46 protein-coding genes and 1 pseudogene (2 of these 47 only partly in view) are annotated in these 56,902 nt (G+C 70.9%); 23 read left to right on the top strand and 24 right to left on the bottom strand.

The window, feature by feature from the left end:
* The 6 genes in view from HS104_23725 to HS104_23700 are tightly spaced (at most 55 nt apart) and all read right to left on the bottom strand, a layout consistent with a single transcriptional unit that may run on beyond the window.
* Positions 1-427, bottom strand: the 5' portion of a protein-coding gene (locus HS104_23725) for a chemotaxis protein CheW (protein MBE7482970.1). Its footprint begins 170 nt before the window's first position; the window shows 427 of its 597 coding nt (coding positions 1-427); the start codon lies at positions 425-427; the stop codon falls past the left edge of the window.
* Positions 424-1,767, bottom strand: coding sequence for a hypothetical protein (locus HS104_23720; GenBank protein MBE7482969.1), 1,344 nt, complete (start codon positions 1,765-1,767; stop codon positions 424-426). Before HS104_23720 ends, HS104_23725 begins: the two co-directional genes overlap by 4 nt.
* The gene (locus HS104_23715) at positions 1,754-2,179 is read right to left on the bottom strand and encodes a chemotaxis protein CheW (protein MBE7482968.1); all 426 of its coding nucleotides are present in this window, start codon (positions 2,177-2,179) and stop codon (positions 1,754-1,756) included. The genes HS104_23720 and HS104_23715 overlap by 14 nt, the downstream gene beginning before the upstream one ends.
* Positions 2,176-3,228, bottom strand: coding sequence for a hypothetical protein (locus HS104_23710; protein ID MBE7482967.1), 1,053 nt, complete (start codon positions 3,226-3,228; stop codon positions 2,176-2,178). The genes HS104_23715 and HS104_23710 overlap by 4 nt, the downstream gene beginning before the upstream one ends.
* A 3-nt stretch (positions 3,229-3,231) precedes the next feature.
* On the bottom strand, positions 3,232-4,416 hold the full coding sequence (locus HS104_23705; protein MBE7482966.1) for an FIST C-terminal domain-containing protein: 1,185 nt from the start codon (positions 4,414-4,416) through the stop codon (positions 3,232-3,234).
* A gap of 55 nt (positions 4,417-4,471) precedes the next feature.
* Positions 4,472-5,329, bottom strand: coding sequence for a hypothetical protein (locus HS104_23700; GenBank protein ID MBE7482965.1), 858 nt, complete (start codon positions 5,327-5,329; stop codon positions 4,472-4,474).
* Positions 5,330-5,453: 124 nt separating this feature from the next.
* On the opposite strand from HS104_23700, the gene HS104_23695 reads away from it, so the two are divergent.
* Genes HS104_23695 through HS104_23685 form a run of 3 tightly spaced genes read left to right on the top strand, consistent with a single transcriptional unit; the run spans position 5,454 to position 7,952 of the window.
* Positions 5,454-6,068, top strand: a complete 615-nt coding sequence (locus HS104_23695; GenBank protein MBE7482964.1) for an RNA polymerase sigma factor — start codon at positions 5,454-5,456, stop codon at positions 6,066-6,068.
* Entirely contained in the window at positions 6,065-6,742 is a 678-nt protein-coding gene (locus HS104_23690; protein ID MBE7482963.1) for a hypothetical protein, read from the top strand. Before HS104_23695 ends, HS104_23690 begins: the two co-directional genes overlap by 4 nt.
* A gap of 43 nt (positions 6,743-6,785) precedes the next feature.
* Entirely contained in the window at positions 6,786-7,952 is a 1,167-nt protein-coding gene (locus HS104_23685; protein ID MBE7482962.1) for a hypothetical protein, read from the top strand.
* A 103-nt stretch (positions 7,953-8,055) separates the two neighbouring features.
* Here the strand turns inward: HS104_23685 and HS104_23680 are convergent, their stop codons facing one another.
* Both HS104_23680 and HS104_23675 read right to left on the bottom strand, forming a co-directional pair.
* Positions 8,056-8,499, bottom strand: coding sequence for a PIN domain-containing protein (locus HS104_23680; GenBank protein MBE7482961.1), 444 nt, complete (start codon positions 8,497-8,499; stop codon positions 8,056-8,058).
* Complete coding sequence (locus HS104_23675) at positions 8,496-8,759, bottom strand: hypothetical protein (protein ID MBE7482960.1); 264 nt, start codon at positions 8,757-8,759, stop codon at positions 8,496-8,498. Before HS104_23675 ends, HS104_23680 begins: the two co-directional genes overlap by 4 nt.
* A gap of 170 nt (positions 8,760-8,929) precedes the next feature.
* On the opposite strand from HS104_23675, the gene ettA reads away from it, so the two are divergent.
* Entirely contained in the window at positions 8,930-10,600 is a 1,671-nt protein-coding gene (gene ettA / locus HS104_23670) for an energy-dependent translational throttle protein EttA (GenBank protein ID MBE7482959.1), read from the top strand.
* 375 nt (positions 10,601-10,975) lie between these two features.
* On the opposite strand, the pseudogene HS104_23665 reads toward ettA, so the two are convergent.
* The 3 genes and pseudogenes from HS104_23665 to HS104_23655 all read right to left on the bottom strand — a co-directional run bounded on the left by HS104_23665 (position 10,976) and on the right by HS104_23655 (position 13,613).
* Positions 10,976-11,359 (bottom strand): annotated as a pseudogene (locus HS104_23665) (hypothetical protein).
* Between the two features lie 98 nt (positions 11,360-11,457).
* Positions 11,458-12,555, bottom strand: coding sequence for a PD40 domain-containing protein (locus HS104_23660; GenBank protein ID MBE7482958.1), 1,098 nt, complete (start codon positions 12,553-12,555; stop codon positions 11,458-11,460).
* 20 nt (positions 12,556-12,575) lie between these two features.
* Complete coding sequence (locus HS104_23655; protein MBE7482957.1) at positions 12,576-13,613, bottom strand: zinc-binding dehydrogenase; 1,038 nt, start codon at positions 13,611-13,613, stop codon at positions 12,576-12,578.
* 155 nt (positions 13,614-13,768) lie between these two features.
* On the opposite strand from HS104_23655, the gene HS104_23650 reads away from it, so the two are divergent.
* Positions 13,769-14,566: a hypothetical protein gene (locus HS104_23650; protein ID MBE7482956.1), complete on the top strand. Its 798-nt coding sequence runs from the start codon at positions 13,769-13,771 to the stop codon at positions 14,564-14,566.
* A gap of 4 nt (positions 14,567-14,570) precedes the next feature.
* On the opposite strand, the gene HS104_23645 is transcribed toward HS104_23650, so the two are convergent.
* Genes HS104_23645 through HS104_23635 form a run of 3 tightly spaced genes read right to left on the bottom strand, consistent with a single transcriptional unit; the run spans position 14,571 to position 21,678 of the window.
* The gene (locus tag HS104_23645; GenBank protein ID MBE7482955.1) at positions 14,571-16,145 is read right to left on the bottom strand and encodes a protein kinase; all 1,575 of its coding nucleotides are present in this window, start codon (positions 16,143-16,145) and stop codon (positions 14,571-14,573) included.
* Between the two features lie 24 nt (positions 16,146-16,169).
* Positions 16,170-17,351 carry a hypothetical protein gene (locus HS104_23640; protein MBE7482954.1) on the bottom strand — a complete coding sequence of 394 codons (1,182 nt, stop codon included), beginning with the start codon at positions 17,349-17,351 and terminating at the stop codon, positions 16,170-16,172.
* Position 17,352: 1 nt separating this feature from the next.
* Positions 17,353-21,678: a sigma 54-interacting transcriptional regulator gene (locus HS104_23635; GenBank protein MBE7482953.1), complete on the bottom strand. Its 4,326-nt coding sequence runs from the start codon at positions 21,676-21,678 to the stop codon at positions 17,353-17,355.
* Positions 21,679-21,741: 63 nt separating this feature from the next.
* Between HS104_23635 and HS104_23630 the strand changes: the two genes are divergently transcribed.
* Entirely contained in the window at positions 21,742-23,562 is a 1,821-nt protein-coding gene (locus HS104_23630; GenBank protein MBE7482952.1) for a sulfatase-like hydrolase/transferase, read from the top strand.
* An 86-nt stretch (positions 23,563-23,648) separates the two neighbouring features.
* Here the strand turns inward: HS104_23630 and HS104_23625 are convergent, their stop codons facing one another.
* From HS104_23625 to HS104_23610, 4 genes are all read right to left on the bottom strand, one after another.
* Positions 23,649-24,515 (bottom strand): hypothetical protein, encoded by an 867-nt coding sequence (locus HS104_23625; GenBank protein MBE7482951.1) that lies wholly within the window; start codon positions 24,513-24,515, stop codon positions 23,649-23,651.
* A gap of 87 nt (positions 24,516-24,602) precedes the next feature.
* Complete coding sequence (gene psd, locus HS104_23620; GenBank protein ID MBE7482950.1) at positions 24,603-25,436, bottom strand: phosphatidylserine decarboxylase; 834 nt, start codon at positions 25,434-25,436, stop codon at positions 24,603-24,605.
* Positions 25,433-26,656 (bottom strand): fatty acid desaturase, encoded by a 1,224-nt coding sequence (locus HS104_23615; protein MBE7482949.1) that lies wholly within the window; start codon positions 26,654-26,656, stop codon positions 25,433-25,435. Before HS104_23615 ends, psd begins: the two co-directional genes overlap by 4 nt.
* Before the next feature lie 3 nt (positions 26,657-26,659).
* Positions 26,660-27,466, bottom strand: a complete 807-nt coding sequence (locus tag HS104_23610; GenBank protein ID MBE7482948.1) for a hypothetical protein — start codon at positions 27,464-27,466, stop codon at positions 26,660-26,662.
* A gap of 253 nt (positions 27,467-27,719) precedes the next feature.
* Between HS104_23610 and HS104_23605 the strand changes: the two genes are divergently transcribed.
* The gene (locus HS104_23605) at positions 27,720-29,450 is read left to right on the top strand and encodes an OmpA family protein (GenBank protein ID MBE7482947.1); all 1,731 of its coding nucleotides are present in this window, start codon (positions 27,720-27,722) and stop codon (positions 29,448-29,450) included.
* 14 nt (positions 29,451-29,464) lie between these two features.
* Positions 29,465-32,542: a DUF11 domain-containing protein gene (locus HS104_23600; protein ID MBE7482946.1), complete on the top strand. Its 3,078-nt coding sequence runs from the start codon at positions 29,465-29,467 to the stop codon at positions 32,540-32,542.
* 35 nt (positions 32,543-32,577) lie between these two features.
* Here the strand turns inward: HS104_23600 and HS104_23595 are convergent, their stop codons facing one another.
* Complete coding sequence (locus HS104_23595) at positions 32,578-33,906, bottom strand: sigma 54-dependent Fis family transcriptional regulator (protein ID MBE7482945.1); 1,329 nt, start codon at positions 33,904-33,906, stop codon at positions 32,578-32,580.
* Between the two features lie 47 nt (positions 33,907-33,953).
* Here HS104_23595 and HS104_23590 point away from each other — a divergent pair, with 47 nt between their 5' ends.
* From HS104_23590 to HS104_23575, 4 genes are read left to right on the top strand one after another with little or no spacing between them, the layout of a single operon-like run.
* Positions 33,954-35,642: an OmpA family protein gene (locus HS104_23590; protein MBE7482944.1), complete on the top strand. Its 1,689-nt coding sequence runs from the start codon at positions 33,954-33,956 to the stop codon at positions 35,640-35,642.
* Positions 35,635-37,398: an adenylate/guanylate cyclase domain-containing protein gene (locus tag HS104_23585; GenBank protein ID MBE7482943.1), complete on the top strand. Its 1,764-nt coding sequence runs from the start codon at positions 35,635-35,637 to the stop codon at positions 37,396-37,398. Before HS104_23590 ends, HS104_23585 begins: the two co-directional genes overlap by 8 nt.
* Positions 37,391-39,673 (top strand): FecR domain-containing protein, encoded by a 2,283-nt coding sequence (locus HS104_23580; protein MBE7482942.1) that lies wholly within the window; start codon positions 37,391-37,393, stop codon positions 39,671-39,673. The genes HS104_23585 and HS104_23580 overlap by 8 nt, the downstream gene beginning before the upstream one ends.
* Entirely contained in the window at positions 39,670-41,088 is a 1,419-nt protein-coding gene (locus HS104_23575) for a serine/threonine protein kinase (GenBank protein ID MBE7482941.1), read from the top strand. The genes HS104_23580 and HS104_23575 overlap by 4 nt, the downstream gene beginning before the upstream one ends.
* Here HS104_23575 and mscL read toward each other — a convergent pair.
* Positions 41,085-41,486, bottom strand: a complete 402-nt coding sequence (gene mscL / locus HS104_23570) for a large-conductance mechanosensitive channel protein MscL (GenBank protein ID MBE7482940.1) — start codon at positions 41,484-41,486, stop codon at positions 41,085-41,087. The two genes, HS104_23575 and mscL, sit on opposite strands and share 4 nt — an antisense overlap.
* Positions 41,487-41,570: 84 nt before the next feature.
* Between mscL and HS104_23565 the strand changes: the two genes are divergently transcribed.
* Positions 41,571-42,443, top strand: coding sequence for an FHA domain-containing protein (locus HS104_23565; GenBank protein MBE7482939.1), 873 nt, complete (start codon positions 41,571-41,573; stop codon positions 42,441-42,443).
* A gap of 93 nt (positions 42,444-42,536) precedes the next feature.
* Positions 42,537-43,943, top strand: a complete 1,407-nt coding sequence (locus HS104_23560; GenBank protein ID MBE7482938.1) for an OmpA family protein — start codon at positions 42,537-42,539, stop codon at positions 43,941-43,943.
* 55 nt (positions 43,944-43,998) lie between these two features.
* On the opposite strand, the gene HS104_23555 is transcribed toward HS104_23560, so the two are convergent.
* Positions 43,999-46,800: a TIGR03960 family B12-binding radical SAM protein gene (locus HS104_23555; GenBank protein MBE7482937.1), complete on the bottom strand. Its 2,802-nt coding sequence runs from the start codon at positions 46,798-46,800 to the stop codon at positions 43,999-44,001.
* Between the two features lie 334 nt (positions 46,801-47,134).
* Between HS104_23555 and HS104_23550 the strand changes: the two genes are divergently transcribed.
* Together HS104_23550 and HS104_23545 are read left to right on the top strand one after the other, a co-directional pair.
* Positions 47,135-47,896 carry a hypothetical protein gene (locus HS104_23550; GenBank protein ID MBE7482936.1) on the top strand — a complete coding sequence of 254 codons (762 nt, stop codon included), beginning with the start codon at positions 47,135-47,137 and terminating at the stop codon, positions 47,894-47,896.
* A 76-nt stretch (positions 47,897-47,972) separates the two neighbouring features.
* A complete protein-coding gene (locus HS104_23545) occupies positions 47,973-48,698 on the top strand; it encodes a ferredoxin--NADP reductase (protein MBE7482935.1) in 726 nt (241 codons plus the stop codon).
* A 1-nt stretch (position 48,699) separates the two neighbouring features.
* On the opposite strand, the gene HS104_23540 is transcribed toward HS104_23545, so the two are convergent.
* From HS104_23540 to fbp, 3 genes are read right to left on the bottom strand one after another with little or no spacing between them, the layout of a single operon-like run.
* Entirely contained in the window at positions 48,700-49,455 is a 756-nt protein-coding gene (locus HS104_23540) for a hypothetical protein (protein MBE7482934.1), read from the bottom strand.
* A gap of 24 nt (positions 49,456-49,479) precedes the next feature.
* Positions 49,480-50,409 (bottom strand): hypothetical protein, encoded by a 930-nt coding sequence (locus tag HS104_23535; GenBank protein ID MBE7482933.1) that lies wholly within the window; start codon positions 50,407-50,409, stop codon positions 49,480-49,482.
* Positions 50,410-50,447: 38 nt separating this feature from the next.
* Positions 50,448-51,473 carry a class 1 fructose-bisphosphatase gene (gene fbp / locus HS104_23530; protein MBE7482932.1) on the bottom strand — a complete coding sequence of 342 codons (1,026 nt, stop codon included), beginning with the start codon at positions 51,471-51,473 and terminating at the stop codon, positions 50,448-50,450.
* A gap of 140 nt (positions 51,474-51,613) precedes the next feature.
* Between fbp and HS104_23525 the strand changes: the two genes are divergently transcribed.
* From HS104_23525 to HS104_23495, 7 genes are all read left to right on the top strand, one after another.
* Positions 51,614-52,528, top strand: a complete 915-nt coding sequence (locus HS104_23525) for a class I fructose-bisphosphate aldolase (GenBank protein ID MBE7482931.1) — start codon at positions 51,614-51,616, stop codon at positions 52,526-52,528.
* 83 nt (positions 52,529-52,611) lie between these two features.
* Positions 52,612-54,090: a leucyl aminopeptidase gene (locus HS104_23520; protein MBE7482930.1), complete on the top strand. Its 1,479-nt coding sequence runs from the start codon at positions 52,612-52,614 to the stop codon at positions 54,088-54,090.
* A 2-nt stretch (positions 54,091-54,092) separates the two neighbouring features.
* Positions 54,093-54,818, top strand: coding sequence for a hypothetical protein (locus tag HS104_23515; protein ID MBE7482929.1), 726 nt, complete (start codon positions 54,093-54,095; stop codon positions 54,816-54,818).
* Between the two features lie 9 nt (positions 54,819-54,827).
* Positions 54,828-55,535 (top strand): hypothetical protein, encoded by a 708-nt coding sequence (locus HS104_23510; GenBank protein MBE7482928.1) that lies wholly within the window; start codon positions 54,828-54,830, stop codon positions 55,533-55,535.
* Positions 55,536-55,545: 10 nt separating this feature from the next.
* The gene (locus HS104_23505) at positions 55,546-55,728 is read left to right on the top strand and encodes a hypothetical protein (protein ID MBE7482927.1); all 183 of its coding nucleotides are present in this window, start codon (positions 55,546-55,548) and stop codon (positions 55,726-55,728) included.
* Positions 55,729-55,731: 3 nt separating this feature from the next.
* On the top strand, positions 55,732-56,652 hold the full coding sequence (locus tag HS104_23500) for a hypothetical protein (protein ID MBE7482926.1): 921 nt from the start codon (positions 55,732-55,734) through the stop codon (positions 56,650-56,652).
* Positions 56,649-56,902, top strand: partial view of a hypothetical protein gene (locus tag HS104_23495; GenBank protein MBE7482925.1) — the 5' portion only. The gene runs 382 nt beyond the window's last position; only the first 254 of its 636 coding nucleotides appear in the window; its start codon is at positions 56,649-56,651; the stop codon falls past the right edge of the window. The genes HS104_23500 and HS104_23495 overlap by 4 nt, the downstream gene beginning before the upstream one ends.

Raw genomic sequence — 56,902 nt, 5'->3', positions numbered from 1 at the left:
CGTCCGCGCCGACGCCGCACACCACCTCGCGCGAGGCCACCATGATCAACCAGTCGGGTCGCTTGACCGGCGCGGCGGCAGCGCCGAACAGCCGCGGCAGGTCGATGATGCTGACCACGCGACCGCGTCGCGCGGCCACGCCCAGGTAGGCATCCGGCACGCCGGGCACGTGGGCCACCGGACCGAGCGCGCCAACCTCGCTCAGGCTGGTGAGCGGGACCGCGTAGCGGCGCCCGGAGCGCTCGAACACCATGCAGGCCAGCGTGTCCGGGGCCCGCTCGATCCGCAGCGGCTCCCGCGCGATGCGGTTGGTCCGCTCCTCCAGCACGCGATCCGCGGGGCGGTGCTCGAACAGGACCCCTTCCGTGATCGCGGTCTCGAGCGCGACCACGGACTCGCGTAGGCGCTGGAACAGGTCGTCGGTCATGGCGCGTCCTCCGGCGCGTCACGGAACAGGGCCAGGAGCCGCCCGACGGTCATCCCCTCCCAGCCCTCGATGCGGGCGCGCGGGGCCTCCGCCGCCAGGTTCTTCAGGCTCTGCTCGAAGCGCCGCGTGAGCGCGACGAGGCCGAGCCGACGCGCCACGGAGAGCGCGCCGGAGTGCGCCAAGACCGAGCGCGAGTCGAGGTAGAGCGCGCGCCGGAAAGCGTCCAGCGCCAGCGCCAGCTCACCCAGCTCGGAGAGCAGAAAGCCGTGCAGCGTGTGGGCAGCCACGTGATCCTTGTCCACGGCGAGGAACGCCTCGAGCTCGCCCAACGCGCCGACCAGATCGCCGTCGTCGGCCAGCGCCAGCGCCAGGCCGAAGCGCGGCGGCGCTTCCGGCTCGGCGGTTGCCGGTGCGGGGACCGACGGCGCCTTCGGCGGCTCCGCCGTCTGCGCGCGGAAGGAGGCGCCGCTCGGGCGCCGGCGCGGCGCGCTCGAGAAACGGCCGATGCGCTGGTAGACGTGGCAGTCTCGGATGCTCCGGCTGTGGCAGATGGGGATCTCGGCGGTCACCAGATCCGCGGGACCGAAGAAGAGGTATCCGCCGGGCGAGAGCATGTGCGAGAGCGACGCGATCAGGCGGTTCCTGGCCTCCGGCTCGAAGTAGTAGACCACGTTCTGACACACCACGAGGTCCATGCCGACCGCCCCGATCGCCGGCGCTGGCAGCGGATCCACGGCCATGTTCGCGTACTGGAAGCGCACCCGGGAGCGCACCTCGGGCTTGACTCGGAGCTGGTCACCTTCGCGCTCGAAGTAGCGCGCGAGCAGGCGCGGCTCCGCATCCCGCGCCGACCACATGCCGTAGCTCGCGGCCTCGGCGCGCTCCAAGAACTCCGTGTTGACGTCGAGCCCGAGCACGCTCACGTGCCAGGCCGTGTTCTCCCCCAGGGCTTCCAGCGCGCAGATCGCCAGCGAGTAGGCCTCTTCGCCGGAGGCGCAGCCGGCGCTGCACAGGCGCAGCACGTGAGTGCCTTCGGCGCGCCGGCGCGCGACCAGCTCCGGCACCGCTACGTTGCGCACGGCTTCGAAGACCGGGCCCCGGAACAGGTACGTCTCCCCGACGGTCAGCTCGCGCACCAGATGCTCGATCTCCGAGGCGGCGTGTGGTCCGCCCAGGTGCGCGACCCAGTCGGCCAGGGAGACGCCGCTCGCGCTCGCCCGCTCCCGAGCCGCGTGCTCGACGTCGCGCTTGTTGCGCTCGGTGACGCGCAAGAACGTCAGCTCTCGCACCTTGGCGAACAGGCGCTCGCGCACCTCCGTGGTCGGCTCAGCCGATTGCATGCAGTACGTCCTCGGGGGACACCACGAGCACCAGCTCGCGATCGATGCGGACGACGCCGGGGCCCATGGCTCGGGCCAGATCGCCGGGCTTTTCCACCTCGGAGCCGGCGACGTTGCGTACCTCGCTCACCTCGTCCACGGCGAGCCCCACCTGGCGAGACCCCGCTTGGACGATCACCAGGTGCTGGTAGTGCGGCAGCGGCGCGGGCTCGCCCCGGGCGGCGAGCTTGTCGCGCACGTCCACCACCGGCACGACGCGCCCCCGCAGGTTGATCACGCCCAGGACCTGCGGCGGGCTGTCGGGGACCTTGCTCAGCATCACGCGTGGCACGATCTCCACGATGTGCTCGCAAGGAATCGCGCAGGGCCTGCCGCCCATGCGGACCAGCGCGAGCGCGACCCCTTGGCTCATGCGCCGTCCGCGCCGGCGGCACGCACGCTCTTGGCCAGATCGTCGAGGCGGCGGAGCGCTCCCTCCACCTGCTCGACGCTGAGCTTGGTCTCGTGTGTCGCGCGGTTGATTTGCTTCATGGCGTCCGCGATCTGATCGAGGCCCACGCTCTGCTGCTTCATCGCCGCGGTGATCTGGCGCGAGGCGCGCGTGGTCTGGGTGATCACGTAGACCAGCTGCCCCAGCCGCTCGCCGATGCGCCGCACCTTGCCGCTGCCTTCGGTGGCGGCCTTCGAGCCTTCCTCCGTCACCAGCGCCGCGCTGTGGCTGGCTTTCTGGATCTCGCTCAGGATGGTGCGCACCTGGCGCGTCGCCTGCTTGCTCTGCTCGGCCAGCGTGCGGATCTCGAGGGCCACGACGGCGAAGCCACGGCCGTGTTCGCCGGCCTTCGCCGCCTCGATGGCGGCGTTCAGCGCCAAGAGCTTCGACTGCTCGGCGATCTCGTTGACGCTCGAGATGATCTCGCTGATCTGCTGCGTGCGCTCGGTCAAATCGAGGATCTTGGTGGCGATCATCCCGACCTGCTGCCGCAGCCGGTCGATCTCCTCGATGGTGGCCACCACGTCGCGCTGGCCGTCCTGCGATATCTGCTCGGATTGCTCGGCGATTTGGATGATGCTCTCGGCCTTCTCGACGTTCTGGACCGCGACCTCGTTCAGCTCCTGGAGCGTGGTCGTGATCTCGTTGACGGCACCGGCCTGCTCGGCCGCCGCCGCGGACTGCTGGCGCGTGGTCGCCAGGATCTCCGCGGTGGCGCCCGCGACCGGCTGCACCAGCGCCTGCATGCGCTTGAGCGCCTCCGCCTCGCGGAACACGCCACGCACGCGCTCGGAGAGCCGCGAGAGCTCGCGAACGAGCGGGCCGAGGCGGGGGTCGTCCCCCGCGTTCGGGAACGCGACGTCGGCCTTGCCGTCGGCGAAAGCTCTGACCGCCAGCGTGAGCTGATCGATCACGGGATCTCCCTGCCGGCGTGTGGTGCGCTTGGGTTTGTCGTCGGGTGTGGTCGTCAAGGCTCAGTCCGGTAGGATTGCGAGCACGCTGGTGGAGTTGTGCCACCCGGCCTGCTGGTTTTTTGTCATGGCGATTTCGCCGTAAGTCTCCCAGCCCACGATCGGCACGTCGTCTCCGATCACGGAGCGGAACGCGCCGACCTGGCGCCGGTATTCGTCGCCCAGGAACAGGCGCCGGCAGATGCAGTCGAAGGACAGCACCGCTCGTGCCGCGCCGCCATTCAGGTTCTTCACGGCGGCCCGCGCCGCGCTCTCGGCGGCCGAAATCAGGCCGTCCTTCGTGCCACGCATGATGGTCACGCTGGTGCCGGTCGGGACCTCGGAGGCCAAGACCAAGGCGCCTTCGTCCGTCACCTTCAGCGGGGCCCGGATCTTGTGCTCTCCGCTCGGCGTCAACATGCCGATTTCGTGGGTGATCATGAAGGCGTCGCGGGTCTCCGGCGTGAACGGCGCGCCCAGCGACGCGGCGAAGTCTTCGTACGCGCGCACCGCGGGTCGGGAGTTGATCTCGTAGAGGACGTTGTCCGACGCGCGCGTCACGATCATGCTGTCGCAGCCGGCGGTCAGGCCGTGGCTCACGCCCAGACCGATGGGCGTGCGCGAGAACGCCATCGCGACCGCCAGCGCGTCGGGCGCGCTCTCCTCGCCGTGGAACACGTCGGTGCGCTCGAACTTGGCGGCGTCCGCTGCCGCCCCGCCTACCACCTGCGCCAGCATGCCCGTCGCGGTGTGGATCTGCTCGACCAGATCCTCGCCGTGACCCGCCAGGCCGTCCGCGCACACGATGCAGGTGGCGTGCGTCAGTCCCCCGGCGCGCGCGGCGCGGTTCGCCTCGGCGAAGCCTGAGAGCGCCGCTTCGACGGTGGCGCGCTGGTTCTGCCTGAGGCCCTTCGCAAACCCCGTCCGGAAGCGGATGCTGTCGCTCGACACCGCCATCACCACCACGGACTCCGCGCCGCCGGACTTCTCGGTGAACTGCCCCGCGGTGGACGCGCCGAGCAGCGGCGCCGTGCCGGTGACCTCCCGCACTCCGCGCAAGAGCTCGGGGAACGCATAGTTCGTCGAGGCGAAGACCAGCACCAGATCCGGGGAGGTGCTCATGCCCTCCAATGCCTGCCGCGCGGCGCTCTGGCCGGCGCTCCGCGCGCTCCGCTCGTCGGAGTATCCGCTCTTGGCTCGGGTGGTCATCTCGGGTCCCCCTCCTTCGCAGAGCCCCCGAGTAGACCGACTCGCTCGGCCCGAGTCAACGAGAGGACGGCTCGACCAAGAGCACACCGCCCAGGAACAGCAGGCCCGACCAGCGCGGACCCTCCACGCTCTCGCGTTCGGAGACGGATTGGGGCGAGAAGCGCACGCGGCCCTCGACGCCGAGCGCGATGGACAGCGGGCCCACCGGCAGCGCCGCACGGAGATCGAGGGCGGCGAACCCGGTGGTCACGGTGTGCCCGTGCACGTGGAGCCACTCGCTGCCCCCGAGCAACGCGGCGCCCAGCGGGTGCTTGCGCGAGAAAGGCGCCCCCCAGCCGACACCTGCGCCAAGATCGTAGAGCAGCGCCGAGCTTCCCGTATCGGTGCGCGCGAAACGCGCGGACTCGGTGAGCTGCAACGACCACGGTCCCCAGCCCACGCCGATGTCGAGCCGCGGCCCGAGCGCGCTGCCGAGCGGACCTCTGAGCAGCTCGCCGGTCAGAGCGAGACCCATGCCTCCGCTCTCGACGAACGGCTTGGGCGGCTCGACTGGCGGCACGCGCTGTTCCCAGGTCGGCGTCTCGTGGGGCGAGGTCGGGATGGGGCGCGCCCTCGGCTTCGGCGCCGGAGCCTCGGCGCGCTTCGAGCGCTGCGCGCGCTTCTCGATGGCGTCCAGCAGCGCTTCGACCAGCTCGCCGTCTCCCGGTGTCTCGAGCAGCTCCGGCGGGGGCGCGTTCCACACCACCCACGCGCGCTGGGCGTCGCAGGCCACCAGGATCGAGCGCGGCGCCTCCGTGACCGAGCGCAGGATGAGCTTGATGCGCGCCCTGAGCTCGTCGGCCTGCCCCGGGCTCAGGCGTGCGCAGGCCAGATCGACGTCGCTCGCCCGGGCTGGCGCGCAAATGCTCGTCATCGCGAAGATTGTCGCGATCCTGGCCCAGCGCCGCACGGGCCAAGGGTCGCGCAGGAAGCGGCGCTTGAAAAGGCCCCGATCCCGCGGGGGCCCTGCATCGACTAACATTGACGAAGGTGGCCTAGTGTCTCAGCCGGACCCGACCCTGCTACCGGCCAGCTTGGAGCTGCCGTTGCTCGCGCCACCGCCCCTCGACCGCATCTCCGACCCGCCCGCCGAACGAGTGTCCGGCGAGATCCCGGGCAACCTGCTCCAGCTCCTGTACCGGCAGATGCGCGGGCTGGCCGGACCGCGACCCGACCTCGACGACCTGGTGCAGGCCGCCGCCGAGCGCGCGCTCAAGTCCTGGAGCCGCTTCGAGGGTCGCTCGGCGCTCTCCACCTGGACCTACGGCATCGCCTACCGCACGCTGATCGACCACGAGCGCTGGTACCAGCGCTGGCGCCGGCGCTTCAGCTTCGACGCCGACGGCGAGCCGGACCAGCCCCAGCACCCGGACGTGGAAGGCAACCTCGCCGAGCTCGGGCGCGCGCGCCGGCTGCGCGAGGTGCTGGCGGAGCTCCCTCCGGCCAAGCGCGCGGTGGTCGTGCTGGCGGAGCTCGAAGGGCTGAGCATGCGAGAAGTCTCGGAGATCGTCGGAGCCAACGAGCGCACGGTGCGCTCTCGCCTGCGCGACGCGCGGCAGAAGCTGGTCGAGCTGCTCGCCGACGATCCGCTATTTCAGGAGGCAACACCATGAGCACGCGAGAAGAGCGGGTCCTCGGGCTCGCACGCGAAGCGTGGCGAGCTGGCGAACCGAGCGAGGCCCGGGTCGAGCTCGCGGCGCGCCGCATCGAGCGCAAGATGCGCCGCGGCCGGTCGCGCCCCGCGCGCCGGCACACGCTCGTGCTGGCGTTCCTCGTCGTGTTCGGTGGCGCGCTGGCGTACGCGGCGAGCGGCGGTGGGAAGCCTTGGTTCGGCGAACGGCCGCGGGAAGCCAGCGGCGCGAAGCTCGGCGTGGCGGCCCGCGGCGGGCTCGGCGTGGCGGTCGAGGAGAGCGCGCGGCGCGCGCGTGCCGACATACCCGCGGCGCTGCCGGCAGAGCCGCCGGCGGCTGCCGACGAGCCGTTGGCGCTGCCGAAAGCTGCGGCACAGAAGCCCACGGCCTCACCCGCGCCCGCGGCTTCGTGGCGCGCGGTGGACGAGGCCCTGGACGCCAAGGACGACGCCCGCGCCAAGCTCGCGCTGGAAGGCCTCGCCAAGTCGAGCGACGCGACCACCCGCGCCAAGGCGCGCTTGGGTCTCGCCCAGCTCGCCAAGAGCAAGGGCGACTGCGCCACGGCTCGGGGCATCGCCACCGAAATCGCCGGAATGCGGGGCGTGGAGCCGAGCGTGGTGAAGCGGGCCGGCGCGTTGGCGAGCGAGTGCGAGTAGCGGTCGACGTCGAGGCGCTCGGTGCGAGTAAGCTCGGGGCGGGATGATCCGTGACCCTTTTTACGGCGTTCCCGGGTTGAACGCCGAGTCGCTCGACGAAGCCGCACGCAAGCTGAACACGGAGCTCTTGGCGGACGCCTGGGCTTACCCGACAGCGGATCGCGCCGACCTCGAGGCCCGCCTGCGCGAGCTGTTCGGCGCGGAAGCCGAGATCGAGCGCGCAGGCAGCGCGCTTTCGGTGCGGACCGAGGCACCGCCACCCGGGCGCCTGGAGGCCATCGCGAAGGAGCTCGCGACGCTCGACACCAAGGTGCTCTTCGTGAAGGCCGGTGAGCGCGTCGAGGTCCTGGCCTTCTTCCAGAATCCCCACGGCTACGGGCCGCGCTCGAGCCCGCTCCGGATCGGCCGCGAGATCATGGGGCGGGACGACGTCCGAGCTGCTTCCAGCACCTCTTGCCGGTGCGGCGCGAAGCACATCGCGTTCACTTCGCGCAAGGCGTACGGGGGACAGGAGACCGAGGACATCTCCATCGCGTGCCTGGCCTGCGGGCGCTCCACGCTGCTCGTGCTCGGAGTGGCTGGCGGGGCCGAGGTGTACCTGGCGGACGAGCTCCCGTTGCGACGCATTCGCTGGCTCCCCGCGCGGGAAGAGTACGCGCCCTCGCGCGCCGACTACCCGTGGTGGATACGGATCCTGACCAGCGACTGGCTGCCGGTGGTGGTCGGCGTGGCCTTCGGGATCACGCTCGTGCTCGTGCTGAAGGGAGGGTTCCTGGGCTCGGGCGGCGAGGCGGCTGTCGTGCCTGAACCCACGGTAGGCGCGCAGGCACCGCGGCCGTCATTGGGCAACGCGCACCTCGTGGTCAACGACGCCGGCATGACCTGCAACCAACGCGCCTGCGTGCTCGAGCGCATCGACGAGCTCCGAAGGCTGGCTGACGACGCCGGAGCCGGGGGTATCGTCACCCAGCTCGACCAAGTGAAGAGCAAGCTCGAGGCGGGAGAGTGCGAACGCGCGCTGGAGCTCTCCCGCGCCATCAAGGATCCCGAAGACAAGAGCTTTGGGGCGATGAAGGTCGGGATCGCGCACCTGGCGCTGGATTTGGTGCTGGACAACCACTGCCGATTCCTGCGCGCCCGGGCCCCCGAGCCGGCAACGGGTCAGGGCGGCGGCAGCGGCAGCGTCGGCAGCGAGCTCACCGAGGATTAGTCGGCCGAAGGCCCGCCCGCGTGCGCCCCCAACCGGTGGCCGCGGGTAGCGCTAGACACGCGCCCCGACACGCGAGCGATTGAACGACGGTAGCGCGCCCACCTCAGCGCGCTCGCGAGGACGAGCGCGCCGCGGGGTCGAGCACGTCGAAGCGCTTCCAAGTGCGCCCGATCCGGGCCCGATAGGTGCTGAAGTCGTTGCGGTCCAAAGTGAATACCTGGGTTGTCCGCAGCGTTTCGGCGGCCGCCACGAGCGAAGCGTCCGCGAGGTCCATCGGTCGGTCGGCGTACTTCTGCATCAGCTCGAACGCACGGGCGAGGCGGACCGAGTCCATGAACCAAATACCGAGCCCTCGCGCGCCGATGAACTCCCGCAGGGCGTCCGACCCACGGCTCGCGGGATCGAGCAGATGGAAGGCCTCCGTCAAGACGGCCACGGTCGTGACCAGTGGGCTCTTCAGCTCTGCGAGCGTGCGCTCCGTGATCGCGTGATCCTCGTCCTTTGGCTCGAAGAGCGCCACGAGCGGGCCCGTGTCGACCAAGATCACCGGCGGGCCTTCGCGCGGATCGAGCGAGCGACCTCCGCCTTGGCCCGGCGCGCGCTACCTCGAGCCCAGCCACCCTGCCCGAGCTCGATCGACTTGTAGACGTCGTACGGGGTCGCGGACGGTCCCTCCGCCTCCATCGCCTCGCGTAGCGCCAAGAGCCCACGTTTCAGAGCGTCCGACACGGAGAGGCCCTTCGCCCGGCGCACGGCTTCCAGGAGCCGCTCGGACTCTTCGTCCAATCGAACCGTGCGGGTGCTCATGTAATACATTTGTATTGCAAAGACCCTCTTCGGTCAAGGCTCCGACCGGCGAGTCCATGACGCTTCACGGCGGCGGTAGCGGCAAGGTCAGCATGGCCGTGAGTCGGCCGGAGCCCCGCCCGCGTGCGCCCCTACCCGGCGCCCGCGGGTCGCGCTAAACACGCGCCCCCATGGATTTCATCTTCACCATGCAGGGGGTCACCAAGGTCCACCCCCCCGACAAGAAGGTCCTCGAGAACATCACCTTGGCGTTCCTGCCCGGCGCCAAGATCGGCGTGATCGGCGCGAACGGCTCGGGCAAGAGCTCGCTGCTCCGGATCATGGCCGGCGTGGACAAGGACATCTACGGCGAGGCCAAGCCGCACCCCGGGATCAAGGTCGGCTACTTCGCTCAGGAACCGGAGCTCGGCGACGCCAAGACGGTGCGCGAGGCCGTGGACGAGGGCGTGAAGGAGGTCCGCGGGCTGCTCACGGAGTTCGAGGAGCTCAGCATGAAGCTCGGCGAGCCGATGAGCGACGACGAGATGAACAAGCTGCTCGAGAAGCAGGGCGCGCTCCAGGACCGCATCGACGCCAGCGACGCCTGGAACATCGACCAGCACGTGGACGTGGCGATGGAAGCGCTGGAGCTGCCGCCGGCAGACGCTGAGATCAAGAACCTCTCGGGTGGCGAGAAGCGCCGCGTCGCGCTCTGCCGCGTGCTGCTCTCCGCGCCGGACATGCTCCTGCTCGACGAGCCCACCAACCACCTGGACGCCTCCAGCGTGGCCTGGCTCGAGCGCTTCTTGAAGGAGTTCAAGGGCACCGTGGTCGCCGTGACCCACGACCGCTACTTCCTGGACGACGTCGCGGAGTGGATCCTGGAGATGGATCGCGGGCGCGGCTACCCGTTCAAGGGCAACTACTCCGGCTGGCTGGAGCAGAAGAGCGCGCGCTTGGCCCAGGAGGAGAAGGGCGAGAGCGCGCGCCAGCGCAAGCTGAAGCAGGAGCTCGACTGGGTGCGCGCGTCACCCCGCGCGCGTCAGGCCAAGAGCAAGGCGCGCCTGGCCGCCTACGAGGAGCTGATGAACCAGAGCGCCAAGGGCTCGGCCGATCCCGCCGAGATCAGCATTCCGCCGGGCCCCCGCCTAGGCGAGGTGGTGATCGAGGCCGACCACCTGTCGAAGGGCTTCGGCGACAAGCTCCTGATCGACGACCTCACCTTCCGGCTGCCGCGGAGCGGCATCGTCGGGGTCATCGGCCCGAACGGCGCTGGCAAAACCACTCTGTTCCGCATGCTGGTGGGCCAAGAGAAGCCGGAGGATGGCGCGCTCCGGGTCGGGGAGACCGTGAAGATCGCTTACGTCGATCAGAGCCGCGAGTCGCTGGGCGGGGGCAACAACGTGTGGCAGGAGATCAGCAAGGGCGAGGACAAGATCGAGCTCGGCAAGCGCGAGGTCGCGTCCCGCGCTTACTGCTCCTGGTTCGGCTTCAAGGGCAGCGATCAGCAGAAGCTGGTCGGCAGCCTCTCCGGCGGTGAGCGCAACCGCGTGCACCTGGCCAAGCTGCTGAGAGAGGGCGGCAACCTTCTCCTGCTCGACGAGCCCACCAACGACTTGGACGTGGACACGCTGCGCGCGCTCGAGGAAGCGCTGCTCGAGTTCCCGGGCTGCGCCGTGGTCATCAGCCACGATCGCTGGTTTCTCGACCGCATCGCCACGCACATCCTGGCCTTCGAGGGCGACAGCCACGTGGAGTGGTTCGAGGGCAACTACCAGGCCTACGAAGAGGACCGGAAGCGCCGGCTCGGCGTAGACGCCGACCAGCCCCACCGCATCAAGTACAAGAAGCTCAGGGCTTGAGCTTCTCGCTCAGGTGCAGTTCCAATTCGGCCAGTTGCACTTGCAGTACGACGCGCCGTAGACACAGACCATCTGGTGCACGCCGCAGCCCGAGTAATTGGCGGGCTTGTTGGTCGGGCAGGTGATGCACTCCCAGTCCGGGGTTCCCGCGACGGCGCCGCACGCGCAGGTCGCGCCGCCGTACTTGCACAGCGCCCCGCTGTTGCCGCTGCAGTACCCGCTCGGCTGAGAGCCCGGACACGAGTTGCAGTGCCAGCTTCCCCCGTAACACGTGCACTGGTTGCCGCCGTAGACGCAGTTCTGCCCGGAGGCCGTGCAAGCTCCGCTCGGCTGCGCAGGCGGGCAGAGCGTGGAGGCGCCGCCGGTTCCGCCGGTCGCGCCGCCGGTTCCGCCGGTCGCGCCGCCAGTGCCGCCAGTCGCGCCGCCGCTGCCGCCGGTCGCACCGCCAGTGCCGCCGGTCGCGCCGCCGGTTCCGCCAGTGGCGCCGCCGGTTCCACCGGTCGCGCCGCCGGTTCCACCGGTGCCGGTGGTGCCTGCGCTGCCCCCGGTCGCGCCACCCGTACCCGCGGCGCCTCCGCTCGCGCCGCCGGCTCCACTGCTGCCCGCTGCGCCCCCGGTGCCCGCTACGCCCCCGGTCGCGCCGCCTGTTCCGCCCGTTGTGCCGCCGCTGCCGCCCGTCGCACCGCCACCGCTGCCGCCGCTGGCGCCGCCCGTCCCAGCGCCACCGCCACCTGCGCCGCCGGTGCCGCTGGCGCCGCCCTCTTCGCTGAGCCCGCAGCCCGCGGCAGCGAGCCACGCGAGCACGAGCCACGGAAGTGCCCCACCGAGCCGCATGGCGTCAGACTAGCACGCGCGCTTCAGGGTCGCACGACCCACGCGAGCTCGGTCACGAACGAGCTGCCGCAGTCACGGATGCGCAGCGGCGCGTCCGCCTGCGAGCCGTCCGCCGACACCACCTCGATGTGGCTGCAGCCCATGGTCTCGCCCCAGAGGTAGGCGACCTTGTTGCCGTCCGGCGACCACACCGCGCTGGTGCCGTTGCGCGTCGCCACCTTGACCACGTCCGAGCCGTCGAGCTTCATGCTGAAGAGCGCGCTCTGCTGCGTCGTGTCGGCGAACAGGAGCCGCGTGCCGTCGGGGGAGAGGACGCCGCTGGACGCGCTGGCGCGCACGAGCTCCGGCGCTCCGCCCGGCAGCGTCTTCTTCATGATGCTGCGCGCCTGCTTGCCGCCGCTGATCTGGATCAGCGTGTAGTAGAGCGTGCTCTCGTCCGAGGTGACCTGGGGGTGGAGCTCCATCGTGGTCGGCGTCGCATCCTCGCCCAGGCCCAGCCACTCGAAGGCGCCGCTCGTGGCGAGTCGGCCGATCCGATAGGTCTTGTTGCCGCCGCTGGCGTCGAAATCGCGCCGCCGGCACACGACCATGGAGTCGTTCTTGTCGTTCCAGTCGTGGCACTCGTCGTTGATGTTGCCCCAGGCCAACACCGACGCGCTCTGCGCGGCCACGTCGAACACCCAGGTGTGCTGGATGGCGTCGCCGATCTCGACGCCGTAGTGCTCCTTCTGCAGCGGATCGCCGCAGGCGAAGGCGATCTTGGAGACGTCCTTGGTCACGCCCATCGACCACACGCGGTACGCCTCGAAGAGCTTCGTCTCGGAGGAGCCGTCCGGCTTGATCGACGACACGGTGTTGGGCTGCGCGTTCCAGTCGTTGAACAGGAGCTGCTCGCCGCTGGGAACGGGGCTCGCCGCCTGGAAGCCGATGTCGGCGGGCTCAGGCTTGGCCACGCTGCTGTCGCCCGCCGGGGCGTCGCTGGCGGCGTCACCGCCAGTCCCGCCGAGCCCGGCATCCCCGGCGCTACCCCCCGCGCCGCCGCTGGCCTGCGCGCCGCCGTCGTCGCTGCCGCACGCGCTGAGCACGCACGCCAAGAGAAACACCCGAGCCACCTGCTTCATGGCGGCGGAGCCAAGCACGCTCAGCGCTCGGGGAGAAGCACCAGCTTGCCCACGGTGGTCCCCGACTCGATCAGCTCGTGCGCCTTCCGCACCTCGGAGAGCGGGAAGGTGCGCACGGCGTGCGGGTGGATCTTCCCCGCCTCGAGCCAGGAGATCAGGTCGCGCATGCCCTCGGTCAAGAGCTCGGGCCGGTCGAACAGGTACGAGAGGTTGAACGCCATCACGCTCTTGTTCTGCTCGGTCAGGTCGAGCGGGTTGAAGCGCGGGGTGCGCAGCCAGTCCACCGCCAGCTTGCCGTAGCTCGGCTTCCCGCCGCTCTTCGGCATCATGGTGTGGAAGCCGTAAATCACCAGACGCCCTGCCGGACGCACGTGGCGGAAGCTCTCCCCGAGGGTCTCCACGCCGTTGGCGTCCAGGACCACGTCGTAGCCTTCGGGCGCAAGGCGCTCGGCCCGGGCCCAGAGATCCTCGGTGCTCTTGTCGATGACCTCGCTGGCGCCGTGAGCTCGCGCCGCGTCGCGCTTGTGCGAGCTGCCGACCACGCCGATGACGTCGCAGCCGTGGAGCTTGGCGATCTGGGTCAGCGCGCCCCCCACACCGCCAGCTGCCGAGTGCACCAGCACCTTCATGCCCGGCCGGAGCCGGCACAGCTCGATCAACGCGAAGTGCGCCGTCAGGAACACGCCGGGGAAGCCGGCGGCGTGCGCCGCGTCCACGCCGGCGGGTCGCGGGAACACCTGGTGCTGCGGCAGCACCACCTGGGTCGCGTAACCGTCGAAGCGGGTCACGCCGATCACCTGACTGCCGACGGCCGGCTCCGAGACGCCAGCACCCAGTCGCGCCACGCGGCCGGCGACCTCGAAGCCCGGCGTGATCGGCCAGCCCACGTATTTGCGCGCCGACGAGTAAAGGCCCATGCGCACGATGCAGTCGGCGTAGTTGACGCCGGTCGCGTCCACCTCGAGCAGCACCTGTCCCGGCCCGGGCTCGAGGTCGGGGTGATCCTCGAGCACGAGGCGCTCGTAGGAGCCGGGGCGGTGAACGACGACCTTCTTCACCCGGCCGGTCTAGCCGCGTCGCGCGACGATGGCACGAGGCTACGCCGAATCTGCTCGACCGGTTCGTGCAGCTTCGGCGTTTGCCCCCAGATTTCTAGCGGAATCCTGCCTGGTCCGGGGCTTGCTCTCCCGGTGGGCCAAGGAGACCCCGAAGCATGACCCGCACCTCGATCTTCATGACCGTCCCGCTCTTCTGCGCCCTGCTCGCCTGCAAGGGAGGCTCGGCGACGAAGACGGATCCCGCCGGCACCGAGACCACCGATCCGAAGACCAAGTCGGCCGAGCGCGCGGCCGGGGCCGCGGTGCCCGCGTCCTCGACCGCCAAGGGCGGCACACTGGCGCTCACCGTGATCGAGGGGCGCGCCGAGGTGGAGGACACCGGCTTCCTGCACATCGTCGGCCTGATCCGCAACGACACGCCGAAGTGGATCGAGTCGGCGAAGGTCTCCGTGCTGCTGTTCGACGCCGAGGGCAAGCCGATCGGCGTGGACTCGATCGCGGCCGCGGAGGGCTTCGGCGAGAGCGCGCTCGGCATGCGCCACAACGTGCCGCCCGGCGAGGTCACGCCCTTCCACTACATCCGCGACATCAAGAAGCTGGCGCGCCCCTATGCCTCTCACAAGCTCGAGCCCAAGGCCTTCCCCAGCGACTCGAGCTACGATGCCAGCGCCTCCGACGTGAAGATCGACAAGGAGACCATCGGCAAGACGGAGTACTGGCGCTTCAGCGGCAACGTGAAGAACGCCGGCAAGCCCTGCATCAACCCGCAGGCGGTGATCGCGCTCTACGACCGGAGTGGCAAGATCGTGGACACCCGCAGCGGGCTCACCGAGTGGGAGGTCAAGAACCAGTGGCCCACGGGCGGCTCGCTCGCGTTCAAGACCGGCCCCATCGACACCAAGGGTGTCATCGCGTCCAGCAAGGTCTGGGGCGACTGCCACGAGCCCTGGTGAGTTCTCACGCCTTCTTCTTGCGCGAGCGCTTCTTCCGGGCGGCCTGCTTCTTGGGGGCCGCCTTCCGCTTGGGAGCGGCCTTGTTCCTGGCGGCCGGCTTCTTCTCCAGCTTGGCGCGGGGCTTCGGCTCGGCCCTCTTCACCGGCTTGGGACGCTCGGCGGGCAAATCGACCGGGGCGCTCACCGCCATCGGCAGCGTGTGCTCGCGCGTCGCGGGTGCAGCGTCGCCGCCGAGCCAGGCCACGACGTCGCTCGACTCGGGTTCGGCGGGTGGTGCCACGTCGAAGTCGCTGCCCGCGAGCCACTCGCGCACCATCGACTTGCCTTCGCGGGCGCGCTTGCCGATCGCCATCACCGGCGAGACCGAGACGGGTCCGGCACGCGAGGGCGGGGGCGCGTCGTCGAGCGGCGTCGGGGCGGGCACGAACGGCAGCGGGGTGCGCTTGCGCTCGCCTCCAGTCACCGCGTCCGCGACCCGCGCGACGACGCCCGCCGCGCGCTTGAACACGCTCTTCAGCGCCGGCAGCGCGCCGGACATCGGCAGCTCGATGCTCGGTTCGGAGCGCTCGGGCAGCGGGAGCGGCGACATCACCGGCGTCTTGATGCGGGGCGCGGGCGCACGCGCGGGTGGCGCCTCCAGGGGTGCGCTCGCCGCGGCCGCGCTCGCGAGATCCTCGGCGGTGACCAGCGCGCTGGCCAGCGCGGGGTTGCCGAGGGCAGCCAGGAGCGCGTTCCAGGCCCCGCGCAGCGTGCGGAAGCGCAGATCCGGATCGATGGCGAGGACCTGCTGCACCCAGTCGTCCACCTCCCGCGGCACGTCCGGCCGGAGCGGGGAGAGCCGCGGGCGCTCGGCGCTGGTCGCCGCCTTGAACTTGTCTTGGAGCGACGTGCCGGGGAAGGGGAACTGGGCGGAGAGCGCGCGGAACACCAGGACTCCGAACGAGTAGACGTCCACCCGCTGATCGAGGCCTTCGGAGCGACCCTTCCAGGCCTCCGGCGCGATGTAGCTGGGTGAGCCCACGATGGTCCCGGCGGCGGTGAGCGGCATTTGCGAGCGCAGCCGCGCGAGGCCGAAGTCCAGCACGCGCACGCCGCCGCCGGCCTTCTCCGCCAGCATGAACACGTTGGCGGGCTTCAGGTCGCGGTGGATGATGCCCTGCTCGTGGGCTCGCTCCAGCGTCGTGACCACGGGCTCCAGCACGGCGAGCAAGGTTGGGACGGAGATGCGCTGGCCACGCTGCTCGAGCGCCTCGAGGTGGGCCTCGAGGTCCACGCCCTCGAGCAGCTCCATGACCAGGCACAGCTTGCCGGTGCTCGAGCGGCACAGGTCGATGAGCTCGACCGCGGAGGTCCCCGCGAGCTTCACCAGCGCGAGCTGCTCGCGCCTCAAGCGCTCGACCTGTTGCGGATCCTTCGCCGCGACGTCGGTCAGCATCTTCACCGCGACCAGCCGGCCGGTGTCGCGGTCCCGCGCCTTCCACACCAGCCCGTGACCGCCGCGGCCGATGATCGAGCCGAGCTCGTAGCGCCCGGCGATGACGTGCCCCGAGTGCGGTTCCTTGGCGTCGAGGCGGCTCATCGCGAGCCAGTATATCGAAAATCGTCAGCGCGGAATCGCGAGCAGAGCGGGCGCGCTTCCCGCGGTCTTCTCCACGGCGAGCACCGTCATGCTGCTCGACGCGCTCGGTGCGTGGAGCACCGCCAGGCTCCCGAGGCTCTGCTCGGCCGGGGGCGTCGCGCCGTCGAGCGCCGCGCGCCAGAGCGAGCTCTGCCCGCCCCAACGCACCACCCACTCGGCGACGCCCGCGCTCGCGGTTGGACGCACGGCCACCTCCGACTGCACGTCCGCGAGCTTCAGGCCCGGCGAAGTGAGCGTGGTCATCGGCACCGCCACGATGGAGTACTCCTGGAGCTTCGGGACCGGGTGCACGGTGATCCACTCCAGGTAGGCCAGCGTGCCGCTCGAGCCGAGCATGGGGAACGCTTGCTTGCCGGGCGCCTGCTTCGGAGTCGTGGTCCCGGTGGCGCGCTCGATCACGATGATGTCCGCCTGCGTGGTGCCGTCTCCGGCGTAGACGCCGCTCGGGTCCTCCGAGAAGTCGCTGACCGCGACGTGGCTCGCCGACACGTCGGCGAAGCGCTGCTGGCCCTTGCCTCCAGCCACGAGCTTCACGGCCTGGTCAGCTGGCGTGTACAGGAACACGTCCGTGTCGGAGTCCGCGGTCGCGCCGAGCCAGCCGGTGAAGACCACCGCGTCCGTCGTCGCGCGAGGCTCGCCGGCGTGGTCGAAGCTGCCGCTCAACGTCGAGGTCTTTCCGCCGTGGCGTACGCGCACCGCGCCTTTGCCGCCGACGTCCGCTTCCCAGCACAAGACGTCGCCGGAGAGGCTCGGACGGCGCGGGCTCTCCGCGGCCTCCGCGATCGCGGTCTCGTTGCCGGTGGCCAGATCGCGGAGCCACAGGCGCTGGTCGCTGGCCGACACGTACGCGAGCCGGCAGCCGTCCACCGAGTACGACGGGAAGCCGTCGAGATCGACCTGAGCCACCTCCACTCCCTGCGCGTTGGCCAGGCAATCGGGCGCGCCACCGCTCCCGCCGGAGGAGGTTCCACCGCTGCCGCCGCTCGGACCTCCGCCGCTCGCGCCGCCGCTCGCGCCGGCACCGGCTGCGCCGCCGCTGCCGGCCGCGCCTCCGCTCGAAGTGCCGCCCGTGCCGGCTTGCGACGCCTCATCCGAGCCGCACGAGAGCGCCAGGAGCGCGCAGAGTGAAAGGGCCAAGCGCAACATGTCACCCACCCGAGGCCTTGGGCTCGCGGAGCCCCAGCCGAACCATCTTCTTCTTGAGGCCCTGGCGCGTCAGGCGCAAGCGCTCGGCCGCCCTCGTGATGTTTCCCTGTTCGGCGGCCAGGGCTTCACGCACCTCGTCCCGCTCGGCCTCGGGGCCTTCCGCCTTCTTGGCCACCCGGAGGACCGGCGCGTCCTTGAACGCCGCGCGCACCTCCCGCGACAGGTGCTCGAGCTCGATGCGCGACACGCCGAGGGCGGCCACGCGCTGCAGCTGGTGCTCGAGCTCCCGCACGTTGCCCGGCCAGCGGTGCGCCGTGAGAGCGCGGGCCGCGCGCGGAGAGATCTCGCTCTTGGCGCCCGCCGCCGCGAGCACGCGCTCGGCGATGAGCAAGATGTCCTCGGGTCGCTCGCGCAGCGGCGGTACGCGCACCTCGAGCACGTTGAGGCGATACAGCAGATCGCGGCGGAAGCTCCCGAGCTCGACCTCGCGCTCCAGGTTCTTGTTGGTCGCCGCCACGATGCGCACGTCGAACGGCTTCTCTTCGTCGCTGCCGACGGGGCGGTAGTGCTTCTCCGCCAGCACGCGCAGCAGCGTGGCCTGTCGCATCGGCGGCAGCTCGCCGATCTCGTCGAGGAACAACGTGCCGCCCTCCGCCCTCGCGATCAGGCCGGCGCGAGCACGATCCGCGCCCGTGAAGCTACCGCGCGCGTGGCCGAAGAGCTCCGCTTCGAACAACGAGTCCGGTACGGCGCCGCAGTTGATGGCCACGAACGGCGCCCGGGCGCGCGGACCGAAGTCGTGCAGCGCGCGGGCGAAGAGCTCCTTGCCGACGCCGGTCTCGCCGGTGATCAAGACCGGCAGCTCGCTGTCCACGGCGGTGTCCAGGCGCGCGAGCGCGCGTTCGATGCCGGGGCTCTGGCCGACGATGCTGGGGAAGGCGTGGCGACGCCCGCGGCCCGGCAGCACCGTGCTCGGCTCGTGGCTCGGCAAGGCGAGCAAGCTCGGCGCGCTCGGCTCGGCGGCGCTCGGCGCGCTCGGCGGCGTTCGCCCGAGCGCCAGGCAGAGGCCAGCGCAAATGGCCCAGCGCTCGACCGCTTCGCGGTCCAGTCGCTCGAAGGCGTTGGGCACGAAGCGATGCTCGAGCAAGAGCAGCGCGCGCTCGCCCGAGGGAGTCTCCGGTCCCAGCGCCGACAGCCGCGAGCCGCGTCCGCCGCGGGTCGCCAAGGTGGGGTGGTGCGCGACGCCGCCCGCGCGGAGCGCGCTCTCCCGCGCATCGCTCGGCACGCGCTCGGCGGCGTCGGCGATGGCGAGCCCGTCGATGTCCACGCCGAACCCCGCCGCGATCCGCCCCGCGGGGTCGAGCGCGAGGACGAAGACCCGCTCGGCGCCGCTCGCCTCGACCACCCAGCGGCAGAGCGCCAGCGCCGCCGCCTCCCGGTCCGCGCTCGCCGAGGCGGTGGCCAGGAAACTCCAGAGCTGATCGGCGTCGGGCATGCTCGCGTCGGTAGCGTAGCCGGGAGGCGCCGCAGAGGCGAAGCGCCGGCGCGCTTCGCCGAGCACGGCGAGAGCGCGGGCCTCTGGCTCGGGCAGGCCCGCGGCCCGTGCCCGGCGCACCGCGGCGACGGCCGTGCGCGCGGCCAGCCTGCGGTCTGCCGGGAGCGTACACAGATGAGCCCGCGCCTCGAGCGTCAGCGAGCGGGTCGCGAGCAGCGCGTCGTGGCTCGCGAGCTCGGAGTCCACGCGGGCGACGTGCGCCAGCGCCTCCGCCCCGTCGCCTTCGAGCAGCGCCAGCTCGGCGCGCAACAGCGCGAGATCGGCGTGGACTGGCTTCGGCACGACGTCGCCCAGGTGCTCGGCCTCGGCGATGGAGCGCTCCGCGGCCCGGGCGTCACCGCGTCTGAGCGAGACGTCGGCGAGCGCAGCCAGGCACCAGCCCGCGCCGGAGAGCTGCCCGAGCGCGCGGCAGGTGGCGACGCCTTCGCCGAGGGCCGCCTCCGCTTCGGAATACCGACCGAGCTGGCCCAGCGCGAGGCCCAGGTTGAGCAGACACGCCCAGGTCCCGCCGCGGTCGCCCAGCGCTCGCTTGGCTCCGAGGGACGCCTCGAAGGCCGCGCGCGCCTCCTCGAGCCGCCCGCGGTAGAGCGCGACCACGCCGCGGTTGTGGTCGAGCCGCGCCAGCTCCTCGGCGTCGTCCACCCGATTGCGCGCCAGGGCCTCGCCAGCAAGGGTGAGCGCGCGCTCCGCCTCGTTCCAGTCGGCCCGATACAACGCGGCCGACGCCAGCGTGGAGAGCGCGAGCGCGCGCTGGCCCGGGTCGTCGCCCGCACGAGCCACGGCCTGCTCCGCCAGCGCGCGGGCTGCCTCCTGCTCGCCCGCCCGCGCCTGCTGCTCCGCACGACGGCGCAGCGCCAGCACGGCGAGGGACGGCTCTCGGCTCGCCGCAGCATCGAGCCAGTCCAGGAGCTCTGGGTGCAGGCCCGCGCTGCCGCCGCCGCGCGTCGCGCGATCGAGGGCCCCGAGCACCTCCGCCGTGCGCTGGCGCGGATCCGCCGCCAGCGTCGAGAGCGCGGTGGCCTCCTCGGAGCGCAGGCCCTCGGCGCGGGCGACCTCGGCCGCGAGCGAGAGCAGCTCGGCGCGTCGCGTGGGAGGTGATGGCGCGCCGGCGAGCGAGAGCAGCTGACCCGCTGAAGCGAGCGTCTTCCGCGAGAGCAGAAGGTCCGCCACGCCGTCCACCACCTCGAAGCTGGCGAGGGCATCGGCCAGATCGCCGCGGATCTCGGCGTGCGCGAGGGACAGCGTGACGTCCTTGGCGCTCACGCTGCGCCGCGCGAGGCCCGCGACGGACAGCTCGGCGAACGCGCGCCGCGCGTCGCTCACGCCGAGCAGTCCGATGAGCAGCGCCTCGGCGGCGTGGCCGTCGAGCACCGCCAGCGCGCCCAGCGCGCGCGCCGCCGGAGCCGAGAGCGTCCGCGCCCGCTCCAGCACCGCCGGCCGAGACAGCGGAGCCTTGCCCACCAGTGCGACGACGAAGCCAGGGTTGCCCTCGCTCGCGGCGAGCAGCTCCTCGGCGCGTGCGGGATCGACCCCGAGCTCGCGGCACAGCTCGTTCATGCCGCGGAGATCCAGCGCCGGCAGCTCGGTGACGGGCGCGTCGGCGGGCGCGCTGCGCACGGCGGCGAGCACGCTGACGTCGTCGGGATCGCGCGGACGGCAGCGGAAGGCCTCGAGCGCGGCCCGCAGCTCGAGCGGCGCGGCGTGGAGCTCGTCCAAGGCCAAGAGCAACGGCCCGCTCGCGAACGGTCGCGCCGCTTCGTCGCCGCGCAGCCAGGCCGTGAGCCGTGGCAGGAGCTGGCGGTCTTCCAGGGGAAAGCGCAGCAGCCGGGCGCCGCGCCCCCCGAGCAGCGCGCGGGTCACGAGCTCGCCGAGCAGGTGGCTCTTGCCCACGCCGGGCGGTCCCGCCAGGTACGACACACCGGTCGACAGCGTCGCGAGCGCGGCGAGCTCACGCTCGCGGGGCGAGCGCTCCGAGCCGGCCGCGCGGGTCGAGCGCACCGCGCGGGGCGCTGCGAACGACAGGCTCTGCCCGAGCAGGGCCAGCGCCTCCCGGGCATCGTCCGGGCGGTCCTCCGGGTGCGGCGCCCGCAGCCGATCGACGACGTCGCCCACGCTGGGAGGCAGCCAAGGCGCGAGCTCGCGCACCGACGTCGGCGCCGGTGCGCGTCCGGTCGCGATCGAGAAGACCAGCGCACCGAGCGCATACAGGTCGCTCCTAGGGCTCGGCGCGGCGCCCCCCAGGAGCTCCGGCGCCGCGTAGCCGTGGGTCACCGCCAGCGGTCCGAGCTCGGCGCGGGCTCGGGACACCGCGGCGCCCAGGTCGAGCAGCGTCGCGCGACCACCCTCCGGCACGCGCACGTGGGCCGGCTTGAGGTCGCCGTGCAGAAAACCGCTCTCGTGCAGCAGGGCGAGCGTCGCGGTCACCTCGCACAGGAGCCGGGAGACTCGCTCGGCCCGAGCCCGCTCGCTCGGCGCCGCATCGAGCCACTTTCGCGCGTCGGGTCCGTCGATGAAGTCCTCGACCAGGAATGGCGCACCGGTCCTGGCGTCGCGCCCGAGATCGTGCGCGCGCACCAGCCCCGGCACGTGCAGGCGCGAGAGCAGCGCGAACTCACCGCCGAGCAGGTCGGCGTCGAACAACCCGGGCTGCCACAGCTTGGCGACCAGCGGGCGCGCCGGCGCCTCGCGATCCGTCACCCGGAGGACGAGCGCCTGGGCGCCTTGGCCCAGCACCGGTCCGGGGAGGTAACGGGGGTGCTCGAGGGGGGTCATTTGAAGCAGGGTACGGTCCTTGTAAGCAGGGGGCGATCCAGTAGCGGAAGTAGCGAGAATCCCATGAGAGATGCAGCAGCCCAAGTCGCAGTTACCGGTAACCAGCCAGCCCGCTGGTTACCAGCGGCCACCTGGCAGCGGGCGCTGACGCTCGCGGTGGGTCTCGGCGCGGCCAAGGTCGCGCTGGTCGCCCTGCGGATCGCCGACGGAGGCGGAGGGCCGCTGTTCGACGTGGCGGCGCCGTTCGCCCTGTTGCACCAGGACGCGCTCCTGGTGGGCGGCTTCGCGCTCGTCGATCTCGCGCTGTCCCGCGCGCGCCTCGAGCGTGCGCTCTGGGTCGTGGTCTGGGGCCTGCTCGCCTACGCGGCGTTCAACGTGGCGGTGGCGCGGGTCTTCTCCACGCCGCTCACGGTGTCCATGCTCGGCGCCGCTGGCGGCGCGCTCAGCGACTCGATCGTCGCCTACGTCACCGCGGCGAACCTCACGGCGATGGCCTTCGTGCTCTGCGCCGCGATCTTCGTTGCGCGGCACCGCTCCCTGCCCTCGCGCCGGCGCGTCACGCTCGCGCTCTCCGTCGTGCTCGCGCTCGGGCTCTTCGGGCCCGCGGCGGCGGCCCGCGTCGAGACGCTCGGGCTGCACCGCAACGCCGCCGTCGCGCTGGCCGCGACGGGCTTCGCGCGGCTGGCGCCGCCTCCGCGCAGCGGACGCGTCGCGGAGCTCCCGCCGGAGGGTCCGGCGCTGGATCTCGGGCACCTGGCTGGCGCTGCCCGTGGCCGCAACGTGGTCTGGGTCATCCTCGAGTCCACGGCCGCCGAGTACCTGGGCGCCTACGGAGCCAAGCTCGATCCGACGCCGAACCTGACGCGGCTGAGCGAGAACGCCGTGGTGTTCGACGCCGCCTACAGCGCCTACCCCGAGAGCATCAAGGGTCTCTGGTCGATGTTGTGCGGGGAGGCGCCGGCGGCCCAGAGCAGCGCGAAAGACTACGTCGCCTCGCGCCTCCCCTGCGCCTCCGTCGCCCAGTCTTTCCGCAGCGCCGGCTACCGCACCGCGTTCTTCCATTCGGGCCGCTTCCGCTACCTGGGCATGCAAGGGATCGTGGACGAGCGCGGCTTCGACGCGTTGTTCGACGCCGAGACCATCGGCGGCAAACACGCCTCGAGCTTCGGCACCGACGACGCCTCGACGGTGCGCCGGATGCTGCGCTTCGTGGACGAGCTGCCCCAGGGAGCGCGCTTCTTCGGCGTCTACTCGCCCATCTCCGGCCACCACCCCTACCGTTCTCCGGGCGAAGGGCCGCGTCCGTTCCCGGCCAAGACGGAGAAGGACCACTACCTGAACGATCTCTTCGCGGGCGACGCCGCCTTCGGCGAGCTGGTCGAGGGACTCCGAGCGCGCGGGCTCCACCAGGACACGCTCTACGTGATCGTCGGCGATCACGGCGAGGCCTTTGGCCAGCACGAGGGCAACTTCGCCCACACGCTCCACCTGTACGAAGAGAACGTGCGCGTTCCGTTCATCATCGCCGCGCCTGGCCTGACCCTCGGGCGGGTGCGCGCGCCGCAGGTCGCGAGCCTCACCGATCTCAGAGCGACGACGCTGGCGCTGATGGGCCTGCGCCGCGGCCGCTCGCTCCTCGATCCGGAGCCCGGCGTCGCGCGCTTCTACACCGATCACGGACCGCTCACCCTGGGCCTGCGCCAGGGTCGCTACAAAGCCGTGCACGAGACCGAGCACGACCGGACGCGCCTCTTCGATCTGACGACGGATCCCGGGGAGCAACGCGACCTCGCCGCCGAGCAGCCCGAGCGCGTCGCGCGCTACCGGAAGCACCTCTTCGAGTGGTCCGCGGCCCGGCGTCACGCGGTCAGCACGCCACCTTGACTACATCATGCCGGCGTACCTGGAGTACTGCGCCGCCGCCGGCTATGCGCCGCACGCCTACTGACTTCGAACGCTGGCGCTCGAGCTCACTTCGTCGGCAAGGGCCTGTGATCGCTCCAGCAGGTGGATGAGCCGTCGTCGCAGGAAGCCCACTGCTGAGCCTCGAGTTGAAAGCTCAGGCTTCCAGCCGTCAGCGCATCTCCCGATTTGGCCGCGCCCTGAGCGACGGTCCGTCCGGAGCCCATCACGGTGCCGGGGATCTTCATCGCGAGAGGCGCGCTGGTGGCCGTCGAGGTCAGCCGAACGTCGAACGCAGACGTGAGAAAAGGCTCGCCAGCCTTGGCGCAGTCCGTCCCGCGGAGGATGCAGTCCACCGTGGCGTTGCCCAGCGTCAAGCTCAGCTTCCCGATCAGCTGCGCGGCGTCGAACGGCTCGCTGAACGCGATGCTCACCTCATTGGGGTGTTTGGGGGAAAACTGGACTCTGATGGGACGAAGCGCGCTCCCCGTGAAGAAGTGAGTGCTCCAAGCACCCTGACCCGTTGCGTATGCGATCTCGAGCTCGGAGCTCTGGTGGATCCGCAGCCAGCACCACTCGTCCGCCGGAAGGTTCGCCTTGGCCACGAGCTCGACGGTGTAGGATGGCGCTCCATCTTTGCCGAGAACATCACGCACTTCCACAGGCTGCTCCGCGCTCGCGCACAGGTAGGTCGCTGCGGCCTCGAGCTTCGGCTTCCACTTCCAGGGGGGAGGGGTGATCTGGTACGAGAACCTGAACAGGCCTTCGAGCGGGACGTTGGTGGCGCCGGGCAGGGGGCCCGTCGGCCCCAACACGGCAGGGCCGCCCGCCGCGGCGTCCACCGTCCCCGCGGGGCTCGGTTCGGGCCTCCGGTCCTCGGCGCACGCGCTCACGATCCCGAGACACATCAGAGTTGGCAACGACCTGAGGAACATCGCGAGCCTCCTTCACTGGTAGCTGAACGAGTGCAGGTTGCAACGCCGTGTGCCCGATGGGCGCGCCGCCGGCTACACGCCGCACGCCTACCGACCCAGCTCGAACAGCTTCTGCCCCATCCGCACCTCTGCGCTCCGTCGCGGGCTCGTCGCCACGCCCCGGGGCAAGAGCACGACGACCGTGGAGCCGAAGGCGAAGTGGCCGACCTCGTCGCCTCTCGCCAGTCGCCGGTCGAGCGCGAACGGCGCCGGCTTCACCCAAGCGTTGCGCTCCACGCCCTCCAGGTGGATGCCGCCGATCAGGCTCGCGCCGACCATGACCATCAGGAACGGCCGGCCGTGCGCGTCGCGACAGGAGAGCGTGGCGCGCTCGTTTCGCTCGTACACCCGCGGGATGACCTCGAGCGCGTCCTCGTTCTGCGGGAAGTAGCGGCCGGGGATCCAGCGCACCGCCTCGAGCGTGCCGTCCACCGGCATGTGCACGCGGTGGTAGCCGCGCGGCGTGAGAAAGATCACCGCGTAGCTGCCGCCGTCGTACTCCGAGAGCTCGAGGTCGTGGAGGCGCCCGTTGACCACCCGGTCCACGCTGAGCCGCTGCCCCTTCACGACCAGAGGCCGATCCAAGCGCAGCGTCCCTGCGGCGAGCAGGTTGCCGTCCGCCGGGGCCACGAAGCCGCCGTCGAGCGGCCGCGCGCCGGGCGCCAGCCGGCGCAAGAAGAAGTCGTCCAGGGACTCGAAGCGTCGCTCTTCGAACTCGCTGAGCGCGATGCCGTCGCGCTTCGCCCAGTAGCGCACCGCGCGGTCCACCGCCCAGGCCGGTCGCGTCGCGGAGGTCACCCGCGCGACGCTCCGGTTCATCAACCGGTGCGGCAGGAAGCCGTAGCACTCGAGGAACGTCCGCGTGCGGTGCAGCGCCGTCATGCCGGGAGCCTCAGGCTGACGCGCTTGAGCAGGAGCCAGGAGACGACGCGCGACACACCGCTGGGTCGCGCCCACACCCAGTCGTGCCGGAGCACCGCGGCGCGCTGCTCGGCCTCCGCCAGGAGGTCTCGCTCGCCGACGAAGGCCAGCGGCGCCACCACCAGATCGTGCCGGCAGTGCTCCTGCGGGTCGAAGCTCTCGATGCAGAAGCGCACCCGGGAGAGCTCGAAGCCGCGTCGCTTCAGGTGGTCCACGGCGCGAGAAACGCTCTCGGCGGAGCGATCCACCACGACGAAACGTGCTTCGGGCAGGAGCTCGGCCAGGACGAGCAAGCTGCGTGGGAAGAGCCCCCCGCCCACGATGGCGACGCGGCGCGGGCGCTCGGGCAGCGCGCGCAACAAGGGCGCGATGGCGCGGGCGTGGCTCGCGAGCATGAAGCGTTGCAGCCAGGCCGACGAGAGCGCGAGCCGCTCCAGCGCGCAGAGCAGCGCGCCCCGGAGCTCGGCGCCGCTCCGTGGCAGGAGCTCGAGCCAGCGCAGGTGGGGCGGGAAGTCGCTGGGGGAGAGCGCGATGGCGCTCCGTCGCTCGGGCAGTCGCGTCCAGTGCTCGCGGGGAAAGCGGTGGTGCTCGGCGTGGTAGCCGTCGTTGAACCAGAAGAAGTTGTAGACGCGGCCGTAGTGGCTGACGCCGGCCTCCGGCGCCTCGCGGCGCGCGTGCTCCATGTCCCCTTGGAGGCGGCACAGCGCCATGCCCAAGAGGTAACCCGGAACGTAGGCGAGCAGGAACACCCTCGGCGCGAGCAGCGCGAGGCCCAGCCAGAGCACGCCGATCAGCGCGATCTCTCGCTTGGCCGCCCGGGACAGCGGGCGTCGGGTCCGCGCGGGCTCGCCGGCGTGGTGCCAGACGTGGCGGGCCTTCCAGATCGTCTGCGGCACGCCCAAGAGGAGAGAGAGCCACAGATCCAGCGCCCGGTTCCCGCGACGCGAGCGGAACAGCGGATTGTGCAGGTGGTTGTGCGAGACGGTGTTCGAGCACCAGCAGATCCCGACGGCGAACGAGAGCGCCGCGCCGAGCGGCGGCAGCAGCGCGAACGCCGCCAGCGTCGCCAGGGTCTGCGCCAGCGTCACGCCGACGAGCCAGGCGTCGCGCGCGGAGTGGCGGAACAGCGATCGGGTCCGCGACTCCGAGGGCTCCAGCCACCACTCCGCGAGCATCGCCATGGCTCAGCTCCTCCGCCGCAGGGCAAAGGCCAGGGCTGCGCCCAGCGCGCCGAGCAGCCAGGCGAACGGCGCTGACCGGCCGCCGGACACCGTGCAGCCGCCGTCGTCGTCGGAGTCGTCACCGCCGCCGGAGCTGCCCCCGCTCGCGGTGGCGCCGCCGCTGGAAGCGCCGCCGCTCGCGGTCGCTCCGCCGCTGGAAGCTCCGCCGCTGGAAGCTCCGCCGCTGGAAGCGCCGCCGCTGGAAGCGCCGCCGCTCGAAGCACCACCCGCGCCGGCGCTGCCCGCCGCACCGCCGGAGCTCGCCCCCGCGCTGCCGCCCGCGCCGCCGCTGCCGCCGTCGGGCTGGCTGCCCAGGAACTTCTCGATCACCTGACACGGTGCGAAGCCGCCCACCACGCCCATCGAGATCGGGTAGTCGTCGGGGTTCACGGGCGTCGCGTTCGGCGCGCGCAGCGTGCCCGTCGGCAGCGTCTGGTCGCCGAGCCCGATGCACACGTCGTCCGTGGCGGTGATGTTCTTCTCCACGTCGGCCCACTCGCTGACGCAGGTTTTCTCCTGACCCGACGGGCAGGCGTAGTAGAGGAACCCGAACGCCGGCTCGCTGTAGCCCAGGTAGGTCGTATTCGTGCTCTTGTCGTAGAGCATGGCGGCGCCGTGGATCTGGATCTTCGTGGGCGCGGTCGCGTTCGGCTCGAGCACGACCTTCTTCACCTTCACCCAGACGCCCACCGGAGCGCTGGCGCCCGCCTCCGCCGCGCCAAGTACCGTCCCGAGCGCGAGCGCTCCTGCCAACACATTGCTGAACCTCATTGGAAAGACCTCCTTCGAAAGACAGGGCCTTCAGCAAACCGTGGGCCACACAAGAAGCCAGTGATTACAGCTCGTTGCTGTGACAACTCTGGACATTGGTTACCGGTAACTCGGCGCCTGTTGGCTGCAGGCGACAGGCGTCGTCCCGACTGTCGACTCCGGCCAACACCCCGGCGCCGCCGATCGCGGCTTCACCGGCTCTTTTCGTGCGGGCACATCCGTTGCTATTGGGCACGACTCACGGGTGACCTCCATGCGACGTTCCACACTCACCGCTCTCACCGCTCTTTGCTTGCTCGCGCCGACCGCCGCTCTCGCCGAAGGCGGCTTCGCCCTCGACCGCTACGAGCCGTCGGAGCGCGGCAGCGACTGGTTCGCCAACGAGTCCCTCGATCTGCGCGGCAACGGGCGCCTCGCCCTCGGTGTCGTCGGGGATTATGCGTACAAGCCCCTGGTCTTCTACGACGCCAGCGGCGACGAGCAGGCGGCGGTCGTCGAGCACCAGCTGTTCGTCCACATCGGTGGCGCGGTCATCCTGTTCGATCGCCTGCGGCTCGGCGCGAACCTGCCCCTCCTGGCCTACACCAAGGGCGAGTCGCTGAACGTCGGCAACTCGTCGTTCTCGACCAGCGACAGCACCAGCATCGGAGACCCGCGGCTGAGCGCCGACGTGCGACTGGTTGGCGAATACGGCGGCGCCGCGACGCTGGCCTTCGGGGTCCAGGGCTTCATCCCCGTCGGCAACGAGGACGCCTTCGCGAGCGACGGAAAGCTGCGCCTGCGGCCGCGGCTGATGCTGGCGGGTGATCTCGGATCCCTGGCCTACGCCGCCCAGACCGGCTTCAACTATCGCGCGAAGGGCGACAACCTGGGCGAGGACGCCTTCGGCAGCGAGATGACCTTCTCCGCCGCGCTCGGCGTGCGCGCGCTCGACAAGAAGTTGATCATCGGTCCGGAGGTGTTCGGCTCGACGGTGATCAGCGACGGCGGCGACGGCGCGTTCAAGAAGCGCACGACGCCCCTCGAGGTGGTGTTCGGTGGCAAGTACCGCGTGACCCCGGACTGGCGCGTGGGCGCCGCGGTGGGACCGGGCCTGACCCGCGGCGTCGGCGCTCCGGCCGTGCGCGTGCTGGCCAGCATCGAGTGGTTCCCGGAGGTGGAGAAGGCCGCCGCGCCGTCGGATCGCGACCAGGACGGCATCCTCGATCGCGACGACGCCTGCCCGGACACCCCCGGCGTGCGCACGGACGATCCCAAGACCAACGGCTGCCCGCCTGCGGCGGCGCCGGGCGACCGCGATGGCGACGGCATCCTGGACGCCGACGACGCTTGCCCGGACACGCCGGGCGTGAAGAGCGACGATCCGAAGAAGCACGGCTGCCCTGGGCCGAAGGACAGTGACGGCGACGGCATCACCGACGACGTGGACGCTTGTCCGACCGAGCCGGGCGTGCAGAGCGCCGACCCGGCGAAGAACGGCTGCCCGGCGCCGAAGGACACGGACGGCGACGGCATCCTCGATCCGGCCGACGCCTGCCCGACCGAGGCCGGCCCTGCCGATCCCGATCCCAAGAAGAACGGTTGCCCGAAGGCTCAGGTCAGCGGGGACCAGATCCGCATCCTGGAGCAAGTCCAGTTCGCGACCAACAGCGCCAAGATCCTGCCCGAGAGCGACGGCGTGCTGAACGCGGTGCTGAAGATCTTGCAGGATCTTCCGCAGATTAGCCTGGTCAGCGTCGAAGGCCACACCGACAACCGCGGCGGCAAGGGCTACAACAAGGACCTGAGCAAGCGGCGCGCCGCCAGCGTGGTCAAGTGGCTCACCGACAAGGGGATCGACAAGAAGCGGCTCACCTCCGCCGGATTCGGTCAAGAGAAGCCCATCGACAGCAACGACACCGACGCCGGGCGGCAGAACAACCGCCGCGTCGAGTTCCACATCAAGAAGAGCGAGCCCGGCGCGCCCGAGGTCAAGAAGAAGTGACGGAGAACAAGCCAATGAAGAAACTCACCATCTTGAGCTCGTTCGCAGGGCTCGCCGTGCTGGCGGCGAGCGGAGTCGCCGGCGCGGCGCCGAAGCTGCGCGTCCAGGTCGATCAGAAGGGCGATTTCGTCCTGGTGGGCAACACGCTCGGGCACGACTGCCGGGCGATCGTTCCCGCCCCGGTCGTCGGGACCGTGGGAGCCTGCGGGACCAACACCGCCGACTCCGCGCCGGACGTGTATTGGCGCGCGGACGACCCCGCGGCGGGGCAGGCGGTGGCCAACAACACCGTCTCCATGGCGCAGGCGCGCAGCACGGCCGTGCTCGCCCTCAAGACGGGAGCGACGGTCACCCACGCGTTCCTGTACTGGGGAGCCCGTCGCACCGGCACCACGGCGGACACCTCCGTGACGCTGGAGCGCCAGGGCGGGTTCACCGCGACCGTCAACGCCGTGGAGAGCTACACCGCGGACGCCGGCGGTGGCCAGGTCTACTACCAGTCCGTCGCCGACGTGACCCAGCTCGTGCAGACGAACGGCTCGGGCGGGTACCGCGTGTCGGGCGTGGACAGCTTGTCGTTCATCAACCTGAACCAGAACGTGAACTTCGCGGGCTGGTACATGGTGGTGCTCTATTCGCTCGGAACGGAGGCGCCGCGCAACTTGGCCGTGTTCGACGGCCTCGATCTCGTCACCGGCACCACGACCCAGTCGGCGACGCTCTCCGGCTTCCTGGTGCCCGCGGCGGGCTTCGACGCGAAGCTCGGCGTGATGACCTTCGAGGGCGATCCCGACTCGACCGGCGACTCGCTGCGGTTCGGCAAGGCGCCGCTCACCAACGCCGATCGGCTGACCAACGCCCAGAACCCCGTCGACAACTTCTTCAACGGCACACGCTCCCTTTTGGGCGCGCCGGTCTCCGTCGCCGGCGACCTGCCGCAGCTCACGGGCACGCAGGGCAGCATGTCGAGCTTCGACCTCGACGTGGTGGACATCACCAGCCGCGTGACCGCCGGCCAGACCTCGGCCGACATCCAGGCCACCAGCAGCGGCGACGTCTACCTGCTCGGCGGCTTCGTCACCTCGATCTCGACGTTCAAGCCGGATTTCGCCGCTTCCAACAAGACCGTGACGGACTTGAACGGCGGCACGGTGCTGCCCGGCGACGTGTTCGAGTACACCATCGTCGCCACCAACAACGGCAACGACACCTCGGTGAACACGGTGCTCACCGACAAGCTGCCGGCGGGCGTGACCTACGTGCCCGGCTCGATCCAGGTCAGCGCGGGGGTGGGCGCGGGCGCCAAGACGGACGCGGCCGGCGACGACACCGGCGAGTACAACGCGACCACCAACACCATCACCGTGCGCCTCGGCACCGGCGCCAACGCGACCAGCGGCGGCACCATGGCGGTGGGCGAGTCCATCACCGTGAAGTTCAAGGTGACGATCAGCCCGACTGCCACCGGCACCATCGCCAACCAGGCCAACATCACCGCCGGCGGCCAGCAGGGCGCTCCGCCCGCGACCACCCCGACCGACGGCAACGCCGGCACGCCGGGGCCGCAGACCACCGACATCCCGGTCGGCGACACCGACACGGACAACGATGGCAAGAGCGACTTCGAGGAGACCGTCGCCGGCACCGACCCGAACGACGCCGACAGCGACGACGACGGCGTGCCGGATGGCCAGGAGCCCGACTGGAACAAGGACACCGACGGCGACGGGCTGATCAACGCCCTCGATCCCGACAGCGACGACGACGGCCTCTACGACGGCACCGAGCTCGGGCTCGGATGCGCGGCGACCGGAACGGACGCCACCAAAGGCCACTGCATCGCCGACGCGGACAGCGGCGCGACCAAGACCGATCCGCTGAAGAAGGACACCGACGGCGGCGGCGCCTCAGACGGCTCCGAGGACGCCAACCTGAACGGTGCGGTAGACACGGGCGAGACCGATCCGACCTCCGGGCAGGGCGCCGACGACACTGGAGTCGTGGACACGGACAAGGACGGGCTCTCCGACGCCCTCGAGAAGTTCCTGGGCTCGAACCCCAACGACGCGGACAGTGACGACGACGGCCTGCTCGACGGCGAGGAGCGCAACCCGAGCGACGACACCGACGGCGACGGGCTCGACAACATCCTGGACGTGGACAGCGACAACGACGGCCTGTTCGACGGCACCGAGAGCGGGAAGGGCTGCGAAGATCCGCCGACCAGCGCGGCGGCCAAGCACTGCATTGCGGACGCCGACCCGGCCACCAAGACCTCGCCGGTCATCGCCGACACGGACGGCGGCGGCGTCATCGACGGCAGCGAGGACGCAAACCGGAACGGCAAGCTCGACAGCGGCGAGACGGATCCGACCGTGGGTCACGGCGCAGACGACGGCACCGTCGTGGACACCGACAAGGACGGCCTGTCCGACGAGCTGGAGAAGGCCATCGGCACCGACCCGAACGACGCCGACAGCGACGACGACGGCGTGCTCGACGGCGACGAGCCGAACCTCTCCGCCGACACCGACGGCGACGGCAAGATCAACGCGCTGGACTCCGACAGCGATGGCGACGGACTGTTCGACGGCACCGAGATGGGCCTCGACTGCTCGAATTCGGCGACCAGCGCCGCCTCGAACAGCTGCAAGGCCGACGCGGACGACACGACCACCACCAACCCGTTGATCGCGGACACCGACGGTGGCGGCGTCAGCGACGGCGACGAGGACACCAACAAGGACGGCAAAGTGGACGCGGGCGAGCGCGATCCGCTGAACCCCGCTGACGACAACACCGGCACCGGCGGAGCCGGAGGCCAGGCCGGCAGCGGTGGCGCGGCGGGCAGCGGTGGCGCGGCCGGTGGCGGGGGCGCCGCGGGCAGCGGCGGAGGCAGCGGCGGCAGCGCGGCATCCGGCGGCAGCGGCGGCACCGGCACCGGCGGCGGCGCCGGAACGCCCAGCGCGACCGGCACACTCGAAGGCGGCGGCTGCAACTGCTCGGTCCCGGGGTCAGGCAGCAACACTCCGGCGGCCCTGGCGCTGGCCGGGCTCGCGCTGGCTGCGCTCTCGCGACGCCGGCGGCGCTGAACGCCTCGCTCGTACGGCGAGGGCTCGAGATGCTCTCAGCCCTCGCCGTCGCGCAGCCGATGACGCTGCAAGAGCTTGATCAGGTAGCTGCGGTCCATCTTCGCGCGACGGGACGCCTCGCTCACGTTGCCGTCCGTCGCCGCGATCAGCCGCGCGAGGTACCTGTGCTCGAAGCGCTCGAGCACCGCGTTGCGGGCGTCCTTGTAGGGCAGCGCCAGGTGCGCTTCGTCGCTTCCGTCCCCCCGTGCGCTGGCCACGCCGTTCCCACCCAGGTCGGGCGCTTCGCCCATCGCCAAGGTCGCCTCGACCCAGTTCTTGAGCTCGCGCACGTTGCCGGGCCAGCGGTACGTGGCCAGGGCCTCCAGCGCCTCCTTCGACACCACCGCCTCGACGGGGCCGTCGTGCCCGCACTCGGTGAGGAACTGGCGGACCAGGAGCGGGATGTCCTCGACGCGTTCCCGGAGCGGGGGCAGGCGCATCTCCACGACGGCCAGGCGGTGGTACAGATCGAGCCGGAACCTCCCCGAGTTCACCTCGGCGCGCAGGTCCCGGTTGGTCGCGGCGACCACGCGCACGTCCACCGAGATGTCCTCGCGACCGCCGACGCGCCGGAACTTTCGCCGCTCCAGCGCGCCCAAGAGCTGGGGCTGGAGGTCCGCCGGCAGCTCGCCGATCTCGTCCAGGAACAGCGTACCGCCGTCCGCGCGCTCGAACGCGCCGACGTGGGTGCGCTCGGCGCCGGTGAAGGCGCCGCGCTCGTGCCCGAACAGCTCGCTCATCACCACGCCCGGGGCCAGCGCGCCCGAGTCCACGACCACCAGCGGCCCGTCCTTCCTCGGGCTGTGCTCGTGCAGCGCCCGGGCGACCAGCTCCTTGCCCGTGCCGGACTCGCCGATCAGGAGCACCGCGACCGGCACGCTGGCTACCCGAGTGACCTGTGCCATCAGGCGGCGCATCGCCGGCGTGGCGCCCAAGAGATCGCCGAAGCGATCGCTCTCGTGCACCTCGACGGTGCTGCCGGCGCCGTCGAACACGCGCAGCACGCTGCGCCCGAGCGCAAGCTGAGTCTCCGGAGGAACTACGCCGTGGAAGATCTGAAGCGAGCCGGCGAAGGTGCCGTTCGTGGACTCCAGGTCGGTGACGACGACGCCCCGCTCGGTGCGCGCGAGCTCGAGGTGAAATCGCGACACGGTCGGATCCTGGAGCACGAGCACGTTGCCGTCGGCGCTCCCGATCGTCATCCGCTCGGTGTCCGCCTCGGCGCGAGCGCCCGCGTCGGGTCCCGAGATCACCTCGACCGCCAGCGTTCGCACCTCGACCCGGGCCTTTCCCAGGGAAAGCGGGGACGTTGCGATCGACGGCACGCGACGGGTATACCACGAGCCGGGGCGCCCACGAGGAGCGCGGACCAATGACACCCAAGCGTCCGATCAGCAGCTTTGTCGCCGCGCTGTGTAGCGCGACGCTCGCGCACGCCGAGCCGAAGATCGCCCTCGATCGCTTCGAGCCCGCACCCGCAGGCGACGCGCTGCTCTCGATCCCGGACTTCGACGCGAAGGGAGCGAAGAAGCTCGCGCTGGCAGGCGTGCTCGCTTACGCGAGTGAGCCGCTCGTGCTGTCCATCGAGCGGAGCGACGGCAGCTCGAGCCGGACGGTCCTCGTCGATCACCAGCTGCTCGCGCACCTCGGGGCGTCGCTGACCCTCGGCCACTGGCTGGTCCTGGACGCGGCGCTGCCGACCGTGCTGAGCCAGGGTGGAGATCCCGGGAGTGCCGGCAGCCTGACGATCGACAGCCCGAGCGGCAGCGACGTCGGCGATCTGCGCTTGGGGGCCCGGTTGGCCCTCTTGCCCCAGCACGGCTTTTCGCCTGGCGCGGCCTTCGCGACCACGCTCTGGTTCCCGACCGCCACCGGAGGTTACGCCGGGACTGGCTCGACGCGCGCGGGCGCCGGAGTGGTGATCGGCACGGACTACCGCCGCTTCTTCTGGCGCACTCAGCTCGGCGCGCGCCAGCGTCAGGCCGACGACGTGTACGCCGGCGTCTTCGGCAGCGAGGCCTTCGGCGCGTTCGCGCTCGGCTATCGCCTCGGGAGCGCTCAGCTCGGAGCGGAGCTGATCGGCGCCACCAGCATGGACGCGGGGGCCGGCTGGTTCGGCGGCAACACGACGCACCTCGAGGCGCTCGGCTCGGCGCGCTATTTCCTCGGCCCCGTCGCGGCCTTCGTGGGCGCCGGTCCCGGTCTCACCCGCGGCGCGGGGACGCCGGCCTTCCGGGTGATTTTGGGCCTCAACGCCAGCTTCGAGCTCGCGTCCCAGGCGCGCGCCTCCAGCGCCGGCGCTGGCACGCCAGGTCCAGGTGCGGGCACGCCGCTCGAGTCGCCCATCCACCCGAGCGGCGCCGTGGCGGATCGCGATCGCGACGGCGTGCCCGACGCCGCCGACCAGTGCCCCGACGTCCCCGGTGAGCCGGACGCCGAGCGTCCCGGTTGCCCGCGGGATCAGGACCGCGACGGCATCGCCGACGCGGTGGATCGCTGCCCGACCGAGGCCGGCGTGGCGAGCGCCGATCCGAACCGCCACGGCTGCCCGCCGGATCGCGACGAGGACGGCATTCCGGACGCGCTCGACGCCTGCGCCGACGAGAAGGGCCCGAAGACCGACGACCCCAAGACCAACGGTTGTCCGCCGACGGTGCGCGTCGTCGGTCAGCAGATCGTGATCATCGATCAGGTGAACTTCGCCACCGGCAGCGACGTGCTCGCCCCCGAGAGCTCCAAGGTGCTCGAGCAGGTGGCGGCGGTGCTCACCGAGCACCCGGAGATCGCGCGCCTGGCGGTCGATGGCCACACCGACGACGTGGGTCAGGACAAGGCGAACCTCGCGCTCTCGCGCCGGCGGGCCATCGCGGTGGTGCGCTGGCTGGTCGGCCGCGGCGTCGACGAACGGCGGCTCGAGGCGCGTGGCTTCGGCCCGCGCCGCCCCATCGCCGACCCGAAGACCGCGGAGGGTCGCGCCAAGAACCGCCGGGTCGAGTTCCAGATCCTCAAGAAGACCGAGCTCGGCGAGCGCGGGTGGAAGGACGGGCCGGTCGATGAGTGACGGCGGGTTCCGCCTCTCGATCCGGCTCAAGGCGGCGGTGCTTTTGGTCGCCATCGCCGCGTTGCCGGCCGCCGTCGTGGCGGAGCGCCTGACCGGGATCAACCGCGGCGCGGTCGAGACCAGCGAGCGGCATCTGCAGGCTTCGGTATTGGCCGAGGTCGCCGCGTCCGTGCTGGCCCGCGTTCGCGCCGTGGAGGCCGACGCGCGCGCCGTGGCGAACGCGCTGACCTTGGCAGCGGCCCGCCCGGGCGTGAGCGAAGACGCGCTGCGCTCCGTGGTGGCGACGCGCACCAGCATCGACGCGGTGCGCTTCGAGGTTCCGAGCGCCAAGACCGATCTCCTGATCAAGAAGCAGGGCGGCGAAGCGCTGGATGCGCCCCATTCGACCGAGGAGACGCGCCGCCAGGCGGACGAGCGCGGCGTCTCGTTCGTGATGACGGGGCCGGGCACGGGCGCCATCGTGGTGCCCGTCGCCAAGGCCGACCCGGCCGGCTCGAGCGGCTACGTCACGGTGCGCGCCGACCTCACGGTGCTGGAGGCAGAGCTGCGCGATCTCGCCGAGACCCGCTTCACGGGAGGTGAAGTCACGTTCCTGGTCGCGGATGGAGCGCGGCGCGCGGTGGCGGCCCACGGCGACGAGACGCTGCGCTCCGGCGCCGACGTCGCCAGCCTCCCGGTCTGGGGCGTCCTGCCCCGCGGCGCGAGCTGGACGACTCGGGTGGCGGTGGTCAGCGGCTTCAGCGCCGGCTCCGCGGCGCAGGTCGGGGGCATCGAGAGCGTGGAGGAGCTGGGCTGGGCCGTCGCGCTCTGGCGACCGGAGCGGGTGGCCTACGCCACCGTCTTCGACATGCAGCGCCAGAGCACCTGGGTCTTGGCGTTCGCCTTGCTCGGGGCGCTGATGGCGGGCTTCGCGGCCGGCGAGCGCGTGACCCGCCCGGTGCTCGGCATCGCCCAGCAAGCGGCGCTGATCGGCCAGCGGCGCTGGGGCGAGGTGCGCGTGGAGTCGAAGCGGAACGACGAGCTCGGCGACCTGTCGCGCAGCATCGGCAAGATGGCCAAGGACCTCGAGACCAGCGAGGCCGAGATCGAGAAGGAGGCCAAGCTGCGCGGTGACCTGAGCCGCTTCATGAGCAAGGAGCTGGTGGAGGCCATCGTGCGCGGCGAGCACCCGCTGGCGCTGGGCGGCACGCGCAGCGAGATCTCGGTGCTGTTCGCCGACGTCGTGGCGTTCACCCCGCTGGCCGAGCGCCGACCCGCGGAGGAGGTCGTCACGCTCTTGAACGAGCTGTTCTCGATGCTGAGCGAGGTCGTGTTCCGACATCATGGCACGGTCGACAAGTTCATCGGCGACTGCATCATGGCGGTGTGGGGCGCGCCCGTGGCGCAGCCCGATCACGCACGCCGTGCCCTGGCAGCGGCCGAGGACATGCTGCGTTTTCTCGAGACGGCGAACCAGGGCTGGAAGACCCAGTTCGGCGTGGAGCTGCGCCTGGCCATCGGCGTCAACTCGGGCGAGGCCATCGTGGGCAACATCGGCTCGGACAAACGCATGGAGTACACGGTGGTCGGCGACGTGGTGAACGTCGCGGCGCGGCTCGAGGCGGTAGCCAAGCCGAACCAGATCTTGGTGGCGGAGCGCACCGCGGAGCTCGCCGGCGACGGCTTCGAGCTTCGTTCGCTCGGACCGCACCAGCTCACGGGCAGGAAGACCGCGACCACGGTCTACGAGCTCGGATTGGACGTGACGGATGGCTAGACGCGCGGGCTTCACGCTGCTGGCGCTGCTCATGTTGGTGGGCTCGGCGCGCGCCGAGGACGCCACCCCGGGGTATCCGGAGCGCGTGCTGCACTGGACGACCAAGAACGCCGAGAGCTGCGAAGACATCGCCAGCGCGCTGTACGGCGCGGCCAAGCACAAACCCCTGATCGAACGCTACAACTCGGTGAGCTGCGCGACCAACAAACCGCTGCCGGATGGGCTCACGCTGGTGGTCCCGGCCAAGGTCACGGATCTGCCGAGCGCCCGCCTGCGCTCGCTCTACCCCGACGTGAAAGCGCGGCCGCCGGGCGGCGCTTGGCAGCCCGCAGCGCCGGGCATGCCGCTCTACAAGAACCACAGCGTCAACACGCTGGACAAGGCCCGTGCGGACATCCTGTTCGTCGATCGCACCCGGGTCGTGCTGGCCGAGCACACGCTGGTCATCATCTACGGAACCGCGAAGAAGACCGCGGTGGCCAAGACGCCGCCGACCGTGGAGCTCGACAGCGGCGAGCTCCAGGCCGGTCTGGCCGCGCTGCGCGGCAAGCCGCTCGAGGTCTCGACTCAGGGTGGCCGCGTGACGGCCAAGTCCCGCGACACGGCGGTGCGGGCCAAGAACAAGCGCGCGACCGTCAGCGTGTTCGACGGCAGCGCGAGCGTCGCTTCGGCGAACAAGAAGGTCGAGGTTCCCCAGAACCACGGCACGGCGTTCGCGGAGAACAAGCCGCCCGAGCCGCCGCGCCCGCTGCCTCCGGCGCCGAAGTGGCTGCCCCAAACGGCCAGCGGCACGCTGCTCGGCGCGCCCGGCAATAACGCGCTGGGCGCGGCCTGGGAGCCCGTGGAGAAGGCGCGCTCGTACCGAGTGGAGCTGGCGAAGGACGCCGCCTTCACCGAGCTTTTGGCGCGCGAAGAAGTGCCCGGCGACGTGCGCTCTTTCCGCGCGGAGCGCCTGCCGCCCGGCGCCTACTACCTGCGCGTGCGCGCCATCGACGGCGACGACTTCCTGGGGCTCGCGGCCGAGACGCGCAGCGTGGTCTTGGCCGACGCGAAGCTCGAGGGCAGCACCGGCAGCGTGGGAGCGGGCGTGATCGAGGCGAGCCCGTACGCCGAGCTCGTGCTCTCGGGCTTCGAGGGGCTCGAGCTGTCGCTCGACGGCGCGCCCTTCGGCAAGGTGCCGGCGCGGGTGGACCTCTTGCGCCTGGCGCCGAAGTCCATCGCGCTCCGGCTGCGCGGGAGCGCGTCGGTCTCGAGCTACCAGCTCCGCTACCGCGAGCCGACTGCGCGCGCCGAAGCGGCGCACGATCCGGCGAGGCAGTCCCTGAAGGTGCGGGCCGAGCTCGGCTCCGTCGAGGGCGTGGACGTCTCGCGTCGCATGGCTCCAGCGGTGCGCTTCCTCTCAGGAGGCAAGTGGCAGCGCGCGGGGCTCGTCGCCGAGAGCGGCGCCTGGGTTGCTCGGTTCGGCGGCGTCGCCAGCGTTCCGGAGCGAGTCGAGGTAGTGGACTCCCGCGGTCGCGTGCTCGCCTCCGTCGCGCCCGAAGCGGCGCCGGCGCCGCCAGCCAGGCCAGCACCGGTCGAGAGCGCACGCGTGCTCGGCGCCAGCGCGCCGTTGGTCCAGCCTTCGCCGGTCAGCGACGTGGTGTGGTGGGCTCCGATCCCGGAGAACGGCGCCGCGGTCAGCGCGACCGGCTACTCGGAAGGTGCGCAGCTCGGCACGCAGCTCGCGACCCGCGCCTCCGGCTCCGTCGGTAGCTTCGGGTTCGACGGCCTGGTGACCACGCGTGAGCTCGACGGCGCGGCCGCCGACGGCAGCGCTTGGCTCACGCTGCGCTGGCGCCCCATCCAGAGCGGTGAGACTCAGCTCGGCCCCGCCGTGCAGCTCGGGCTGCCCATGACGGCCGGGAGCCCGTCGTCGCGCATCGGGCTGGGCTTCGCTGCCGGAGGCTTCTCCGGACGTTGGCACTGGCTCGCCAACCTCGGCGGCCGAGCGCCGCTGGAGTTCTCGTCGGAGCGTCGTCCCGCGCCGGACGCCCAGGGCTTCCTGCTCGGCGGCGCCGGCTACGACCCGACCCCGCTCTGGCGGGCTTACGCCCTGCTCGATGCGCACGCGCTCTCCGATTCGAACGACGAGCTCGCCGGGCGCGGCGGCTTCACCCTCGGCGCCGAGCTCGGCCAGCGCTTCTTCGGCGGGCTCGCGCTCCGCGTGTCGCCCTGGTCGGACGCGGGAGGTCACGTCATGGCTCAGCTCGCCCTGGGCATTCGGGCGCGGCCATGAGCGGCGATCGACCCAAGGGCTTCGAGCCCGTCTCGCAGGAGCGCCGCGCCAAGCAGGAGGCCGAGACGCTGCTCTCGCAGACGGGTGACAGCGTCCCGCCTCCCAGCATCGAGGTAGGCACGGTGCTCGCGGAGAAGTACCGCCTAACCCGCTTCCTGGGCCAGGGAGGCATGGGCAGCGTGTGGTTCGCGGAGCAGGTGCAGCTCGGCGTGCCGGTGGCGGTCAAGATCATGCACTCGTGGGTGGCGGCCCAGCCGGAGTACGTGGAGCGCTTTCGGCGCGAGGCTCGGGCCGCGCTCCTGCTCAGCCATCCGAACGTGGTGCGCGTCATCGATTTCGGACAGCACGAGGCGACCTTCTTCCTGGTCATGGAGCTGATCGAGGGCAAGGCCCTCGACGAGTGGCTGGCGGAGCAGCCCGGGCTGCCGGCGGTCTCCGCCATCGTGCCCATCTGCCTGGACGTCCTCGACGCGCTCGACGCGGCGCACCGTCACGGCATCGTGCACCGCGATCTGAAGCCCGAGAACGTGATCCTCTCGCACGACGCCCAAGGGCGTCAGGTGGCGAAGGTCGTGGACTTCGGCCTGGCGCACGTGGAGGACCCGCGCAAGAACGCTCCAACGCTCACCAAGAAGGACATGGTCGCGGGCACCCCGGCGTACATGAGCCCCGAGCAGAGCCGCTCGCTCTCGGTCGGCCCCAGCACCGATCTCTACGCGTTCGGCTGCCTGCTCACCGAGCTCTTGCAGAAGAAGCCGCCGTTCGAGGCGCCGAGCGCCATCGAGACCATCTCGCAGCACCTGTTCATGCCGCCGCCGTCGCTGGAGCGGCCAGAGGGCGCCGAGCCGGTGCCCCCGCTCCTGGAGAAGCTGCGCCTGGACCTGCTCGCGAAGCACGCGCACCAGCGGCCGCCGGACGCCGCGTCGGTGCGTGCCCGCCTGCTCGAGGCCGTCGATCCCGAGGCCAGCGCCGCGCGTTTGCCGCCGCGCAAGGGCGAGCTGCCGCGCGGCGCGCGCGCGGCGCGCATCCCCGAGTGGAATCAGGCCGCTCCGACCGCGGCCGCCCCGAGCTCGGGCGGCAGCGTGGTGATCGTCGCGCGCGCCGGCTCGCTCTTGGCCGATCCGTCGCTGCTCACCGGGCTCGCGGCGCAGGGGATGACCGCAGCGCACGCCCGCTCGCTCGGCGAGCGCGTCGCCGACGCGGTAGTGTTCGACGCGGGTGACTCGGTGGACGCCGCCGTCGAGGTGCTCGGCTCACGTCCGCCGGGGGCCGTACCAGTGTTGATAGTGCTCGAGCGCGTCGACGCCGCCGCCATGCGGCGCCTGATCGAGGCCGGCGCGGCCGACGTGATCGCCGAGCCCGTGGCGCCGGACACCCTGGCGAAGAAGCTCAAGCGCCTGCTGCGGAGGCGCTAGCTCTTCTCAGCCGGCTGCTTCACCAGCGCGTCGCGGATCTCCGTCAAGAGCTCGACCTCCTTGGTCGGCGGCGGTGGCGGCGGCGGCTCGCTCTTCTTGAGCTTGTTCATGGCCTTGATGGCCATGAAGATCGCGAACGCGACGATCAAGAAGTCGAACACCGTCTGCAGGAACACGCCGTACTTCAGCACTACCGCTGGCTTGTCCCCGGCGGCCTCCCGCAGCGTCGCCCCGAGCGAGGAGAAGTTGACCCCTCCGACGGCGAGGCCGATGGCCGGCATCACGACGTCGTTCACCAGCGAGGTCACGATCTTGCCGAACGCGCCGCCGATGATCACGCCGACGGCCATGTCGACGACGTTTCCCTTGACCGCAAACTCCTTGAACTCTTTGATGATGCTCATGGCGGCTCGGTCCTAGCCCCCTCCGCTGCGCGCTTCAATGGCGCGCTGGCGCCCGGAGTAGTATCAGGGTCACCTCTGATGACCGGTGGCGACCGCCAGGGCTTCGGCACCGCACCCAACGCCCCGTTTTGGCTCGTGTCGGAGCACCGCGCCGTGGGCCTCGTGCCGGGCCGCTATGTCGTCGGTCGCGCGGCCGACGCGGACATCCAGATCGTCAATGACCCGAACGTATCCCGCCGGCACGTGCGCTTGATCGTCACCGCCGACGTGGTCGAGGTGGAGGATCTGGGCAGCAGCAACGGCACCTTCCTCGACGGCAAGCTGGTGCAACACCCGCTGCGGATGCCGGTCGGGGGCAAGCTGCGCGTGGGCGCCGAGGAGTTCGAGCTCCGGCGCCTGCGCCCCGCCCGCAGGCGTCGCGAGTCCCAGACCACTTCCCCGGACATCCCCGCGGCGCGGCCGCCGGTGATCGAAGACGGCTCGGCGCCGGACGCCGCGACGCGCCAGGACACGCCAGTGGACATGGTCTACGACCAAGTCGTCTCGCTCCTGGACAAGGGCCGTGTCGAAGACGCGAAGCGCTTCGTCGATCCGCTCCTCGGACTGCTCGAGCTCGGGCATCGCCCGCTCCAGCCCGCGACCCTGGAACGCGTGGCCGTGCTGGCCCTGGGCCTGGCCGAAGCTTCCCGGGAAGGCCGCTACGCAGACTGGATCATCGCAGAGCATCGGCGGCGCTCGCGGCTGATGAGCCCGCGCACGGCGGATCTGCTCGAACGGGTGCTGTTCGGCGGTGTGTCCATCGATCCGCTCGCCTTCGAGGCCTACCTGAGCGCGATCCAGGAGCTCGGCTTGGCCGGCACGCCGGCCGATGTGGCGCTGGTCGCTCGGATCCGCGAGGCCGCGGAGGCCCGGGGCTTCACCGTTCCAGCGCCGCCCCCCAAGGAGCGCTGAGCGGGGTCGTTTTGACCTGCTCGTTCGATCGGAAGCTGCACCAGGCCGCGCAAATGCGCTAGCGTCCGGCCGCTCAGGGAAAGGAAGAGGGAAATGGCGAAGCGCACTTTGTTGGCTTTGATGGTCGCCGCGACCGGCAGCTGGTCCTCCGCTGCGCTCGCTCAGGCGGCAGCCGAAGGATCCGCATCCACGGGCGAGGGAGTGAGCCTCGAGACGACCTCCGAGGCCGGAGACGACAACTACATCGAGCTCGGGCTGTTCGCCGGCGCTCTGTTCCCCAGCGAGGACCACAACTTCGAAGACTCCAAGACGGAGAGCGGCGCCCGCCCGCACCTGAAGCTCAAGAGCGTCGCGCCGGACTTCGGCTTGCGCGCTGGCTACTACCCGGTGCGCTTCGTCGGCCTCGAGATCGAAGGCGCGTTCATGCCGACCAAGGACGAGAAAGACGGCAAGGCGAACCTCTCTGCCTTCCGCGGCCACCTGGTCGGGCAGATGCCGCTCGGCGGCGTGACGCCGTTCGTGCTGCTCGGCTTCGGGAGCCTCGGGGCCAACAGCGACAGCATGGGCAAGGATCGCGACCCGGCCTTGCACTTCGGCGCGGGCGTGAAGATCCCGGTCAGCCAGTCGCTCGGCATTCGCCTCGACCTGCGCGACAACATGACGCAGAAGGACGGCGGGCCGACCAGCGCTGCGGGTGACGGCGATCAGACGCACCACCCCGAGGTGCTGCTCGGCCTCAGCCTGAAGCTCGGCCTGAGCAAGAAGGAAGCGCCAGCGGTCGCGCCCAAGGACAGCGACGGCGACGGCTTCTTCGATCCGCAGGACAAGTGCCCGACGGTCGCCGGCGTCGCGCCGGACGGCTGCCCGCCGCCGGACTCCGACAAGGACGGCTTCATCGATCCGGAAGACAAGTGCCCGACCGAGCCCGGAATCGCGCCGGACGGCTGCCCCGACAAGGATCCGGACAAGGACGGCATCCTCGACCCCGAGGACAAGTGCCCGAACGAGGCCGGCGTCGCGCCGGACGGCTGCCCCGACAAGGATCCGGACAAGGACGGCATCCTCGATCCGAACGACAAGTGTCCGAAGGAGCCGGAGACCAAGAACAACTACCTGGACGAGGACGGCTGTCCGGACGAGGTCCCGGCGGAGGTCAAGAAGTTCACCGGCGTGATCGAGGGCATCGAGTTCGACACCGGCAAGGCCACCATCCGCCCGAAGTCCACCGCTACCCTGGACGCCGCGGTGAAGGTGCTGACCGACTTCCCGACGGTGAAGCTCGAGATCAGTGGGCACACGGACAACGTGGGCAAGGACGACAAGAACCTGAAGCTCTCGCAGGACCGCGCCGACGCTGTGAAGAAGTACTTCACGGACAAGGGCATCGACGCCTCGCGCATCCAGACCCGCGGCGCCGGACCGAACGAGCCCATCGCGGACAACAAGACCGCGGCGGGCAAGCAGAAGAACCGGCGCACCGAGTTCAAGCTGATCCAGTGAAGGACGGCGCCTGAGCCACGACGGGCGTTCGGGAAACCGAGCGCCCGTCGCGCTTCTAACCCTCGAACGGCACCACCACGGGCGTCTCCGCCACCGGCACCTTGCGGTGTGCAGCGAGTTCCAGCGCCGACCTGCCGCCGCCGGTGAGCGCGGTGCGCACGGCGATGTACGGCACGTCGCCCACCACGGCCCCGACCACCTCGGACACCTTGACCGCGCCGCTCTGCGAGAAGCGCACCTCGACCTCGAGCGGCAGCGAGCGACCCACGATGCCAGCCCGTTCCAGCGCGTCGCCGCCGCCGATGCGGAGGCTCATCACGAAGGCCCGGACGTCCACCATCTTGCCGACGCCTTCGATCTCGCGGCGCACGCGGTGCTCCGTCTTGGCTAGAAACTCCGCGATCTTGGCCTCGAGCTCCGCCCGGCTCAGCGCACCCTCGGCCAGGCCCACGACGTACCGTGCGCCGTCGAGGATGCGGTTCACGCCCGGGTCGTTGGGCCCGAGCAGCGCCGCCCCGATGAACCAGAGCCCCGGAGGAGCCGCCTGGTTCAGGCGCGAGCACAGCTCCGCGGCTTCCGGCGAATCGATCAGCTTCACGTCCACGTATTCGTCCAGGCTCGCGACGCCGAGCGACAGGGCGGGACCGAAGCTCATGTCGGGCTTGGGGTGGTAGCCGGCGGTGTAGTGGGTCTTGATGCCAGCGCGGCGGATGACCCGCGGCAGCTCGCGGATCAGGTCCAGGTGCCCGAGCAGCGCCAGCGGGCCGGTCTTCGCGAAGGACAAGCGCCAGCGCTCGGGCGGGTTGCCCGGGCGCACGGGCCGGAAGGCCTCGGGTTGCTGCTTGCGCCGCTCGGCGTTCGAGATCAGCGGCAGACGCGTCTGCGCCCGCGGTTCGAGCGCGCTCATCTCGCGCAGAAACTCGATGCGCTCGTCCCGCATCGCCGTCAGATCGCAGGCGACGCCGCAGTCGTAGCAGACCAAGCGGCGCTGATCGGCGCTGGCGTCGGTCACGTTGTCGTGGTGGACGAACATGCCCTTGGCCTTCCCGCAGGGGGGGCTCAGCCGGCTGTGCAGGCTCTTCCGGTACTCCCGGGCGAGGAAGCCGTCTTCGAGACCGACGTCCACGTGATCCCAGGGCAGGCGCGCGCCCACCGGCAGCGTGCCCAGGTAGCGGGCTTCGTCCACGCCGAACGCGCGGAAGGCGTCGCGCCACAGCTCCAGCTGCACGCGACCTTCCCAGCTGTCGAAGCGGGCGCCGGCCCGGTACGCGTGCTCGATCACGGGAGAGAGGCGGCGATCACCCCGCGCGATCACCGCCTCGAGGAAGCTCGAGCTCGGCTCGTGCATGCGCAGCTTGAGCCCGCGGGCGTCCCGCGCGGCGTCGCGCAGGAGCTGTTGCTTGTGGGCGATGGCGTCCGGCGTGTCCATGGCGCACCACTGGAACGGCGTGTGGGGCTTCGGCACGTGGACGCTGACGCTGACGGTGACCTTGGGCCGGGCTCCGAGCCGCTTGCCCACGCCGAGGGCGTTCTTGCCGACCTCGACGATGCCGAGCACGTCCTCGTCCGTCTCGGTGGGCAGCCCGCAGATGAAGTAGAGCTTCATCTTGTCGAAGCCCCGCGAGAACACCCGCTCGGCCGTCTCGAGCAGCTGCGCCTCGGTCACGTTCTTGTTGATGACGTCGCGCATGCGCTGCGTGCCTGCCTCCGGCGCGAAGGTCAGGCCCGTCGCCCGCACCTGCCGCATGTCGTCGAGCAAGTCCTCCGCCAGCCCGTACGCGCGCAGCGACGCGACCCCCAGGCTCACTCGCTCCGGTGCGGTCTTCTTCGCCAGGTCGCGGATCAAGGGCGAGATGGCGCTCACGTCCGCGGTGGAGAGCGCAGTCAGGCTCACTTCGTCCTGACCGCTCTTCTCGAGCGCGCGCTGGACGGTGCGCACGACCTCGCCGGGGTCACGCTCGCGCACCGGCCGGTAGATCATGCCGGCCTGGCAGAAGCGGCAGCCCTCGGTGCAACCGCGGGCAACCTCGATGCTCATGCGATCGAAGATCGCCTCCGGCCCGCCGACGGGGCCGTCGTCGGGGAAGGGGAACGCGTCCAGATTCGGCAGGACGCGGCGCTCGATGGGGAAAGGCACCGGGTAGGGAGCGCCGGTCTCGGGATCGAGCGCGGGCCCGGTCACGACCTCGAGCCCGGTGTCCGCGTCGACGGCGGTCGCGTAGAGCGACGGCACGTACACGCCCGCCAGGTTGGCGAGGCGCAAGAGCCTGGCTCGGCGGCTCAGGCCCTCGCGCTTGCCGCGGGTCCAGGCGAGCGCGATCTCGGTGGCGGCCTCCTCGCCGTCGCCGATCAGGAGCGCGTCGAGGAAGTCGGCCATCGGCTCGGCGTGGGTCGCCACCGGCCCTCCGGCCACCACCAGCGGATGGTCCTCGCCACGCTCGGCGCTCCGGAGCGGGATGCCGCCCAGGTCGAGCATGGTCAGGATGTTCGTGTACGTGAGCTCGTACTGGAGGGAGAACCCCACCACGTCGAACTCCGAGAGCGGGCGCCCGCTCTCCAGCGACACCAGCGGCAGCTCGCGCGCGACGAGCTCGCCTTGCATGTCGAGCCACGGCGTGTAGCAGCGCTCCGCCAGCGTGCGCGGATCGTCGTTCAGGATCTTGTACAGGATGCGGTAGCCCAGGTGGCTCATCCCGATGTCGTAGACGTCGGGGAACGCCAGGCAGATCCGCGCCTCGACGGCGTCCCAGTCCTTCCGCCGGCTGCCGTGCTCGCGACCGGTGTAGCGGGTGGGCTTCTCCACACGCTGCAGGAACGCGGCGTAGGGGTGGTCGAGCAAGGCGGTCACGGACCTCAATACCTAGGGTTTGTCGCCGCCTCGGGGTAGCCCCCGTGGCGTTCGAGTCCGGGCTGCGTAGCCCAGTTCGCACGAAAAGCCAGAAAAACCGCTGAATCTGCCCGCGGGCCGGCTCGTCTTTCGTACGAAAGCAGGGGTGGTCACGCCCCTTTCTGACGTATACGGCCGAGTGGGAAAGACCAATCCGCTCTGAGATCGGGCTTTCTCGGCCCGCAGCAAATTGGGCCGTTCGAACCACTAGCGGGGATGATCTCGCGAAACTAGCCGGCGCACTGATCCATCCAACGGCAAACCCATTCGAGCGCCGGACATTCAAGTACCAGGAGGAAGCAGAATGATTCGTCGTATTTCTTCAGTTGCCTTGGGGCTCGCATTCACGTTGACCGCAGCCGGCGCGCTCGCCCAGGAAGGCGAAGGCGGCGGTGAGGAGAAAGCGGCGGACGCGCCCGCGGGCGGCGAAGAAGCGCCGGCCGGCGGCGACGCAGCCGCGGGTGGCGAGGCGAAGGCGGGCGGAGCCGTCGACACCAGCGCTCCTCCGGACGCCGGTGGGAAGATCAAGCTCGGGTTGCGCCTGGGCTACGAGCTCCCGATGGGTGACTCCGCCAAGGACGTCAAGCTCAGCGACAGCGTCAGCGGCGGTATCCCGATCTGGCTCGACCTCGGCTACATGGTCACGCCGAACATCATGGTCGGTCTGTACGCCTCGTACGCCATCTTGATGCTCAACTCTGACATCAAGGACGCCTGTGACGCGGCGAGCGTGGACTGCTCGGCGAGCCAGCTGCGCTTCGGTCTTCAGGGCCAGTACCACCTGTCGCCCGGCGAGTCGATGAACCCCTGGTTCGGTCTGGGCGTCGGCCTGGAAATGGTCGATCAGAAGGCCGGCGACACGAAGTCGGGCGTGAGCGGCCTCGAGTTCGCGACCCTGATGGCAGGCGCGGACTTCAAGGTCGCCGACAACATCGGCGTGGGCCCGTTCCTGAACTTCTCCATCGGCCAGTACTCCAAGGTCACCGGCGACAACGAGGGTGACATCGAGGACAAGGCCATGCACCAGTGGCTGACCATCGGCGTCAAGGGCACGATCGGGTTCTGATACCCGCTCGGTCCTGAACCACGCGCGAGAGCGCCGTCCCGCTGGTCGGGGCGGCGCTTTCGTGTATTTGAGGTGCATGAGCGCCTGGCTGGATACCAAGATCGCCGAACGCCACGAGTGGGCGCCCGGCCTGGCCACGCTGAAGCTCGAGGGCAGCCTGTCGCCCTTCGAGGCCGGGCAGTGGGCGAACATCTCCCTCGAGATCGACGGCGAGCGCGTGCGCCGCGCCTACTCGCTGGCGTCCGCGCCGGGAGCGCCGCCGGAGCTGTTCGTCACGCTGGTGGCGGGCGGGCGCTTCTCGCCGCGGCTGTTCGAGCTTCGCCCCGGCGATCCGCTCCAGATCGAGAAGCAGCCGCAGGGTTTCTTCACGCTGAGGTGGCTGCCGCCCGCGAAGGAGCTCTGGCTCCTCGCCACGGGCACCGGCCTCGCTCCCTTCGTGTCCATGCTGCGCTCCGGCGAGGTGCTCGCGCGCTTCGAGCGCGTCGTGGTGGTCCACGGCGCGCGCACGCTCGGCGAGCTGGCGTATCGGGACGAGCTCGCCCGGCTGCCGGTCGGCTACGTCGCCGCCGTCACCCGCGAGCCCGGCGCCGAGGGAGTCTCTCACGGCCGCATCACGACGCTGCTCTCGAGCGGCGCGCTCGAAGAGGCCGCCGGCCTCGCGCTCGACCCGGAGCGCTCTCACCTGATGCTCTGCGGAAACCCGCAGATGATCGAAGAGGTGAGCGAGCTGCTCGCGCCGCGCGGCTTCCGCAAGCACCGACAGCGCAAGCCCGGGCACCTGACGGCGGAGAGCTTCTGGTGACTCAAATCACCGGCCGGCGCGTGCTGGCGATGGCGCTCCAGGTGTCGTCCTTCTGAGTCTCGGCCACGCGGACGATCTGCACGTGCAGGATCACGCGCGTCACCTTGGAAGTGACCACCAGCCGCGGCCGGCGATTCATGTCCAGCGTCTGGAACACCGCCTCGGAGCCCGGCGTCGGCAGCGGAAAGGTGAGCTCGTTGTTGTCGTTCACGCGGCGCTGCCCGCCCACCAGCTGTCCTCCCAGGAAGCCGTGCTTCTTGTCGCTCTGGCCCGTGGCCAGGTCGATGACGTCCACGCACACCAGCATCGGATCGAGGGCGTAGACGCGGTTCTTGGTCCAGACCTCGTAGGCAGGCGGCGCGCGCTTCGCAGAGGAAGCCGAGAGCTTGCGTACTTCCACCTCGATCGGAGGGCGCTCGACCTTCGGCGCGGCGACCGGGGAGGAGGGCTCCGGAGCCGCCACGCGCCCCCGCAGATCGAAGTCCGGCGGCGGCCCGATGTGCGTCTTCTCGAGCGCGTGCACCGGTGGCTTCGACGGCTTCCTGGGCTTGGGCGCCGGGGACTGCTCCTCCACCGTGCGCTCGACCTCCCACTCCGGCGGGATCTCCGCGTCTGGTGAGGTGTTCACCTCCCAGCCGATCGGCGTGCCCACCATCGTCGACTCCCCCTCCCAGCCCGGCGGTGCGCCGCCGACGTGCGTCGCCTCCGGGTCCTGCATGGGCAGCGTCTTCATCTTGTTCTTGCGACGCTCGCTCACCCCTACCGTCCTCTCCCCGACGCTTCAGTCGATCACGATGCCCAGCGAAAATCGCCCCATCAGGTAGACCGGGTGGAAGCCGCCGTTCAGGTCGGCCAGCTTGCTGGTGTTCCGGTCCATCGAGATCAAGAGCTGCCCGTCGCAGCCGGAGGTCGTGGCGTCCGTCTTGGGCGTCGCCGGCGGCGTCGGGTAGCAGCGCTCTTCCTTGTTCAACTCCACACCCAAGCCGATGCCCGCCGAGAGCGTGAAGAACCCCCAGCGCGAGTGAGAGCCGAAGAAGCCGTACAGGTGTCGCTCCGTGTGCTCGACCGCGTCGATGTCGCCCGCGTCGTCGCTAGTCCGGTACTCGTAGCCGTAGTTGGTGAGGATCACGCGCAGCACGTTGCCCTCGAAGGGTTTGCCCTCGAGCCAGAAGCCCAGGCCGAACGCCGCGCCCGCCATCGAGCCGATGCCGTTCGAATGTTGCGTCAGCTCCTCGTCGATGCCGCGGAAGTTGATCACCGGCGGCTGCTCGTTCACCACGAACACCGGGACCAGCTCGAAGCTCATGAAGTCGAGCAAGCCGACCTCGAGCTCGAGGCCGAGCCGCCCTTGCAGGAGCCAGTTGAAAGGATCGATCCGGAACGAGAGCGGCGGCACCTCGAAGCCGCTGTCGGGCTTCCTCGGCGGCGGCGGCGGAGGGCCGCCGTAGTAGCCGCCCTGTTGCCCGTAGCCCTGCTGCCCGTAGCCGGGAGGCGGCGGCTGCCCGTAGCCTGGCTGTTGTCCGTAGCCGGGTTGCTGTCCGTAGCCGGGTTGCTGTCCGTATCCCGGAGGCGGCGGTTGCCCGTAGCCGGGAGGCGGCGGTTGCCCGTAGCCCGGAGGTGGCGGTTGTCCGCCGTATTGCGCGCCGGCGGACGAGGAAGCCAAGAGGACGGCGAGCAGACTCGCGCTCGCGGTCGCGACCGGAAGACGCATGCCCCAAGTGTATCAGGGTCTCGGGCGCTGGGGAGTGGTCAGGCCTCGTTCCCGGCGAATCGCTCGAAGGTTTCCACGTCGGTCTTGGAGCCGATGATCAGCGGTACCCGCGCGTGGAGCTCGCTCGGGACCACGTCGAGGACTCGCCCCCGGCCGGTGATGGCGCGGCCGCCGGCGGCCTCGAAGATCATCGCCATCGGGTTGGCCTCGTACAAAAGCCTGAGCTTGCCCTTCGGGCTCTTGGTGTCCGCCGGGTAGGCGAAGATGCCACCTTTGATCAAAGTGCGGTGGGCGTCGGCGACCAGCGAGCCGACGTAGCGGTGCGTGTAGGGGCGCCCGTCGGCCTTGTCTTCTTCCTTCATGTGGCTGGCCCAGCGCTTCACGCCGTCGGTCCAGCGGGCGTGGTTGCCTTCGTTCACGGAGTAGATGTTGCCGCGCTCGGGGCAGCGCATGTTCTCGTGCGAGAGGAAGAACTCACCTGCCGCAGGGTCCCAGGTGAAGCCGTGCACGCCCTTGCCGGTGGTGAGCACCAGCACCGTCGAGGTGCCGTAGATGACGTAGCCGGCGGCGGCGTAGTCCTTGCCCGACACCAGGAAGCTGCCCTCGGTGATCGGCTTGTCCCGGTCGGCGCGCAGGATGCCGAAGATGGTGCCGATCGACACGTCCACGTCGATGTTGCTGGAGCCGTCGAGCGGATCGACCACGACCAGGTAGCCGCCGCGCGCCTCGGGGAAGATCACCGCGTGGTCGAGCTCCTCGCTCGCGACGCCCATGCAGTGCCCGCGCCGCCGGAGCACGTTGAGCACGATCTCGTTGGCGATGACGTCGAGCTTCTGCACGCTCTCGTTCTGCACGTTGGTCTCGCCGGTGTAGCCGAGCACGTCCGCAAGTCCTGCACTGCGGACGCGACACGTGATCAGCTTCGCCGCCAAGCTGATCTGGTTGAGCACCGAGGTGAACGTCCCGGTCGCGCCGGGAACCTGGAACATGCCTTCGAGCACGAAGGTCTCGAGCGTGGCGCCCGCCTTCGACGCGTCCGGGGGGCTCCAAGAGGTCTGGGTCATGGCGCTCCTTCTTCTCCTCGTACGACCTCGGTTGAAAGGCCGACGATAAGGATCTACGTTCCGGGCCCGCATTCAAGCGGGCAAGCCTCGGCAGTCCCGCCGGGCCGCGCTGAATTTGCATCAGCGAAGGGGAAAACGACATGGCCACCGACCGCGTGAAGGAAATCCTCTCCTGGTATGGCTCGGACAACCCGGGCACGAAGACCAACATCGCGCGCCTCTTGAACACGGGCGCCCTGGCCGGAACCGGCAAGCTGGTCATCCTGCCCGTGGACCAGGGCTTCGAGCACGGCCCGGTGCGTTCGTTCGCGACGAACCCCGACGCGCACGACCCAGAGTACCACTTCCGCCTCGGCATCGACGCCGGCTGCAACGCCTACGCCGCTCCGCTCGGTTTCCTCGAGGCCTGCGCCGACAAGTTCGCGGGGCAGATCCCGCTCATCCTCAAGCTGAACAACAGCGACTCGCTCTCCAAGGTCGAGCCCTGCTCGGCGCTCACCGCGACGGTCGACGACGCGCTGCGCCTCGGTTGCGTCGGCATCGGCTACACCATCTACCCCGGCTCCGGTCTGCGCAACACGATGTACCAGGATCTGAAGGAGCTCACCTACGAGGCGAAATCGAAGGGGCTCGCCGTGGTGACCTGGGCCTACCCGCGCGGTGAAGGCCTGAGCAAGGACGGTGAGACTGCCATCGACGTCGCGGCGTACGCGGCGCACATCGCGGCGGAGCTCGGCTCGCACCTGATCAAGATCAAGCCGCCCACCGCGCACATCGAGCAGGCCGAGGCCAAGAAGGCCATCGAGAAGGCGAAGATCCCCGTGGCCACGCTGGCCGAGCGGGTGCGCTACTGCGTGCAAGCGGCCTTCGGTGGCAAACGTATCGTGATCTTCTCGGGTGGCGCCGCGAAGGGCACCGACGAGGTCCTGGACGAGATCCGTCAGATCAACGCCGGCGGCGGCTTCGGCTCCATCGTCGGGCGGAACGCCTTCCAGCGCCCACGCGCCGAGGGCATCGACCTCTTGAAGAAGATCATCGCCATCTACAAGGGCTGAAGGCTCGGCCCGCAAAGCCTGCTTGAAGCTCCTCGGCCTGGGGTGGCACTATCTCGCCCCCCGCCAGAGGAGACATCGCGAACATGGCTTTGCACATTCAGACAGCTTCGGGTGATCCGACCAGCGCCGCAGTCGATCTGCTCGCCGTGCTCGTCACGGAGGGAGGCCTCGACAAGCAGAAGGTCGTCGCCGACCTCGACCGTGCGCTGGGGGGCGCGCTGCTCGAGCACGCGAAGCTGGCTGACTTCGCCGGCAAGGCCGACCAAGCGTTGGACCTGCCCAGCATGGGTCGCGTCAAGGCACGTCGCGTGTTGCTCCTCGGCACCGGACCGAAACGCGCCCACGAGCCCGCACGGCTCAGGGCCTGCGCCGCGGCGGCCACCCGCGCCGCGCAAGGCGCGAAGGCCAAGAGCCTCGCCCTGGTGTTGCCGGCGGAGGGCGTCGACCTGCGCGTCGTCGCCGAAGGCGTCGGGCTCGGTGCCTACCGCTTCACCAAGTACATGACCGGCGATCGCGTCCCCAAGACCGACGTCAAGGACGTGAAGCTCTTCGTCCACAAGCAGGCGCAAGCGGACAAGAGCGCCATCGAGCTCGGGTTGAAGATCGCCCACGCCATCTGCCTCGCCCGCGACGCGGTGAACGAGCCGCCGAACGAGCTGAACCCCGAGGCGCTCGCGCAGATCGCCCGGGGGCTGGCCAAGAAGAACGGCCTGGGCATCAAGGTGCTGGACAAGAAGGGCATCGCCGCTGCCGGCATGAAGCTGCACTACGCGGTGGGCCAGGGCAGCGCCAACGAGCCGCGCTTCATCCACCTCTCCTACGTGCCCAAGAAGCCGAAGAAGAAGCTGGTCTTCGTCGGCAAGGGCCTGACCTTCGACTCCGGCGGTCTGTGCATCAAGCCTGCGCCCGGCATGGGCGAGATGAAGACCGACATGGGCGGAGCCGGCGCCGTGCTGGGCCTGATGGCCGCGGTGGCCGCGCTCAAGCCGCAGGTCGAGGTGCACGGCATCGTCGGCGCAGCGGAGAACATGCCCGACGGCGAGGCCTACCGCCCCGGCGACGTCTTCGGCTCGCTCGACGGCAAGACGGTGGAGATCGTCAACACCGACGCAGAGGGGCGCTTGGTGCTCGCGGACGCGCTGACCTATGCCTCGCGGCTCTCGCCGGACTTGCTCGTAGACGCCGCGACGTTGACCGGCGCGTGCATCGTCGCGCTGGGCAAGAACTGCTCGGCCTTCTACGCCACCGAGGACAAGAACGCGCGCGAGCTCGAGGTGGCGGCAAAAGAGGCGGGCGAGCAGTTCTGGCGCATGCCGCTCCTCGACGACCTGAAGGAGGGCCTGAAGAGCGACGTCGCGGATCTGAAGCACACCGCCGACCGTTGGGGCGGTTCCATCACCGCTGCGCTCTTCCTTCGGGAGTTCGTCGGCAAGACGCACTGGATCCACTGCGACGTCGCCGGTCCGGTGCTGGCCGACGCGGCGAAGGGCGCCTATCCGAAGGGCGCGACGGGTCACCCCGTGCTCACGTTCTTGAAGATGGTCGAGCACGCCGCGCGCTGAGCATGCGCCGCGCTGCCGCTCTCGCGCTCGGCCTTTGCGCCGTGCTGGTGGCGCGTGAGGGTGACAGCCATCTCCGCTTTCCCACCGTGAAGGCCGAGCGCTGGATCGAGCTGCGCCTCGCCGAGGAGCCGATTCGCATCGGCTACCGCGTGGGCTTCGGGGCCAGCCTGGCGGGCGAGCTGAGAAAGAGCGCGGATCGCGACGGAGACTTCCAGGTCAGCGCGGCCGAGGGCAACGCGGCCCTGGACGCGCGCACCGCCGCGCTCCTCGGAGCGCTCTCGGTCTGCACGGGTCCAACCCTCGGGCGCGTGTCCTGCCGGCGCCTCGGGCCGCGCGACATCGAGCGCGTCGAGGCCGAGGGCTGGACGCCGGGTCCGAGCGGCCACCTGCACTTTTCGTGGACGCTGCGCTTGCGGGAGCACGCCCGCGAGATCGGCGCCATTCGTCTGGAGGACGCCTACGACGTGCCGGGCGTCGAGATCAGCGACGTCCAGATCGACCGACCGCCCCACTCCCCGCTCAAGCGCGCCGGCGACGCGGCCATGGCCGCGGGCGTCGCGGAGCGCTTCAACTGGGTCGAGCGCCTGCGCGAGCCGGGGCCGAGGGTCGTGGTCGCGGCGTGGACGCCACCGAAAAGCCGGGGTCCGGCGCTCTGGCTCGCCGCCACCTGCGTGGTCATCGGCGGCCTGGTGGTCTGGCTGTTCTGGCGTCGCGGGAAATTGAGGTAGCCTTCCGGCATGGCCGTCGCGAACGCGGAGCGCGTCGCCTCGCTGTCCGCGCGCTCCAACATGTTGCTCCCCGGCCTCCTGGCCTGGGTGGCCACCGTGGGCGTACCGGCCTTCGAGCGCGGCGTCGGCGCTGGCACGCGTCTGGCTGCCGGGGCCGCGCTCGTGGCGATGGTAGCGGGTCCGCTCGCCACCGGCGCCTACCCGCGCCTCGGCCGCGCCGTGGGCATCCACGTCACCATGGCCCTCTGCCTAGTCACCTGGCTCTCCCTCGGACCCTCCATCAGCGTGCAGCACCTCGAGCCCGTGCGAGCCGCCATCGGGGTCGTGGCCTGGGTGCTGTTCGCCTTCGGCTGGGGCGCGGTTCGGGCCCCCGGGATCCCGGAGGACGACCCGCGGGCCATCCTGGGCGCGCCCCTGCCCGCCCGGAGCCAGCTGCCCGCCTTCGCAAGCGTGATCTTCGCGATCGGGCTGCTCGGGGCGGCGTCGACGCTGTTCGCCGCCTGGCGCGTGGCGCGCCCGAGCCACGCGCTGCTCTCCCACTCCGCCGCCATCGTGTGTGCCATCGCGCTCACGGTCAGCGCGGCGAAAGTCGCCGTCGATCGCCAGGACTGGCGCCCGCTCACGCCGCCGACGGCGCGGCTGGGAGCGGCCGTTCGTCCGCTCACGCTGCTGGCCATCGCGCTGATCCTGCGCTTCGCGTGGATGCTGGTCGAGTAGAGTCTGCACCGTGGCCCGCGCCGTCGACGTCATCAGTGTCCTGCTCCTCTGCGCCGCGGCCGGGGCGTTCACCATGGGGGTGAGCGCGCTGGGCGATCGACGCGACCTGGACGCCCTCTACTGGCTGGTGGTGGGCGGGCTGGTGCTGCGCGCGGCGACGGACATGCTGCGCCCGAAAGGCGCGTCTCGCTGAGCCATGCGACGCCTCGTGCTCTTCGGTGCCATCGCGCTCGCCTGCACTGCGGAGCGAGACGCCACGCGCAGGGCGGAGGTCGCCACGCTGCCGGACGGCGTCGCCGCGCGCGTGGGGGACGACGACATCTCGGCGGAGCTCGTCGCGCGAGTGGCCGCCGCGCAGAGCGTCAGCCCTGCGGAGGCGCGCGAGCGCTTGGTGTCCGACGCGCTGTTCGCCGCCCACGCGCGCCGGGTGCTCGCCGGCACGGGCCAGATCGAGAGCGCCGAGCGCTCGGCCTTGGCCCGCGCAGTACTCGAAGAGATCCGGCACGAAGCCGAGGCCGCGGGCCCGCCCAGCGACGCCGAGGTCGAGGAGGTCACCGCGCTGCGTTGGCTCGACTTCGCGCGTCCGGCGCTGGTGCGGACCGTTCACGCGGTCGTGCTCGACGACGCGCCGAAGAAGAGCGAGAAGACCCGGCGCGTCGCCGAGCGGATCCACGAAGCGGTGAGCGGCGTGACGGACGCCGAGACCTTCGAGGCGAAGGTCAAGGCGGTGGACGCCGAGGGCCTGAAGACCAAGGTCGAGCACCTGCCGCCGGTGGCGCTGGACGGGCGCAGCGGCGATCCGAAGCAGCCTCCGACGGCCGAGGTCGCGCGCTTCGAGGTGGACTTCACGCGAGGGGCCCACGCCATCCGAGAGGTGCCGGGAACTAGCGGGGTGGTCGAGACGCGCTACGGGCTCCACGTGATCCTGGCCCTGGAGCGCCTGCCGGAGAAGACGGTCCCGCTCGAGGAGCGCCGGCTGGTGATGCGGCGAGAGATCATCGATCGGCGCGCGCGCAAGCGACACCAGTCCATCCTGGAGGCGGTCAACCAGGCCACCCCGGTGATGCTGGACCGCGGAGCGAACGAGCTCCTGGCCCGAGTCCGGATCGGCGAATGAGCGTTCGGCGTCGCGCCAGCGCGATACGCGACCAGGACGCGACGCCGTTCAGCGCGGTGCTCCTTCAGCTTTGCGACGGCACTGGCGCGCACGGCGGAGCGCTCGTCGACACGCAGGGCGAGACCGTGGACTACGCAGGTGCGATCGACCCCTACGAAATCAAGGTCGCTGCGGCCGAGTGGAGCTTGGTGCTCCGCGCGCTCGGCGCGAGCTCGATCCCGGGTTGGCCCGAGACGCGCCAGGTCATCGT

The organism is Polyangiaceae bacterium (assembly GCA_015075635.1).
In the GTDB taxonomy this organism is placed as follows: domain Bacteria; phylum Myxococcota_A; class Polyangia; order Polyangiales; family Polyangiaceae; genus JADJKB01.
Note: the sequence above shows the minus strand (reverse complement) of the source record. Positions and strands in the feature narration are given on the sequence as shown.

What these genes read in the sequence shown, in the direction of transcription:
- HS104_23720 (MBE7482969.1), bottom strand. Translation starts at nt 1,767, where the DNA reads ATGCAATCGGCTGAGCCGACCACGGAGGTGCGCGAGCGCCTGTTCGCC.
- HS104_23715 (MBE7482968.1), bottom strand. Translation starts at nt 2,179, where the DNA reads ATGAGCCAAGGGGTCGCGCTCGCGCTGGTCCGCATGGGCGGCAGGCCC.
- HS104_23705 (MBE7482966.1), bottom strand. Translation starts at nt 4,416, where the DNA reads ATGACCACCCGAGCCAAGAGCGGATACTCCGACGAGCGGAGCGCGCGG.
- HS104_23700 (MBE7482965.1), bottom strand. Translation starts at nt 5,329, where the DNA reads ATGACGAGCATTTGCGCGCCAGCCCGGGCGAGCGACGTCGATCTGGCC.
- HS104_23690 (MBE7482963.1), top strand. Translation starts at nt 6,065, where the DNA reads ATGAGCACGCGAGAAGAGCGGGTCCTCGGGCTCGCACGCGAAGCGTGG.
- HS104_23685 (MBE7482962.1), top strand. Translation starts at nt 6,786, where the DNA reads ATGATCCGTGACCCTTTTTACGGCGTTCCCGGGTTGAACGCCGAGTCG.
- HS104_23675 (MBE7482960.1), bottom strand. Translation starts at nt 8,759, where the DNA reads ATGAGCACCCGCACGGTTCGATTGGACGAAGAGTCCGAGCGGCTCCTG.
- ettA (MBE7482959.1), top strand. Translation starts at nt 8,930, where the DNA reads ATGGATTTCATCTTCACCATGCAGGGGGTCACCAAGGTCCACCCCCCC.
- HS104_23660 (MBE7482958.1), bottom strand. Translation starts at nt 12,555, where the DNA reads ATGAAGCAGGTGGCTCGGGTGTTTCTCTTGGCGTGCGTGCTCAGCGCG.
- HS104_23650 (MBE7482956.1), top strand. Translation starts at nt 13,769, where the DNA reads ATGACCCGCACCTCGATCTTCATGACCGTCCCGCTCTTCTGCGCCCTG.
- HS104_23645 (MBE7482955.1), bottom strand. Translation starts at nt 16,145, where the DNA reads ATGAGCCGCCTCGACGCCAAGGAACCGCACTCGGGGCACGTCATCGCC.
- HS104_23640 (MBE7482954.1), bottom strand. Translation starts at nt 17,351, where the DNA reads ATGTTGCGCTTGGCCCTTTCACTCTGCGCGCTCCTGGCGCTCTCGTGC.
- HS104_23635 (MBE7482953.1), bottom strand. Translation starts at nt 21,678, where the DNA reads ATGACCCCCCTCGAGCACCCCCGTTACCTCCCCGGACCGGTGCTGGGC.
- HS104_23630 (MBE7482952.1), top strand. Translation starts at nt 21,742, where the DNA reads ATGAGAGATGCAGCAGCCCAAGTCGCAGTTACCGGTAACCAGCCAGCC.
- HS104_23625 (MBE7482951.1), bottom strand. Translation starts at nt 24,515, where the DNA reads ATGTTCCTCAGGTCGTTGCCAACTCTGATGTGTCTCGGGATCGTGAGC.
- psd (MBE7482950.1), bottom strand. Translation starts at nt 25,436, where the DNA reads ATGACGGCGCTGCACCGCACGCGGACGTTCCTCGAGTGCTACGGCTTC.
- HS104_23615 (MBE7482949.1), bottom strand. Translation starts at nt 26,656, where the DNA reads ATGGCGATGCTCGCGGAGTGGTGGCTGGAGCCCTCGGAGTCGCGGACC.
- HS104_23610 (MBE7482948.1), bottom strand. Translation starts at nt 27,466, where the DNA reads ATGAGGTTCAGCAATGTGTTGGCAGGAGCGCTCGCGCTCGGGACGGTA.
- HS104_23605 (MBE7482947.1), top strand. Translation starts at nt 27,720, where the DNA reads ATGCGACGTTCCACACTCACCGCTCTCACCGCTCTTTGCTTGCTCGCG.
- HS104_23600 (MBE7482946.1), top strand. Translation starts at nt 29,465, where the DNA reads ATGAAGAAACTCACCATCTTGAGCTCGTTCGCAGGGCTCGCCGTGCTG.
- HS104_23590 (MBE7482944.1), top strand. Translation starts at nt 33,954, where the DNA reads ATGACACCCAAGCGTCCGATCAGCAGCTTTGTCGCCGCGCTGTGTAGC.
- HS104_23585 (MBE7482943.1), top strand. Translation starts at nt 35,635, where the DNA reads ATGAGTGACGGCGGGTTCCGCCTCTCGATCCGGCTCAAGGCGGCGGTG.
- HS104_23580 (MBE7482942.1), top strand. Translation starts at nt 37,391, where the DNA reads ATGGCTAGACGCGCGGGCTTCACGCTGCTGGCGCTGCTCATGTTGGTG.
- HS104_23575 (MBE7482941.1), top strand. Translation starts at nt 39,670, where the DNA reads ATGAGCGGCGATCGACCCAAGGGCTTCGAGCCCGTCTCGCAGGAGCGC.
- HS104_23565 (MBE7482939.1), top strand. Translation starts at nt 41,571, where the DNA reads ATGACCGGTGGCGACCGCCAGGGCTTCGGCACCGCACCCAACGCCCCG.
- HS104_23560 (MBE7482938.1), top strand. Translation starts at nt 42,537, where the DNA reads ATGGCGAAGCGCACTTTGTTGGCTTTGATGGTCGCCGCGACCGGCAGC.
- HS104_23550 (MBE7482936.1), top strand. Translation starts at nt 47,135, where the DNA reads ATGATTCGTCGTATTTCTTCAGTTGCCTTGGGGCTCGCATTCACGTTG.
- HS104_23545 (MBE7482935.1), top strand. Translation starts at nt 47,973, where the DNA reads ATGAGCGCCTGGCTGGATACCAAGATCGCCGAACGCCACGAGTGGGCG.
- HS104_23535 (MBE7482933.1), bottom strand. Translation starts at nt 50,409, where the DNA reads ATGCGTCTTCCGGTCGCGACCGCGAGCGCGAGTCTGCTCGCCGTCCTC.
- fbp (MBE7482932.1), bottom strand. Translation starts at nt 51,473, where the DNA reads ATGACCCAGACCTCTTGGAGCCCCCCGGACGCGTCGAAGGCGGGCGCC.
- HS104_23525 (MBE7482931.1), top strand. Translation starts at nt 51,614, where the DNA reads ATGGCCACCGACCGCGTGAAGGAAATCCTCTCCTGGTATGGCTCGGAC.
- HS104_23520 (MBE7482930.1), top strand. Translation starts at nt 52,612, where the DNA reads ATGGCTTTGCACATTCAGACAGCTTCGGGTGATCCGACCAGCGCCGCA.
- HS104_23515 (MBE7482929.1), top strand. Translation starts at nt 54,093, where the DNA reads ATGCGCCGCGCTGCCGCTCTCGCGCTCGGCCTTTGCGCCGTGCTGGTG.
- HS104_23510 (MBE7482928.1), top strand. Translation starts at nt 54,828, where the DNA reads ATGGCCGTCGCGAACGCGGAGCGCGTCGCCTCGCTGTCCGCGCGCTCC.
- HS104_23500 (MBE7482926.1), top strand. Translation starts at nt 55,732, where the DNA reads ATGCGACGCCTCGTGCTCTTCGGTGCCATCGCGCTCGCCTGCACTGCG.